General features: G+C 58.0%; 44 protein-coding genes and 2 pseudogenes (1 of these 46 only partly in view). 27 read left to right on the top strand and 19 right to left on the bottom strand.

Annotated features, from left to right (window positions below; translation table 11 throughout):
• The 5 genes in view from BZL43_RS09005 to bcsQ are tightly spaced (at most 7 nt apart) and all read right to left on the bottom strand, a layout consistent with a single transcriptional unit that may run on beyond the window.
• Positions 1–2,687, bottom strand: partial view of a cellulose biosynthesis protein BcsC gene (locus BZL43_RS09005; RefSeq protein WP_095631973.1) — the 5' portion only. Its footprint begins 1,177 nt before the window's first position; the window shows 2,687 of its 3,864 coding nt (coding positions 1–2,687); its start codon is at positions 2,685–2,687; the stop codon falls past the left edge of the window.
• A complete protein-coding gene (gene bcsZ, locus BZL43_RS09010; RefSeq protein WP_095631974.1) occupies positions 2,663–3,904 on the bottom strand; it encodes a cellulose synthase complex periplasmic endoglucanase BcsZ in 1,242 nt (413 codons plus the stop codon). Before bcsZ ends, BZL43_RS09005 begins: the two co-directional genes overlap by 25 nt.
• Before the next feature lie 7 nt (positions 3,905–3,911).
• Positions 3,912–6,215, bottom strand: coding sequence for a cellulose biosynthesis cyclic di-GMP-binding regulatory protein BcsB (gene bcsB, locus BZL43_RS09015; RefSeq protein ID WP_256582821.1), 2,304 nt, complete (start codon positions 6,213–6,215; stop codon positions 3,912–3,914).
• A complete protein-coding gene (bcsA, locus tag BZL43_RS09020) occupies positions 6,212–8,443 on the bottom strand; it encodes a UDP-forming cellulose synthase catalytic subunit (RefSeq protein WP_095631976.1) in 2,232 nt (743 codons plus the stop codon). Before bcsA ends, bcsB begins: the two co-directional genes overlap by 4 nt.
• Positions 8,440–9,570, bottom strand: coding sequence for a cellulose biosynthesis protein BcsQ (gene bcsQ, locus BZL43_RS09025; RefSeq protein ID WP_095631977.1), 1,131 nt, complete (start codon positions 9,568–9,570; stop codon positions 8,440–8,442). Before bcsQ ends, bcsA begins: the two co-directional genes overlap by 4 nt.
• A gap of 251 nt (positions 9,571–9,821) precedes the next feature.
• On the opposite strand from bcsQ, the gene BZL43_RS28265 reads away from it, so the two are divergent.
• The gene (locus BZL43_RS28265) at positions 9,822–9,974 is read left to right on the top strand and encodes a hypothetical protein (RefSeq protein WP_168185075.1); all 153 of its coding nucleotides are present in this window, start codon (positions 9,822–9,824) and stop codon (positions 9,972–9,974) included.
• 239 nt (positions 9,975–10,213) lie between these two features.
• On the opposite strand, the gene BZL43_RS09030 is transcribed toward BZL43_RS28265, so the two are convergent.
• On the bottom strand, positions 10,214–11,590 hold the full coding sequence (locus BZL43_RS09030; RefSeq protein ID WP_177409322.1) for a nodulation protein NfeD: 1,377 nt from the start codon (positions 11,588–11,590) through the stop codon (positions 10,214–10,216).
• 371 nt (positions 11,591–11,961) lie between these two features.
• Here BZL43_RS09030 and BZL43_RS09035 point away from each other — a divergent pair.
• The 4 genes and pseudogenes from BZL43_RS09035 (at position 11,962) to BZL43_RS09050 (ending at position 16,386) form a co-directional block, all read left to right on the top strand.
• Positions 11,962–12,330: pseudogene (locus tag BZL43_RS09035) on the top strand (L-serine ammonia-lyase, iron-sulfur-dependent, subunit alpha).
• Positions 12,331–12,358: 28 nt separating this feature from the next.
• Entirely contained in the window at positions 12,359–13,381 is a 1,023-nt protein-coding gene (locus BZL43_RS09040; protein ID WP_095631979.1) for a GlxA family transcriptional regulator, read from the top strand.
• Between the two features lie 227 nt (positions 13,382–13,608).
• The gene (locus tag BZL43_RS09045) at positions 13,609–14,820 is read left to right on the top strand and encodes a M24 family metallopeptidase (RefSeq protein ID WP_095631980.1); all 1,212 of its coding nucleotides are present in this window, start codon (positions 13,609–13,611) and stop codon (positions 14,818–14,820) included.
• A 225-nt stretch (positions 14,821–15,045) separates the two neighbouring features.
• Positions 15,046–16,386 (top strand): MFS transporter, encoded by a 1,341-nt coding sequence (locus BZL43_RS09050; RefSeq protein WP_095631981.1) that lies wholly within the window; start codon positions 15,046–15,048, stop codon positions 16,384–16,386.
• A gap of 127 nt (positions 16,387–16,513) precedes the next feature.
• Here the strand turns inward: BZL43_RS09050 and BZL43_RS09055 are convergent, their stop codons facing one another.
• From BZL43_RS09055 to BZL43_RS09065, 3 genes are all read right to left on the bottom strand, one after another.
• Positions 16,514–17,530, bottom strand: coding sequence for a GlxA family transcriptional regulator (locus BZL43_RS09055; protein WP_095632023.1), 1,017 nt, complete (start codon positions 17,528–17,530; stop codon positions 16,514–16,516).
• A 260-nt stretch (positions 17,531–17,790) separates the two neighbouring features.
• On the bottom strand, positions 17,791–19,167 hold the full coding sequence (gene gabP, locus BZL43_RS09060; RefSeq protein WP_095631982.1) for a GABA permease: 1,377 nt from the start codon (positions 19,165–19,167) through the stop codon (positions 17,791–17,793).
• A 70-nt stretch (positions 19,168–19,237) separates the two neighbouring features.
• The gene (locus BZL43_RS09065; protein ID WP_095631983.1) at positions 19,238–20,020 is read right to left on the bottom strand and encodes a creatininase; all 783 of its coding nucleotides are present in this window, start codon (positions 20,018–20,020) and stop codon (positions 19,238–19,240) included.
• 492 nt (positions 20,021–20,512) lie between these two features.
• Between BZL43_RS09065 and BZL43_RS09070 the strand changes: the two genes are divergently transcribed.
• Entirely contained in the window at positions 20,513–21,292 is a 780-nt protein-coding gene (locus BZL43_RS09070; protein ID WP_095631984.1) for an SDR family NAD(P)-dependent oxidoreductase, read from the top strand.
• 45 nt (positions 21,293–21,337) lie between these two features.
• On the opposite strand, the gene BZL43_RS09075 is transcribed toward BZL43_RS09070, so the two are convergent.
• The gene (locus BZL43_RS09075) at positions 21,338–21,856 is read right to left on the bottom strand and encodes an isochorismatase family protein (RefSeq protein WP_095631985.1); all 519 of its coding nucleotides are present in this window, start codon (positions 21,854–21,856) and stop codon (positions 21,338–21,340) included.
• A gap of 322 nt (positions 21,857–22,178) precedes the next feature.
• Between BZL43_RS09075 and BZL43_RS28780 the strand changes: the two genes are divergently transcribed.
• Both BZL43_RS28780 and BZL43_RS09085 read left to right on the top strand, forming a co-directional pair.
• The gene (locus BZL43_RS28780; RefSeq protein WP_168185076.1) at positions 22,179–22,472 is read left to right on the top strand and encodes a hypothetical protein; all 294 of its coding nucleotides are present in this window, start codon (positions 22,179–22,181) and stop codon (positions 22,470–22,472) included.
• 501 nt (positions 22,473–22,973) lie between these two features.
• Positions 22,974–23,567 (top strand): tetratricopeptide repeat protein, encoded by a 594-nt coding sequence (locus BZL43_RS09085; RefSeq protein ID WP_095631986.1) that lies wholly within the window; start codon positions 22,974–22,976, stop codon positions 23,565–23,567.
• A 70-nt stretch (positions 23,568–23,637) separates the two neighbouring features.
• Here BZL43_RS09085 and BZL43_RS09090 read toward each other — a convergent pair whose 3' ends face one another.
• Positions 23,638–24,192: a TetR/AcrR family transcriptional regulator gene (locus BZL43_RS09090; protein ID WP_095631987.1), complete on the bottom strand. Its 555-nt coding sequence runs from the start codon at positions 24,190–24,192 to the stop codon at positions 23,638–23,640.
• 126 nt (positions 24,193–24,318) lie between these two features.
• Between BZL43_RS09090 and BZL43_RS09095 the strand changes: the two genes are divergently transcribed.
• The 6 genes and pseudogenes from BZL43_RS09095 (at position 24,319) to BZL43_RS09120 (ending at position 28,411) form a co-directional block, all read left to right on the top strand.
• The gene (locus tag BZL43_RS09095) at positions 24,319–24,954 is read left to right on the top strand and encodes a DJ-1/PfpI family protein (RefSeq protein ID WP_095632025.1); all 636 of its coding nucleotides are present in this window, start codon (positions 24,319–24,321) and stop codon (positions 24,952–24,954) included.
• Positions 24,955–25,080: 126 nt separating this feature from the next.
• On the top strand, positions 25,081–25,611 hold the full coding sequence (locus BZL43_RS09100) for a DUF2867 domain-containing protein (RefSeq protein ID WP_095631988.1): 531 nt from the start codon (positions 25,081–25,083) through the stop codon (positions 25,609–25,611).
• 230 nt (positions 25,612–25,841) lie between these two features.
• Positions 25,842–26,033, top strand: a pseudogene (locus tag BZL43_RS09105) (cation transporter); the annotation flags it as partial.
• 65 nt (positions 26,034–26,098) lie between these two features.
• On the top strand, positions 26,099–26,467 hold the full coding sequence (locus BZL43_RS27815) for a transposase (protein WP_256582822.1): 369 nt from the start codon (positions 26,099–26,101) through the stop codon (positions 26,465–26,467).
• A complete protein-coding gene (tnpB, locus tag BZL43_RS28525; protein ID WP_158273383.1) occupies positions 26,464–26,799 on the top strand; it encodes an IS66 family insertion sequence element accessory protein TnpB in 336 nt (111 codons plus the stop codon). The genes BZL43_RS27815 and tnpB overlap by 4 nt, the downstream gene beginning before the upstream one ends.
• Before the next feature lie 85 nt (positions 26,800–26,884).
• Entirely contained in the window at positions 26,885–28,411 is a 1,527-nt protein-coding gene (locus BZL43_RS09120; protein ID WP_095632026.1) for an IS66 family transposase, read from the top strand.
• Positions 28,412–28,460: 49 nt separating this feature from the next.
• Here BZL43_RS09120 and BZL43_RS28530 read toward each other — a convergent pair whose 3' ends face one another.
• Positions 28,461–28,919 carry a hypothetical protein gene (locus BZL43_RS28530; protein ID WP_256582823.1) on the bottom strand — a complete coding sequence of 153 codons (459 nt, stop codon included), beginning with the start codon at positions 28,917–28,919 and terminating at the stop codon, positions 28,461–28,463.
• A 66-nt stretch (positions 28,920–28,985) separates the two neighbouring features.
• Here BZL43_RS28530 and BZL43_RS27820 point away from each other — a divergent pair, with 66 nt between their 5' ends.
• Together BZL43_RS27820 and BZL43_RS09130 are read left to right on the top strand one after the other, a co-directional pair.
• Positions 28,986–29,186: a hypothetical protein gene (locus tag BZL43_RS27820; RefSeq protein WP_143517844.1), complete on the top strand. Its 201-nt coding sequence runs from the start codon at positions 28,986–28,988 to the stop codon at positions 29,184–29,186.
• Between the two features lie 177 nt (positions 29,187–29,363).
• Entirely contained in the window at positions 29,364–29,828 is a 465-nt protein-coding gene (locus BZL43_RS09130; RefSeq protein WP_095631990.1) for a hypothetical protein, read from the top strand.
• A 188-nt stretch (positions 29,829–30,016) separates the two neighbouring features.
• Here BZL43_RS09130 and BZL43_RS09135 read toward each other — a convergent pair whose 3' ends face one another.
• Both BZL43_RS09135 and BZL43_RS09140 read right to left on the bottom strand, forming a co-directional pair.
• Complete coding sequence (locus BZL43_RS09135) at positions 30,017–31,228, bottom strand: multidrug effflux MFS transporter (RefSeq protein WP_095631991.1); 1,212 nt, start codon at positions 31,226–31,228, stop codon at positions 30,017–30,019.
• A 365-nt stretch (positions 31,229–31,593) separates the two neighbouring features.
• Positions 31,594–32,283 (bottom strand): SOS response-associated peptidase family protein, encoded by a 690-nt coding sequence (locus BZL43_RS09140; RefSeq protein ID WP_095631992.1) that lies wholly within the window; start codon positions 32,281–32,283, stop codon positions 31,594–31,596.
• 409 nt (positions 32,284–32,692) lie between these two features.
• Between BZL43_RS09140 and gabP (BZL43_RS09145) the strand changes: the two genes are divergently transcribed.
• From gabP (BZL43_RS09145) to BZL43_RS09160, 4 genes are all read left to right on the top strand, one after another.
• Positions 32,693–34,099, top strand: a complete 1,407-nt coding sequence (gene gabP, locus BZL43_RS09145) for a GABA permease (RefSeq protein ID WP_095631993.1) — start codon at positions 32,693–32,695, stop codon at positions 34,097–34,099.
• A gap of 113 nt (positions 34,100–34,212) precedes the next feature.
• Positions 34,213–35,304, top strand: coding sequence for a GlxA family transcriptional regulator (locus BZL43_RS09150; protein ID WP_095631994.1), 1,092 nt, complete (start codon positions 34,213–34,215; stop codon positions 35,302–35,304).
• 237 nt (positions 35,305–35,541) lie between these two features.
• The gene (nspC, locus tag BZL43_RS09155; RefSeq protein ID WP_095632028.1) at positions 35,542–36,639 is read left to right on the top strand and encodes a carboxynorspermidine decarboxylase; all 1,098 of its coding nucleotides are present in this window, start codon (positions 35,542–35,544) and stop codon (positions 36,637–36,639) included.
• Positions 36,640–36,666: 27 nt separating this feature from the next.
• The gene (locus tag BZL43_RS09160; protein ID WP_095631995.1) at positions 36,667–37,911 is read left to right on the top strand and encodes a saccharopine dehydrogenase family protein; all 1,245 of its coding nucleotides are present in this window, start codon (positions 36,667–36,669) and stop codon (positions 37,909–37,911) included.
• Between the two features lie 109 nt (positions 37,912–38,020).
• Here the strand turns inward: BZL43_RS09160 and BZL43_RS09165 are convergent, their stop codons facing one another.
• The 3 genes from BZL43_RS09165 to BZL43_RS09175 are packed head-to-tail and all read right to left on the bottom strand — an operon-like array spanning position 38,021 to position 40,707.
• Positions 38,021–38,671: a TetR/AcrR family transcriptional regulator gene (locus tag BZL43_RS09165; RefSeq protein ID WP_095631996.1), complete on the bottom strand. Its 651-nt coding sequence runs from the start codon at positions 38,669–38,671 to the stop codon at positions 38,021–38,023.
• The gene (locus tag BZL43_RS09170) at positions 38,658–39,509 is read right to left on the bottom strand and encodes a 3-hydroxybutyryl-CoA dehydrogenase (RefSeq protein WP_095631997.1); all 852 of its coding nucleotides are present in this window, start codon (positions 39,507–39,509) and stop codon (positions 38,658–38,660) included. The genes BZL43_RS09165 and BZL43_RS09170 overlap by 14 nt, the downstream gene beginning before the upstream one ends.
• Before the next feature lie 13 nt (positions 39,510–39,522).
• Positions 39,523–40,707 (bottom strand): acetyl-CoA C-acyltransferase family protein, encoded by a 1,185-nt coding sequence (locus BZL43_RS09175; protein WP_095631998.1) that lies wholly within the window; start codon positions 40,705–40,707, stop codon positions 39,523–39,525.
• A 130-nt stretch (positions 40,708–40,837) separates the two neighbouring features.
• On the opposite strand from BZL43_RS09175, the gene BZL43_RS09180 reads away from it, so the two are divergent.
• Positions 40,838–41,860: an AraC family transcriptional regulator gene (locus BZL43_RS09180; protein WP_095631999.1), complete on the top strand. Its 1,023-nt coding sequence runs from the start codon at positions 40,838–40,840 to the stop codon at positions 41,858–41,860.
• 80 nt (positions 41,861–41,940) lie between these two features.
• Here the strand turns inward: BZL43_RS09180 and BZL43_RS09185 are convergent, their stop codons facing one another.
• Positions 41,941–42,858, bottom strand: coding sequence for a LysR family transcriptional regulator (locus tag BZL43_RS09185; protein ID WP_095632000.1), 918 nt, complete (start codon positions 42,856–42,858; stop codon positions 41,941–41,943).
• A 125-nt stretch (positions 42,859–42,983) separates the two neighbouring features.
• On the opposite strand from BZL43_RS09185, the gene BZL43_RS09190 reads away from it, so the two are divergent.
• The 6 genes from BZL43_RS09190 to BZL43_RS09220 all read left to right on the top strand — a co-directional run bounded on the left by BZL43_RS09190 (position 42,984) and on the right by BZL43_RS09220 (position 51,248).
• On the top strand, positions 42,984–44,222 hold the full coding sequence (locus BZL43_RS09190) for a serine hydrolase (protein WP_095632001.1): 1,239 nt from the start codon (positions 42,984–42,986) through the stop codon (positions 44,220–44,222).
• Complete coding sequence (locus BZL43_RS09195) at positions 44,219–45,403, top strand: MFS transporter (protein ID WP_095632002.1); 1,185 nt, start codon at positions 44,219–44,221, stop codon at positions 45,401–45,403. Before BZL43_RS09190 ends, BZL43_RS09195 begins: the two co-directional genes overlap by 4 nt.
• Positions 45,404–45,509: 106 nt before the next feature.
• Positions 45,510–47,291 carry a type I secretion system permease/ATPase gene (locus BZL43_RS09200; RefSeq protein ID WP_095632003.1) on the top strand — a complete coding sequence of 594 codons (1,782 nt, stop codon included), beginning with the start codon at positions 45,510–45,512 and terminating at the stop codon, positions 47,289–47,291.
• Positions 47,272–48,585 (top strand): HlyD family type I secretion periplasmic adaptor subunit, encoded by a 1,314-nt coding sequence (locus tag BZL43_RS09205; protein ID WP_095632004.1) that lies wholly within the window; start codon positions 47,272–47,274, stop codon positions 48,583–48,585. The genes BZL43_RS09200 and BZL43_RS09205 overlap by 20 nt, the downstream gene beginning before the upstream one ends.
• 3 nt (positions 48,586–48,588) lie before the next feature.
• A complete protein-coding gene (locus BZL43_RS09210; RefSeq protein WP_095632005.1) occupies positions 48,589–49,968 on the top strand; it encodes a TolC family outer membrane protein in 1,380 nt (459 codons plus the stop codon).
• A 536-nt stretch (positions 49,969–50,504) separates the two neighbouring features.
• Complete coding sequence (locus BZL43_RS09220) at positions 50,505–51,248, top strand: response regulator transcription factor (RefSeq protein WP_095632007.1); 744 nt, start codon at positions 50,505–50,507, stop codon at positions 51,246–51,248.
• A 109-nt stretch (positions 51,249–51,357) separates the two neighbouring features.
• Here the strand turns inward: BZL43_RS09220 and BZL43_RS09225 are convergent.
• On the bottom strand, positions 51,358–52,980 hold a 1,623-nt coding region (locus tag BZL43_RS09225; RefSeq protein WP_095632008.1), incomplete at its 5' end, for a DUF5801 repeats-in-toxin domain-containing protein.

Here is a 52,980-nt window from a genome sequence, read left to right on the forward strand (position 1 = left end):
TGCGACTCGAATCGATTGCTTGCCTGCTGTGGCCGTGGCGGGGCGTCGATGCCAAAAGGGGTGTAAGACTTCACGCTGCCCGGCATCTCCTGGACCGGTGGCGGGATCGCTGCCAGCAAGGTGTCGCGACTGACCTCGTTACGTGGACCCGACACCCCGGCAAAAGGGTTGGGCGCCACCGACGAACCGATCAGTTGGCCGCTCTGGCTTCTGTGTTTCTCGTTCTGTTCAATGGCCACCGCTTTGCGCAGCAGATCGGTCGCCGTGCCGGTCTGGCCCATGTTCTGGTAGCGGCGGGCGGCCTCTGTCAGCGTTTGAGGGTTACCGGATTCAGTCTTGAGCAACTGTTGCAGTGCCTGTTCGGCAAAGGCCGTGTCCTGTGCCAATACCGCCGCATCGGCGGCACCCAACAGCAGTTGCGGGTCATTTGGCTGACGCTGTAACAGCGGTTTGTAGAGTTCGAGGGCTTTGGCCGTGTCGCCGTTGGCCGAGTACATCCGCGCCAGGGCCGCGACGGCAGCGCTGTCACCGGGGCGTTGCGCCAGGGCCGGCGCTAGCGTGTCATAAGCGCTGGCCAGATTGCCTCGTTCACGCAACTGGTCAGCCTGGCGGATGCGATAGAGATAGAGCAGGTCGTCGAAACGCTTGCGAGCCGGCGCGTTCAAGGGCCTGTTTTGAAGGTCGCGCAGAATCTCGTTGACCTGTACGTCTTCTCCGGTTTTAAGCAGGACAGCCGCGTATTGCAGGATGAAGTCCGCCGAGGGTGCCGTGGTGTTTTGCAACTGGCCGCGCATGAGGGCCAGCGCACGGGTTGGCTCACCGATGTCGACATACGCCGAAGCCAGGCTCGCTGTGCGATTCGGACTGTTGTTGGCCGTCGGCTGAATACGATCGAGCAAGGTCAGGGCTTCCTGGCGCTGTCCGCGCTTGCCCAACTCGATCGCCTGGCTGAGTTGCAGGTTGAGGCTGACATCAGCGGCCAGCGCGTCCATGTCCGGGGTGCGCTGGTCGGGGCGCAAGCGTCCTAACGTGGTCTGAGCGGCTTTCCACTCACCCATCTGCACTGACAGCAAGGCGCTGACGTACAGCGCATCGGCATTGTCAGGGCGGGCTTGGAGCATGGCGTTGATCAAATCCCGAGCCTTTTGCGGTTCGCCCATCGCCAGGTTCAGGCGGGCCAGGGCGAAACGTGTCCAGATGTTGTCCGGCTCAACGCGCAACGCGTCTTGCAAGGCGTTGCGCGCAGCGGGCAAGTCGTTGCGTTGTTCGGCGAGGGCGGCCAGTTGCGTCGCGCGCAAGGCTTGCAGGCGCGCGGACTGGCCGATCTTCGCCTGCCCGGTGGCGGGCAGGCTGTTGATCAGTTGCAGGGCTTCATCGTTCTTGCCGCTCTTGAGCAGCACATTCACCAGCCCCTCCTGTGCGTGAGGGTCGTCGCGGCGCTGGTTCAAAATCTGCCGGTAGTTGCGCTGAGCGTCATCGAACTGGCCAGCGCTGGCCTGAATATCCGCCAGAGTGAGGCGAGCATCGACCCCGTTTGGATTCAGCCGCAGCGCCTGGTTGACCAAGACCTGGGCCTGGGCTGTCTGGCCTTTGGCCCGGGCGTCACGGGCCTGCTGCAACGCAGACCAGTAGCGCACTTCGTTCAGCGCCACTTGCCAGTGGCTGCCATCGTGTTGTCGCGTGGCCCGCCCCAAGAGCTGTTCCGCTTCGGCCAGTCGGTGTTGCTGCTGGCGAATAACCCCAAGGCCACCCAGCGCGTCAGCATCGTCGGGCCGGGTTTTCAAGCGTGTTTGAAAAGCCTGTTCGGCGGTGGCCTGATCGCCTTCTTTGAGCGCCTTCAGGCCGCGTGCGACTTCGGCAGGCGGTTGCCACTCCTTGCTGGCCGTCGATGCCGCCTGGTGCTTGCCCTTGTTCATCTGCGCCCGGATTTCCACGTCATCCGGATGCGTCTTGAGGTACGCCTCGAACAACGGCACGTGTGCCGGATCGGGTGGGCCGATCCAGGTCAGCGCCAGGCGCCAGCTTTCGTCGGCATCACCGGCAATGTCGGCACGCTGGGTCAGTGCCGCCAAGGCGCGAATGCCCTCGGCACGGCTGTCTTCACGGCGGACCAGATGCTTGGCGTAAAACAGCGCGACGATCGAATCGTTGGGCATCTCTCGTTGCAGGCGCTCAAATCCGCCGCGTGCTTCAGCCCAATCCGCCTGATTGAAGGCTAGGTTGTTGTAATACTCGCGACCGATCGTACCTTGAGGTGGACGGCCATCGAACAGTGAGCGAAACACGGCAGTCGCCTTGTCCCGCTCACCGGCATCGACGAGGCGCCGAGCCTCTTCCAGACGCTGCTGATTCTGCGGTTGGGCCACGCTGATGTCCTGCGCCAATTGCAGTGCCTGCCGAGGCGGTGGCTGGATAGCCTGCAAGCGGGCGAGGTATTGCTGCGCCTGGTGTGGCTTGCCCTGTTGCACGCCAATCAAGCCCAGGCCATACAGTGCGTCAACCTGGGCCGGGTCCAGCAGCAGGACCTTCTGCCAGACTTCCGCCGCGCGTTGAGGGTTTTTGTGCACCTGCCAGTATCGCCCTTGCTCAACGAGTAATGCCTGTGGTGTTGGACTTTGCGCGTGGGCAGCAGCGGCCGTCCATGTGCTCATGACGATGATGGCTAGCGTGCGGTGGTGCGCGTGCATGCGGTCTCCCAGGAAAGTTTCAGCGTTCCGTCTTCCCGGAATCGGTAATGTTTATCTGCCCATCCGAGGGCGAACAGGCTGAGCATGAAGTTGTAGTAACGCGGCGCACCGGCTTCGCCATCAGGCCTGGCCAGCGCTTCGTGCAAGGCGAGCTCCACGCGACGTCGCTGCTGATCGGCCAAACCGGGGTGCCCTTTGGCCTGAAGGTAGGGAATCAGTGCGGCCCAGAATCCGAACGGGCTCTGACCCTGAACAGTGCCATGGCGAACCTGGACTGTTTCTGGCGCAGAACCCGTTGCGACAGTGCTGCGGGCCATGCCGTCCAGCCGTTTGAGCAGGCGCGTTGCCAGCGGTCCAGAGGTCTCACTCATGCCCAGCCAGAGGTACACGCGAATGGCATCGTAGCTGCCCGTGTCGCCATGGATCGGGTCACTTGTGAAGGCACCCGATTGCGCCGAAGTGCCTTGATAACCGACCCAGTCAGCGACGAAACCATGGCGGCTTGATTGGGTAATCATCGTCGCGGTGTTGTGGGCAATCGCTTGCCAAGGCCCCGAGGGTGCTTCCTTGGCCAGCCGTCGTAACAGTGGCAGTGGCAGGTAGCTGGGGTTCAGGCGCCAGAGAGCGTCCGGCTGGACGAAGCCCTGTGGTCCAGGCAACACCATCGGGCCCAGCCCGGGGAGCTTGACGACCAATTGCGCTTCAATCGTCGCCATCAGGTGCAGGGCGTCCTGGTGATAGTCCGGCCGATGCCACAGGCGTGCGGCTTCAAGCAAGGCATAGGTGATCCACAGGTCGGCGTCGGCCGCCGAATTGGCGTCTTGCAGGCGCCACTGACCGTCCGTGCCTTGCCCCCATAACCAGCCCGGCAGGCGTGTGGTGGTGGCGGAGCCTGCGAGGTTGGCTGAGGTCCAGCGCCAGAGTTTGTCAAAGCGTGGCTGATCGTTGCCGATCAGTGCGAAGAGCATGCCGTAGGACTGCCCTTCAGAGGTGCTGTGATTGTTCTGCTGGCTCGATTCCAGGACCCGGCCGTCGGCCTGGACGAAGCGTGTTGCATAGGTTTGCCACAATGGCCAGGCCGGCAGCTCACAGGAGTTTGCGGCCGCTATCGCAGGCGCCAGCAGGGTAAGCACAAGCGCAGCGCTCAACCTGCGCGTGTTACCACGCAGGCACTGGCGAAGTGAAACACCTCGGCGGCTCATGGACGACACAGGCATGCGCGACTCATTGACCAAGACGACGTCTGGCCTGTACGCGCAGGGCCAGGTAGGCCATCGAAGCAAGCAGCAGGATCCCCAGGAGCGTGAACAGCATGAGCGCCATTACGTTTTGCGAGAGGTACCACTGCAGATAGCGCAATGGGCCCAAGCTCCCGACGTAGTAATCCTGCTCGGCGACCAGCGACTCGACATGCTTGCCCCTGACCACCACCAGACTACCTTGCAACTCGCGGGCGTTTTCTTCGTTGCTGAGCAGGGCGTTGGTCACGTCGGCCAAGCCGTTGGGCCTTGCGCTGGCGATAAACACCACACTGCGGCCACTCTTGAGCGGCGATTCGAATCCAGTCAGATACGCACTGCCATCGTCCGCGGTAAACCTGAAGCTGCTGCGCGCTTCACGCAGATTGGTTTTCGTATCCGGGCTGATCCAGTTGCGCAGGCGCAAGGGCAGGTCAGACAGTTCAACGTACTGCGCAGCGTCTTCGCCCTTGGCCGGCAGCAGGCTTTGCCATTGCTCAAGCAGTGGCTGATTGTTGCCCGAGGCGAGCACCAACAAATCCCGGTCGCTTTGCTCGGCCACTTGGTCAGCGTGGGCCACCTTCACGCCGGTGGCCGGGTAACCGGTGGAGTCGCCGAAGCGGCCCAGCAGGGTCAGGTAGGCGCTCAGATCGGCTGCGCCTGGCTCGTTGGGCAGGATCACCGCTGTTTCAGAAAGGTCAGCCATGCGAGTGAACGGGAAGCCACTGTCCTTGAACACCCCAAGGTTGGGCATGGCCATGAAATGTTCGTATTGGCTGAGGTCCAGGGTCGAGTCCGGGTCGATCACACCGCGCATGTTGTCGATGATGATGTCGCGGCATTCGCCCTGTTTGATGTAGTCATACATGAAGCGAAATTGCAGGCGTGATTGCAGCGCAACGGAATTGAGCGGCAATAGCATGCGCGACGTGCGGGCCAGGCTGTCGTCGGTTTTGAGCATCGCCAGCAGGCTGTCGCTGTTGCCGAGTTTCTCGATCGAGGGCAGATCGATCGACTTGATGAAGGTGTCGTTGAAGTTGACCAGCAACGAGGAGTTGGTGGAGACCGGTTGCGGCGTATAGCGGTATTTCAAGTCCAGTTGCGCACCGGGCTCACGCCAGTTGAACAGGTCCGGTGGCAAGCGCAGCGCAACCGTCATTTGCCCCGGGTTATAACCCGACACATTGAGTTCTGCGGGCTTGGCCAGTTCACCCAGGCGAACCGGGCGATCGGAGGGCAGCCAGTTAGGCGCGTCGTACGGTTGGCGCGGCTTGAGCGAATCGATCCGGTCAATCACTACGCTCTGCCCGGAAAAGGCCGACCCACCGAGGGCCAGCGCTGTCGCGGCAATCTTGAGATCGGCGCCATCGCGCCCGGAGACGATCAACAGTTTGCCCTGAGCATCATTGGGGTTGCTCACAAGCGTCAATGTCGGCCCCGTGGCCTCTTTGATCGGTAAGCCACTCACGGTCGTTGTTTCGCTGCCGCTGACAAACACCACGGCGTTGCCTTTGGCCGGCAGGCTGGTGAGGCTGGCGGGGAAGGTTGCGCCGCGGTAGCTGGCCAGGGCGCCAAACCAGGACGACAGGATACCGGCGGCCTCAAGCTCAGGGCCGGCCGGGCGCGTGGCGAACACGAAGGGCAGCTTCAGGGGCGAGGCGTCTCGACGATCGAACAAGGGCAGCGGCAGGGCGGACAGGTCGTTGGGCTGTTTAATCGAGGACACCTGGAGGCTCAGCTGGCTCTCGTTGCTGATCCGGGCCCAAAGGCTGGAGTGCAAAGGGTCTTCACATTGCATCGTGTAGTGACCGATGAACTGCAAGCTGAGCCGGTTGAATTCGGTGATGGTCTGCGGCGGAATCTGCACGGTCCGGGTCTGCAATTTACCGGCCTCTTCCTTCGGGAGGGGCAGGCTGGCGGCCACTTGATCGTTGACCAGCACATTGATCTGCGAAAGGTCGGCCAGCAGCGCCGGTGAGTAGCTGTACTGCAGCGTGACCTGCGCCGCCGTGACGACTTCATCGGCGCGCACATCGAAGTTCACACTGTCGGTAGCCTCCACGCCTTTAAGAGTCATCGAATAGCTTTTGCCCAGCTCCTTGAGGGTGCGGGTATAGCTGTTGCCCGGGGCATCGGCCACGGGCAACGAGGCCACCGGCATCATCGCCGGGTCTGTGGCGTTGAGTGGGGCGGCAGCGCTCAAAGCCCAGCCGCTCCAGCCCATTAACGAGCAGGTGATCAGCATGAGTGAGCGACGAGGAAGAAAGGTCCGGCGAGTGGAAGGCTTCAAGATCGTTGCGTGTCCGCGGTGGAGTCGATAGGTGATGGAGTGTCCGGGCGTTTGCGCAGCAGCGCCTGGCTGTCTTTCAGGGCTGCAACGAACAAGCGCAGGATGGCGCGAAAGCCAATGCTGCTGACCTCGCGCAACGCCGACATGGGCGCGTCGAGGCGGCCGTTACCCCACGTGTTGGCCCAGGTGTCGGCCCGTGAAAAGGTCAGTCGCACCAGTTCGCTTTGCTGGCGCAGGGGCAACGCCTCGAATTGCACGCCCGCCACGTTGTCGTTGCTGAAGACCGTTTTTGCGGGAAAGAGGCTGGAGGGCGGTGTGCGCAGAATGCACAGCTGCAGCTTCTCATTGACGTTGAGCAGAACCTGCGGTGGCAGTGCCAGACCCACGCCGTTTTGTGAAAAGTCCCGGGTTACGCAATCGAACCAGGTGCCGTCTTCGCGATAGATGCGCACGGGCAGGTCCGCGGGCACCCGGGGTTCGTTGCGCACCTGAGAGGACTCAGTGGCAACCGCCACAGCGGTGCTGACGATGACGATGTTGTACACGGTCCAGGCCAGGTTGATCAGCAGGGTAGTGGCCTCGGCAGAATCACTCCCGATGAGTTTCACCACGCCGATCGCCAGACCGATCATGTTCAAGGCCAGCAGGACGATATAAGGCCGCGCGAGCTTCCAGTTGAAATAGTCCTTTTCGATGGTGCCGCCCTTGTCGGTCACGTTGAATTTGCCCAGCGAAGGGCTGATCAGGGCCAACAGCACCGGTCGCATGATGTACCAGGCCAATACCGACTCATACACTTCGTTCCAGAAGGAATGACGGAAGCGCCCCTGGATGCTGGAGTTGGTCAGGCTGGAATGGAAAATATGCGGCAGTACATAAACCGTGACCATCAACGCCGAGGCATGGAAAATCTGCGCGTCAAAAAACAGATAGGCCAAGGGGGCGGTCAAGAACACCAGGCGGGGCAGGCTGTAGAAGAAGTGCATCATGGCGTTGAGGTAGCAAATGCGCTGCCCCAGGTTCAGTCCTTTGCCAAACAACGGATTGTCGGTCCGAAAAATCTGCGCCATGCCCCGCGCCCAGCGTATGCGCTGGCTGATGTGTCGGGAAAGGCTTTCGGTGGCCAGTCCCGCCGCTTGTGGAACGGCGAGGTAAGCGGTATTGAAACCACGGCGATTGAGCTTGAGTGCCGTGTGCGCATCCTCGGTCACGGTTTCGGTGGCGATCCCGCCGACTTCCAGCAAATGAGACCGCCGGATGACCGCGCACGAGCCACAGAAGAATGCCGCGTTCCACAGGTCGTTGCCGTCCTGCACCAGGCCGTAGAACAGTTCACCTTCATTGGGGACCGAGCGAAAGGTATCGAGGTTTTTTTCGAACGGATCGGGTGAATAGAAAAAGTGCGGCGTTTGCAGCAACGCCAGGTTCGGGTCCTTTAAAAACCAGCCCATGGTGATCTGCAGGAAGGAGCGGGTGGGCACGTGGTCGGCGTCGAATATGGCAATGAATTCGCCATCGGTGACTTTGAGTGCCTCGTTGAGGTTGCCGGCCTTGGCATGTCGATTGTTGTCGCGGGTGATGTAGTTGACACCAATCTGCTGACAGAAAACCTTGAATTCTTCCCGGCGTCCGTCATCGAGCATGTGCACCCGCAGTTTGCCCTCGGGCCAGTCAATGGCTTGAGCTGCGAGCACCACCAGTTTGACGATACCCAATGATTCGTTATAGGTCGGAATGAAGACGTCTACCGTCGGCCATTCTGCGGGTGGCTGTTGCAGAAACTGCGGTTTGCGGTGCAACGGCCAGGCGGTCTGTACATAGCCGAAGATCAGGACGAGCAAGGCATACAGTTCGGCCAGCACCAGACCGTAACCAAATACGGCATCCTGCCAATTGTCGAAATTCAAGGTGTCAGTCAGACGCCAGTACATGTAACGCAACGAGGCGATCAGCGAGAGGGTGATCAGGGTCAGGATCGCCAGACGCCCGGCCTGCTTGCGGATGAACAGGCTGGCCACAAAACAGACGGCAGCGAACACGGCCTGGGAATACAGATTCAGCGGCGCAGTGAGAATACCCAGCACCAATAATGCGGCCATCAGCCCGGCAGATATCTTCAGGCCCTGGCGCCAACGCAGGGGCCATCGACTGACGCGAGCCTGGAAAGTATCCAGCAGCCCCTGCAACCACCATGTCTTTGCAGGTAGCTGGTTCAGTTGGGCGGTCATGGCGTGCCCTGCTGGCTGCAAGTGTCCGCGAAAAGCAGGGCATGGACCGCGCCGGACAGCGAAAGAATGTCGTGACAGCCAATGCTCTCAGGTGCGTATTGGAGGAGGTCCCGACCATAGGCCAGCGACTCGTTGAACTGGTGATCGAGGCGAATCGTCCCGATCAGGTCAGCACCTAGCCGCCGCACAAACAGCACGCCCATGTCCCTGCTGAACGTACGCGAGTCATCCCGTTGATTGAGCACATAGCGGTGCCGTTGCCCACGTCGACGGGTGGTTTCCAGCCACTGGGTCATGGTGTCCAGTGCCAGGTAGGAGGCCGCGTCGGCCACCGTCATCACCAGCACCAGATCGGCGGTGTCGAGCGCCTGTTGCGAATAGACGGTCGCACCCGAAGGTGTGTCCAGGATCACGGTATCGTTTTCGCTGAGGTTCATGGACGCAAGGTGCTGATTCAACCAGTCAGAATCTTCAAGCATTAACTGCCTGAGTAAATGGCGGTCATCCATCTCGCCAGTGCCGAAGGGCAGGCACTCACTGTCGCTAAAGCCTGGCAGGCGATGAGCGCCCCAGTCTGCATCCTGCTCTTTGAGCTGGATCAGTCCGGGAACCTGCCGGGTGATACCCAAGTGGCTGGACAGCGCATTCTGAGGGTCCAGATCAATCGCGATGGTGCGCCCGCCAGGGCGCCGAAGTGTTTTTGCCAGGCCAGCGGCGACGGTGCTTTTACCCACTCCGCCATTCGCCGAAACGATAGCAATGACCTTTGCCTTGGTCCGCTTGCGAGTCGTTTCTGGCAGACCGTCTCGACGAACCTGGTTGAGTTCACGCAACAGATCGCTCAATCGCTGACGGTCACCCGTACCAGAATTCGCAGGTGGCTCGGTCAGAAGAGGGAACCTGGGCGCGCCAATCAATAGAGAAGGCTGTGGCTCGTCCGGTAAAAACGCAGCGGGCGTTGGCGTTGATGTGGGGGGAGGCAAGACTACCGACGGTTCTGGCTTAGGCAGTACAGGTGTAATCGGATCGTCTTTGAAATCTTTATAGTTCGGTTGTATTTCCTGGTAGGTCTCTGTATTGGCGCCAAAACGTGTAAAGAGTTTCGTAATATCGTCTACATATTTCATGCGTTGTACCAGGAATGAAATAACTCTCAGAAACTCAGCATTCCATTAACTTAACAAAGTTGATGTGTCGTCTTGGCGTTGGCAGAGTGCCATTAATCTAGGATGCCGGCGTCTGGGTGTCAATGATTGTTATAAAAAGTCAGCGAGGTCTGTTAATGTTAATTTGAGTGTTATTAAGATGTTATGTTATTCGGGAAAAGTATGGAGTGTTGGAGTGGGTCTAATAATGACGGTTCGGCGGGGGCAGTGTGATGATGGGTAATGGAGGTGCTTTGTTCAGGGGCTTTCGGCGCAATGGCGTGTTGATCGCCTTCAATGATCTGATGCCGGGTTATGCATTAAATAAGTTGACTGATGTATTAAAAATGGGAGTGGCGATTTCAAACGGAGTTTATACAGCTTGAAAATAAATCCATTCCTGCTTCAGTAATAATAGAAACCTTGGGTTTTACACTCTAGGGCGCTAGAGGGAATTTCGTTTCCCGCTCCAAGCATTAAAAATGGACCGTTGAAAAGAGGCCCATTTTTTTCGACTGAAGAACAGTCTTTCTTGGCTGTTTGCGCGACGTTCCATCGGGGTTGGCGTGAAAAGCCGGTCGCTGGATTGAATAACTGGCACTTGGCCGGGCTTGACGAACACGCATCAATCTCCTTGCGAGGGCGTTTCCTCCAGCGCAATCACATCCAGCATCACGCCCGTGCGCGCCACCACCCGGACCTGTTGGCCCAGGCGCAGGGGCGAGCGACTCTGTACTTGCCATCTTTCACCCTGCAATTGCACCCAGCCGCTCATCGGCATACCCGGCAGCAGTCCCGTCACCGTGGCCTGGCTGCCGACCAAACCCGCATCGCCGCTGACCAAAACACGGCGTCTGGCCTTGAGCGCCATGCCGACCAGCGTCATCAGCAACAAGGCGCTGATCAGTGCGACGCCGATGATCAGTGCCAATGGAATGCCGAAGCCCGGTACATCGGTGTCGATCAAAATCACTGCGCCCACTACAAAAGCAACCACCCCACCGAAGCCGATTACACCGAAACTCGGTAGAAACGCCTCGGCGATCATGAAAGCGATTCCTAGCAGAATCAGTCCGACCCCGGCGTAGTTCACGGGCAACAGTTGCAGGGCATACAGCCCCAGCAACAGGCAGATGCCACCGAGCACTCCACCAATGCCCGACCCTGGGTTCATGAATTCGAAGATCAAGCCATAGACCCCCAGCATGATCAGCAGCAACGCCACGCTGGGGTTGGTGATCACCGCCAGCAGTTGTGTGCGCCAATCAGGCGCATGGTCGATGAGTGCAGCCCCGGCGGTGTTCAGCTTCAACGTCTGACCAGCGACATTCAGGCTCTTGCCGTCCAGTTGCTTGAGCAGGTCTGCCACATCATTGGCCACATAATCGACCACCTTGAGTTTGAGCGCTTCGTGGGCGGACAGGCTGAGCGACTCACGTACCGCTTGTTCGGCCCAGTCGGCATTGCGTCCACGTAGGTGCGCAAGGCCACGGATGTAAGCCGCCGCATCGTTGATCTGTTTTCGAGTCAAGGTGTCCTGCTGTTCACGCGCAGGATTCTTGTCGGTGCCGGGTGGGCCCGGCGGCTCAGGCGCGGTCCCGGGCAGGCCGCCGATCTGCACCGGTGTAGCAGCGCCCAGGTTGGTGCCGGGGGTCATTGCGGCAATGTGACTGGCATACAAAATATAGGTGCCGGCGCTGGCCGCCCGTGCGCCACTGGGGGTGACGAAACTTGCCACTGGCAATGGGCTGGCCAGAATCGCCTTAATAATCAGGCGCATCGAGGTATCCAGCCCGCCAGGGGTGTCGAGGCGGATGACCACCAACTGCGCGCCCTCGGTCACCGCACGCGCCAAGCCGCGCTCGACGTAGTCGGCACTGGCCGGGCCAATAGCATCGTTGACGGTCAGAACCACGACACTGCCTGCAGCCGTTGTTGAACCCATCGGTAACCCGATCAGCATTATCAGCAACAGCAGGCGGCACCACCAGTGACTGTTCACGGGACCTCCAGTTGCGTGTATTACGGCCTGCAATCCTCACTTAAAGCGTAGTTGAGTCCATTATGGGCGACACCGGCGTGACGGTTAGTCCATTGCCTCTGCAGATAGGAGCGATTCTGAATTTCGAACAATACGTCATTGGCTGGCGGGTTGATCGGACTTGCATGGACTGTGACGTACATCCGACAACATAGGCATCACGCGACAAATTGGCGGGCTACGTGACCTTCAACCCGCAATTGGTAGTGACGAACACTTTAGAGTCGAATTCTGACACTTCTGGGTGATCCCGGACGCCGACAATCCGGTTGGTTACTGACAACCTTGAAAGCGGCACGCGGAGATCAACGATGGCTATCAGTACTTTTGACTTGTTCAAGATTGGAATCGGCCCCTCCAGTTCCCACACCGTTGGCCCGATGCATGCCGGGGCTTTGTTTGTCGATGCCTTGCGGCGAGACATTCTGTGTAAACACAATGCGTCGATCTCGGGGGCCAAGGTCGGTTGTCAGGGCGAGGTCGATTCAGCCTGCCCGATGGCGGCTGCCGGTCTTGCGGAAATCCTGGGAGCCAGTTCCGAACAAGTGGAAAACGCGGCGGAAATCGGCCTGGAACACAACCTCGGGCTGACCTTCATTTCATCTCGCTGGACCGGGTCATCCGTACCAGGTGTCGACATGCACGACAAATACAAAGAGACCTCCCGTGGCGGGCTGGCTGTCAGCTCCATTGAGTGCTGAACCACCTTGAGCAACAGGAGAGTGATACATGCTGAAACTGACTCAATCTTGCCGGCAACAACCGCCGGCACTGCGCATCGGCTTCTGGTTGCTGGAAGCCTTTGACTTGTACGCTCTAGCCAATGCGCTGGAAGCATTGCGCTTGGCCAACCAGGTGGCCAGACGCAACGTCTGCCAGTGGCAGATTCTCAGCCTGGAAGGTCGGGATCTGAACGCCAGCAACGGCATTGCCACTGCCACCACCCGACTGGATCAGGCGCAATCGCTGGATGTGTTGATCCTCTGCGGTGGCGACAACCTGCACACTCGAACGGAGCATCCAGTCCTGCGTCAGCAGCTGTACCACTGGGCCGCGCAGCCGGTGGGCCTGGGTGCATTGGGCAAGGCCGGTTGGCTGCTGGCGCAGGTTGGCGCGCTGGATGGTTTCCGCTGCAGCCTGCCGGAGCCCGATCCAGCTCTATCGTTTTCCGCTTTCAGCGATTTGAGCCCAGTGGCCGCACCGTTCTGTGTCGACCGCCAGCGTCTGACGTGCGTCGGCCCGCAGGCCGTTCAAGGGTTGATGCACGAACTGCTGGCCCGGACCCACGGTCGTGGTCTGGTGCTGCGCATGGAAAAATACGCAGCCCGTCAAGCCAGGCCTCTGCAACCGATGCACAACACCCCGGCAAAGCTTCAGGCGACACTGGCATTGATGAATGATCACCTGACTCGCACATTGGGTATCGACGAACTGGCAGAGGCCATGGGCATTTCCCGCCGGCATCTGGAGCGGCTGTTCAAACGCAGTCTGGGTTGTTCGCCGTCCAGACACTATCTGGACTTGCGCTTGCAACAGGCACGTCAGTTATTGCGCGCCGGTGAACAGTCGCTGTCGGATGTTGCTGCGCAGTGCGGATTCGTTTCGCTGCAACATTTCTTTCGCTGCTATCGCCAGTACTTCGGCGCGCACCCTCGCGACCATATGGCTGAAAGCTTGCAGCAAGGATCAATGTCAAAAGCAGCGGCTTCATCGCGAGTAAGCCCGATTGTCGGTCCGTCGCTCGCGCACTGACCTCGTTACCCATTGCCAATGCCCCCGCCAAGCGGCTGATATCGCGCTTTTCGGGGGCATTGTCGTTTCTGTCGAATGACCCTCTGGACCACCTTCGTAAAGAGCGGATCTGATCAACTACAGGTCGGATTCGCGCAAAAAAACTGTCCTTGCATCTGTTCGAATGATCTACAGCGGCCCGCCAGAGTGGCGCCTCCGTCGCTCAATCACTGACAAGGATAAATGACATGCAAATGCCGAAAACCATTCAGATCAAGAACGGCGAAAAAGTGACTCCGACATTCTCGGCTCAGGAATATGCCAATCGCCAAGCCAAATTACGGGCGTATCTGGCGCAGAACAATATCGACGCGGCAGTCTTCACGTCCTATCACAACATCAACTACTACAGCGATTTCCTCTATTGCTCGTTCGGTCGCCAGTACGCATTGGTTGTGACTCAGGACAGCGCTGTGACCATCAGCGCCAACATCGATGGCGGTCAACCTTGGCGCCGCACCGTGGGCACTGAAAACATCGTCTACACCGACTGGCAGCGTGATAACTATTTCGTCGCGATCCAACAAGCGTTGCCCAAGGCCGGGCGTATCGGTATTGAATTCGACCATCTCAACTTGCTCAACCGCGATAAGCTCGCCAGTCGTTATCCGCAGGCCGAACTGGTGGATATCGGCGCGCCCTGCATGCGTATGCGCATGATCAAGTCCGCCGAAGAACACGCGATCATCCGTCAGGGTGCCCGCGTCGCGGACATCGGCGGTGCCGCCATCGTCGAAGCCTTGCGTGATCAGGTTCCAGAATACGAAGTGGCCCTGCACGCCACCCAGGCCATGGTCCGAGAGATTGCCCGCACGTTCCCTGACTCCGAACTGATGGACACCTGGACCTGGTTCCAGTCCGGCATCAACACCGATGGCGCCCATAACCCGGTGACGTCTCGCAAGGTCAACAAGGGCGACATCCTCAGCCTCAATTGCTTCCCGATGATCGCCGGTTACTACACCGCGCTGGAACGTACCTTGTTCCTGGATCACTGTTCCGACGAACATCTGCGGTTGTGGGAAGTGAACGTCAAAGTGCACGAGGCCGGTCTGAAACTGATCAAACCGGGCATGCGCTGCTGCGATATCGCCCTGCAATTGAACGAGATCTTCCTGGAACACGATCTGCTGCAATACCGCACCTTTGGCTATGGCCACTCCTTCGGCACGCTGAGCCATTACTACGGCCGCGAAGCCGGGCTGGAACTGCGCGAAGATATCGACACCGTACTGGAACCGGGCATGGTGGTGTCCATTGAGCCGATGATCATGCTGCCCGAAGGCCTTCCGGGTGCCGGCGGTTATCGTGAACACGACATCCTGATCGTCAACGAACAGGGCGGCGAAAACATCACCAAGTTCCCGTACGGCCCGGAACACAACATCATCCAAAAGTAAGACCTTGCGCCGCACAGTGAACCTGTGTGGCGCTTTACTTTTAGGAGTGGCAAAAATCTTCCCGGCGGCTGAGATAAACCGGAAAAAAACAACGCATGCTCGTCAAGAACGCGCAGCATCTACTGACCCTTAACCCTGCCAAGTAAAACAATAGAGGGTATTTGTCATGTTCTACGTCCCGACTTCCTTTCTCGATAGCAGCGCCTCTAGCGCCAGAGGTGCCCGATGAGCAGCCAAAGCGCAAACTTGACGCCGACCCTGGCACAGACACTTGAACAAACCGCCGAGCGCAAGGCCTTGCGGCGTGCAGCCAGTGCAAGCTTCATGGGTAACTTTGTCGAATGGTTCGACTACGCGGCCTATGGCTATCTGGCCACCATCATCGCGGTGACCTTTTTCCCGCAAACCGACAAGACGACCGCGTTGCTGGCAACATTTGCAGTGTTCGCGCTGTCGTTTATCGTCCGCCCGCTGGGGGGATTGGTCTGGGGCCATTTTGGTGACAAGTATGGGCGACGCAGTGCATTGTCCTGGTCGATTCTGATCATGTCCATCTCGACCTTTTGCATCGGGATCCTGCCGACTTACCACCATATCGGCTTGTGGGCACCGGCGTTGTTGTTGCTGATTCGCTTGTTCCAGGGCTTCTCCGCTTCAGGTGAATACGCCGGGGCATCGGCCTTTCTCGCCGAGTACGCCCCCGAGGGTAAACGCGGCTTGTACACCAGTATTGTCCCGGCGAGCACGGCGGCCGGTCTGCTGTTTGGCGCGGTGTTCGTGGCCGGTCTGCATGAGTGGATGAGTGTCGAGGACCTGCACAGTTGGGGATGGCGCTTGCCCTTTTTGCTGGCGGCGCCGTTCGGGTTGGTAGGGCGCTATATCCGCGTGAGTTTGCAAGACACACCCAAGTTCCTGGAGATGGAAAAACGCCTTGAGGCTAAGGAGTGCGCGACCCACGCTCCCGTTCGCGAATTGCTGACTGTGCATCGGCGCAGCGTGTTGATCGGGATTGGCGTGACTTGCCTGAACGCAGTGGCGTTTTACCTGTTGCTCAGCTACATGCCGACGTATCTGTCCACCGAAATGGGCATGAGCGAGAGTGATTCGTTCCTCGCGTCGACGGTGTCGCTGGCGACCTACATCGGCCTGATTTTCCTGATGGGCAAGCTGTCTGACCGGTTTGGCCGCAAAACCATGTTGCTGACCGCTTCGGTGTTGTTCCTGGCGCTGACATTTCCGCTGTTCGGCATGCTGGAGAACCAGCCGCTGATCGTGATTTTGATGATCCAGATTGCCTTCGGCGCCATCCTGGCGATGAACGACGGCACCTTGCCGTGCTTCCTCGCCGAGATATTCCCCACCCGCGTGCGTTTCAGCGGTTTTGCTTTCAGCTTCAATATCGCCAACGCCGTGTTCGGCGGCACCGCTCCGTTTATCGCAACCTGGTTGATTCAACTGACCGGCAACAAAATGGCCCCGGCCTGGTACTTGCTGGCAGCCGCGGCGGTGGCGTTGGTTGCCATGCTGGCTAGCCGGGAAACGGCGCATAAAGCCTTGCAGGACTGACAGATCAGGTGTGTTTGGGGAGGCTCGCTCCCACAGTGACCGAGTTGTCCAGACGGACGCGGTTTAATGTGGGAGCGAACCAGCCAACATCCATGTTGAATGCCCGCCTGCCATCGCGGGCACCCCGTCAATGCACCGCAGCCACTTGTTTACGCTCACCGATAGGCGATACCCCGAAGAAGCGGCTGTAGCATTTGGAGAAGTGCGCAGGTGATACAAAGCCGCAGGCAAGGGCGATATCGCGTACTTGCGACTCGCTGCGCAGCAGCAATTGCCGCGCCCGTGAAAGGCGCAATTCCAGATAGTACTGACTCGGCGTGCGTTGCAGGTGCTTGTGAAACAGCCGTTCCAGTTGCCGCACTGATACCTCGTTCAAACGAGCGAGTTCCTCAAGGCCCACCGGCTCCTCGAGATTGGCTTCCATGATCGCCACCATCTGACTGAGTTTGGGCTGGGACGTACCCAGTTTTTGCCGCAATGGCACCCGCTGTTGCTCCTGCGCGCCACGCACCCGATCACACAGTAGCAATTCGGCCGCATGGGCTGCGATGTCCCGACCACCCGGTTCGCGGGCAATCAATTGCAGCGTCATGTCCATGGACGCCACCCCACCGGAGCAGGTGTAGCGATCCCGATCCAGCTCGAACAGCTGGTTGGAAATGATGATTCCCGGAAAACGCTCCTTCAGCGCTTCGATGTCTTCCCAGTGAATCGTGCAGCGATAGCCCTTGAGCAAATCGGCACGTGCCAACAAATGACTCCCCGTGCAAATCCCCCCCAGTGGTACCCGATCATGTGCCAACTTGCGTAGCCAATTGAGCAGCGGTCGACTGCTGTGATTGGAGACGATCGGGTTGGATCCTACAACGAACAGGATGTCGAGCTTGGGTGCGTCTGTGATGGTGTAGTCGGGCAGGATGCGCATGCCATTGCTGGCGGTGACCGGCTCCAGGCTGGCGGCGATGATTACCGTGCGGAACATCGGTTTGCGCGCGGCCATATTGGCCATGCGCAAGGTTTCCACGGCGGAGGCGAAGCCGATGGTGGTGAAGTTGGGAATGACCAGAAAGCCCACGGTTTTTACCGGCCGTTGTTCGTTAGCCGAACGTCCTGCGGCGTGTTTCGCCACTTGGAGTTTCGCCATCATTACCGCTCCTCAACTGCATAAGTGACGCGCTCTGTGGCAAGCCGCCGACATCGGCAACATCATCTCGTTTTTATGGTTGTTAACGCTGCTTACGGGTTTTCTGATCTTACACCGTGTCCAGGATCAATAGGCATATCGAAGAGGACGAAGGGGGATGGGTAAAAAAACGGCCCGCTCATCGTGGTAAGCGGGCCGCAAAGAGGTGAGCGGTTAATCGTTGGAGCCGTATGTAAATGAAACGTCGAGGGTTTATGTGTTCACGCCAATTCAGCTTTGCGCACGGTGCTCTTCCTGGCATTGAAAATGGCACCCATACAGACGATGGACAGTGTAAGCGCCCCCGTAGCAATTACCTCCATGCGGTGCTCGGGCAAAATCAACATGACAATCAGGATGCTCAAGATGCAAAAGATAACCAGGTAGCTGAGCCAAGGGTAAAACCACATCTTGAAGGTGATCGGCTGTTCCGAAGCATTCATCTTCCTGCGAAGTATCAGTTGAGAAACAGCAATGGCCAGGTAGACCAGCAGCGCAACAGCGCCAGAGCTGGCCAGCAGGAAGGAAAACACTTCGTTGGGTGCAAAATAATTCAGTGCTGTGGTCAGGAAGCCAACCGCTGTACTGGCCAGCACCGCAATATAAGGGACCCCTGAAGAGGAGGTCTTCTGAAGAACTCGAGGGCCGTCCCCGCGTTTGCTCAGGGAGTAAACCATGCGTGACGCTGTATAGATGGCTGAGTTAAGGCAACTGGCGACAGCAATCAGTACGACGATATCTACAATCATTTTCGCGTACGGAATATTCATCAACTCAAGCGCTCTCTGATAAGAGCCGACTTGCACCAGCATCGGATCGTTCCAGGGCACGATGGAGATGATGAGGAACACCGAGACGATATAGAAGATCCCCATGCGCCAGACGACGGAGTTAGTCGCACGGGTGATTTGTCTGGAGGGGTTCTGGGATTCGGCCGCTGCAATGGTGACGATTTCTGTGCCCATGAAGCTGAATACTGTGGTGAGCATTGCACCGATAACGGCGGTCATCCCATTGGGCATGAAACCACCAAACTCTATGCTTAATTGAACGACACCACTCACGGTCGTATCAGGTAATGCGCCAGCCAAGGCAAGCGCACCAAGCGCGATAAAACCCAGTACCGCAATGACTTTGAGCATGGCGAACCAGAATTCGAACTCCCCGTAACGAGCGACACTGAACAGGTTGGTCAACGTCAGAAGACCGGTTACCGCGATCGCAAATTCCCAGGTTTGTATCGAGGGAAACCAAGCGTGCAAAATCGCAGCGGCTGCAATCGCTTCGATTGGAATGACCAATACCCAGAACCACCAGTAAAGCCAGCCAATGGTAAAACCGGCGCTACGTCCCATCGCCCGCTCGGCATAGGTCGAAAATGATCCTGTATCAGGCGATGCTACGGCCATTTCTCCCAGCATGCGCATGACCAGCACCACCAGGGTGCCGGAAAAAATGTACGCCAGAATGGCGGCCGGTCCCGCAGAAGCGATGGCGTGTCCTGAGCCGATGAACAGTCCCGCACCGATGGCACCGGCAATGGACAACATGGTGACGTGACGCTGCTTGAGGCCTGGGGCCAGAGTTGAGCTAGACATGAGACTTACCCTTTTTATTATGCTTGGAGGGTTAACTGCAGGTTCTTGTTTTGGCACACCCTTGTGCTCGTTATGTTTCTAAATCAAAAGCCTCTCGTACTGCGGCGCTGATGCCTGAGACACACACTTCAAGAATCAACTCGCCTTTCTCGCGAGTGGAACCCTTAGGGGATGACAGTGTTCCGCAGGCTGGTGTGCGCTCCGGGATGATGGGGAAGACGTCGTACGGCGCAAAGGTCGCTGGCGGGTGATCAATTGCACGACTCAGATCGACCTTGTCGGGGTGAAGAGCCAGCATCAAGGACGTTTCGAAAATACCGCCATGTTCTATATCCCAGCCGAGGAATCCTTCGGGATACAGCTTTTTGATGACGCCAGGATCGTTAACGAAGTCCCAATAGGACAGCACCACTACTTTGAAGTCATTGATGCCAGCGTATCGAAGTTCACGAAGCGCAAGGTCAATGCCCTCGACAATGAACATCGAGTTTTCATAGTGACCATTCATCATCACCAGTTTGCGTGCGCCATGACGCGCCAGTTCTCTGATGATGTCCTGCACGGTATGGGTCAGCGTGGCGCCATCGAGACTGGTCGTCCCAGGAAAGTGGTTGCCGCCTCCTGATTTCTGCTGAGACTTGTAGCCATAAGCGAGTGCAGGCAGAACCAGACCGCTGACATTTTGCGCTACCGCTTTGCATATCGCCCTCGGCAGCAGAACATCGACCTCCATGCACAGGTGATGGCCATGCTGTTCAAGTGCACCCACTGGCAGAAAGATCGGGCAGCCGGTAGCGACTTGCTCGACATACTCCGGCCACGTGAGTTCTCCAATAACGACGCTGTTGTTCATCTACACACCCTCTGAAAGTGATTGACCGTTTGGTGGTTTTTAACCGATGGATGGGGGCGTTTGCCGATGACCTGACTAACCCTTTGGATAGCTGGAATCGAAGGTGGCGCGTAGAACAATTCGATCAGAGGGGGAGGGCGGCGATTTGTCTAAATCCGACCCGTAAATGACAAAACACCCTATAACTTGTCATTTCTGTCCGGTTATCGGACTAGAGTTCACTGCTTTTGAGGGAAAGGGGCCATGAGTCGGATCTGACAAAGTCCAGGTCGGGCGCGTATAAAAACGGGTAATGGCGACCTGCTGCAATGCATCCAGCCAATGATGCGTGGGGTTAGCAGCCGCGGGTCATGAACTTCAAGCCGGGCAGGCCGAAAGTGGCGAGGTCGAGCGCACCTGCCGCTCACAATTCTTAATGCATCAATACGGGCGGGCTAGCATCTACTCTGGACTGTCAGACAGTACTTCCTGTGTAACCCTGTGGAGCCTGCAATGTTCAAGAACTGGAGTGGTCAGGTCGCGTTGGTCAGTGGAGCAGGTAGCGAACATGGGATTGGTCTAGCGATCGCGCGACGGCTTGGGGACTTGGGCGCAAAGCTGATCATCACCGGCAGCAGTGCCCGTATCCATGATCGCGTCGCGGAACTGAGCGCGGCAGGTTACGAGGTGCAAGGACGCGCTGCAGATCTCACTCATCCGGCTCAGGTTGTCGAACTGGTGACCTGGGCTGAGTCGCTATGGGGGCGAATCGATGTACTCGTGAACAACGCCGGTATGGCGATTCAGGGTGAAGCCGAAACGTTTTCTGAAGTGGCCAGTATGAGCGTCGATATGTGGAACACGTCGATTGCCCGTAATCTGACCACTGTATTTTTGCTGACCCGCGCTGTGTTGCCGGGGATGCAGAATCGTCGTTACGGACGCATCGTCCATATCAGTTCTACGACCGGCACCCGCGTCAGCAACCCTGGCGAGGCCGCGTATGCGGCGGCGAAAGCGGGGATTGTGGGCATGAACATGAGCTTGGCGCTGGAAGTCGCGCCATACGGCATCACCGTGAACTCTGTTGCCCCTGGGTGGATCGCGACGCAATCGAGCACAGCAGAGGAAATGACCGCAGCGCAGTATGTTCCCGTGGGGCGTGCCGGTAGACCAGACGAGGTCGCTGCGGCGGTAGCTTTTCTTGCTTCTCCAGAGTCCAGCTACATTACGGGCGAGCTTCTCGTGGTCGACGGGGGCAACTGCCTCTCTGAGAACAAAAGCCCCCGTTGAGGGCTAGGAGCTTGTTAATTTCTTGGTCAATTCAGCCAGAGCGTTTCAGAAACGCCAGTCCTCAGCGTGCATGACACGACAGAATGGGCCGGCCAGGGTTGCGTTGTGATGAGCGATGATACTTTCGGCCTTCAACGCAGGAGTGTCGGCGCAGGTATGACCATTGGCGATCAGCACTGCATCGAATCCAAGATCGCGTGCGGCGCGACAAGTACTGTCGACACAATACTGGGTCTTCATTCCGGCAATAACCACGCCCTGAGATCCACAAGCTTTTAACCGATCGGCCAGATCAGTCCTGTAGAAAGCGTTGGGTCGGCTTTTTTCGAAGATCACCTCGTCGCCTTCCAGTAACAGTTCCTGCACCAGTTGCGTCAACGGGCTTGCAGGTTCGATAGGCGAGCCAGGCGGACCTACGTGGCGAGCAAGAAAAATAGGTGCGCCTGCCTTGCGGGCTTTGCTCAACAGGCTATTCAACGTGTTCAGCAGCGCTTCGCCATTCCATGGTTTATCCGGGCCATGAAACAATCCAACCTGCATATCGAGAATCAACAGTGCATGCATCGTGCTTTTCCTTGCGTTTGGGCCAGCGACGCAAGGGCAAAAGAAAAGGCCCTGTCCATCGCTGGCGGGCCTTTGAAGTTCGTGCGTTATGGGTTCACGACACCTCTCACGACTCGCCTCTGGCGGTCGTGGTCGTGGTGGTCGAGGCAATGCGTAACTGATTCATAGAACCGACAGTATCCGCAGGGTGCCTGGTTGGCAAGGTGGCATGACCTGCACAACGACTACTTTTTGTATCGAGTGCGCTCAAAAACGTTTTTACCCACCCATTGCGGACGGTCGTGGGTTGTTCCAGGGCTTCGCACTAGCGGCGATAGTAACCGTGAGCGTCATTGTAACGATGCCGCATGGCCCGATCCTGGTGGCGCTCCCAATCACGATGGCGTTCAGCTTCTCGGCGGGCTTGCTCCCTTCGCCATTGATCTCTGCGCCACTGATCTCTGCGCCAGTCGTCTCGGCGCCAATTGTCTCTACGATCATGCCAATGGCCGTCATGCCGGTATCGGTCGTCATGGGCAAGCATAAGTCCTGGTTGCTTGTCGGCCATACTGCCCACGGTCAGCCGAAGGTGGTCGGCGGTCTGGACAGGAGCCTGAACGGCTGGGACTTCAGTTGAGAAAACAGGGGTTGAGGTCTTCATCTGTGTGGCTGATGCCGAGCCCATTGCCGCGAATGCGAACAGGCCTAAGAGCACCATCCGTGGGACATGGAATTTCATGAGCGAAGGCAACCTCTGAATGACAATTGGGCGTGTGGCCATCTGGCGGCGGGAAGCCTGCGGGGGCGTGCTTACCTGGCGAATGTGGCTATCCACATAGACCGACAAATAGGGAAAAGTTCTAGGGAGCCGTTGCTTAAATAGCCAACGTGTTCGAACACTTTTGAAGTTTGCTTTCTCCACGCCTGTTTCTGGCCGTTTTCTGCTCCGCGCGAAGTGCAGCAATAGCTCATGCCTGGATGTGGGGTTGATAAAAAATGATGCTGGTTGCGACGGCCGTTGCCGCAGGAACTTCGAGATATTGGCCAGGTCAATAGCGGCCCGGTATCAGAAGTGCCGAGTAGCGTTGTGGTCTGTTTTACGGCAGTGCCGTCCGAATTCACTCGAGTCCACCCCCTGATGCCAACCAAGAGTTTTTTGCCAGGTCTCCTTTTGGTGTGCTGCGCCGTCGCATCGCTTTGTTCGTCTGCTGCCGAACGAAGAGCACCCGCCCAAAGCAACAGTGCATCAACGACCCTGATCGAAACCGCCTCGCGGCAGTATGAAAATGGCCAACTGGATCAAGCCGCCGCCACGCTTGAGCGTGCCCTGCATATCCAGCCGAACAATCCCGCGACGCTGCATTACCTTGGTGTGTTGCGTCTTCAGCAGGGGCAGTACCAGCAGGCTGAAACCTTGGCGGTGCGCTCGAACATGCGGGTGGGGCGCAATATCGAATTGCGCAACCGCAACTTCCAATTGATCCAGGCGGCGCAGGCCCGGTCTTCGGGTATTTCACCTGGCAGAGCCGGGCCCGAAGGACAATTGCAAATGGTGAATGTCGAGCCAGAGCCTGCGTACGGTGAGGTTGAGATGCCCCGCGGCCTTATGCCACCTCCGGGTAAATGCCGGATCTGGTTTCCTGATCGCCCGCCGGGGCATCAGCCTGCACCGGGCAAGTGCAAGAAGCTGCGACATCGGGTTCCGTCAGGGGCCTACCTGGTGCGCGGTTGAGTTGCTGGTGTCCTCTTTTGGCTCCTAAGTCTTGGTGTCCTGCTTAGGCTTCCCCCATCTATTTGGACATTTAGGCCCGCCACGGGGGAAGAGCCCCTTCGAAAAGTGAAAAGGCTCGATGCAGGAAATTGTTGAAGCGAGCGGCATCACGGCGCAGCCCTGCCTGTTGACCCCCAATCAGGCACAGATGGGCCATCTGACCAATCACTTCTGCTCCGCCTGGCATATGGACCAAGCGGCGGCACGTCCGTACCGCGAAGTCCAGTCGTGTTGTGTCAACACGCTGCTGAAACTCGCCTACCAGCGGATCGTGCAGCGACCAGGCTCGGATGGAAATTTCCCGCTCAGGTTGTTTCTCGGCGGCAATACTCAAGTAGCGTTTCAAGATTTCGCCCGCGCTACGACCCTGCGCCGCATAAGCGAGCATGCGCTCCGTGTAGTCTTCTTCCCAAGCAGCCAGCAAGGTGCGGACAAAGTCTTCGCGATTGCGGAAATGGTGATAGAACGATCCGCGGGTCACATTCAATCGGCGGGATAGACTCTCGGCCGAAACGCCGATATGTCCTACTTGATCGAGAGCCTCAAAACCAGCCGCGATCCAATGGTGACGAGTTAGTTTTCTCACCCGTTATTTCGCTCCCTATTTAGCACCATACAGACTGTGTATGGTGCGCAACCGATTGATACGCTGCGAACACCAGCAAAAATGGCCGTTGCGTTTTGCACGCCAGCACTTTTCATGGAGCTCGCCTTGAAAAAAATCGTCCTGGTTGCTTTCGACCAATTCACTGATATTGATCTATTCCTGATGTGGGACATTTTAGGCCGCAACACTGAAGACTGGCACGTGCGAATATTGGGTTCCAGCTCTATCGTGCGATCGGCGCACGGCCTGCCTGTTTCAGTACACGGTCCGCTTTGCGAGGCCAATAGTGCTGACGCGGTATTGTTCGTTAGCGGCAAGGAAGGGATACCCGCTGCACTTGCCGCCCCGGACTTCCTGCCGTCGTTTGAACTTGACTCCAAACGCCAGCGAATCGGCTCCATATGCGCCGGAGCGTTCATTCTCGAACGGCTTGGGCTGCTCAGCGGCCAAGCAACTACACACCCGGATGCACGATCGAGCTTGCAAGCTCTGGGACTTGAGTCCCTGAACCAGCCTCTTGTATGCCAGGGGAACGTTGCAACCGCTGGCGGATGCCTTTCGGCGCTCTATCTGGTGGGATGGCTGGTTGAGTCCTGGTTCGGTGTCGACAAGCGCCGTGCGACGTTGCTCCCTGTTCTGCCAGCTGGACAGCAAGAACTTTATGATGCCTTGATCGGGCTCAGTATCCGACAGGGAATGAGCAATGAGCGCGGTGTCCCTGTCCGGCTTGAAAGTCGGTAACCGTCACTTCTAAGCTAGACAAGCACTTACAGGACGACAAGGAGCGTTACACGACAAACCATCGCAACAAGAAACGCGACATGGCATGTCGTTTAATTAGTAGTTAGAACTCAGGAGAGATCCCCGATGCCACGAGAATTTGAGCTCGTTATGTCCGTGCCAGTCCCCTCGAGGTCCGGCATCACCTACCTTTACAAGTCGATGAACCTAGCGGACGCTTTTGCGATTCGGCTCCCTGCGGGCGCATCTAGCAATCCAGATTTGTTAGCTCGATTCATCCTTTCCCACCAGCCATCCTGGATCGGATGGCTCATGAAAGTCCGAGACACTATCGTTGTCTGTTTTGGTCTCAAGACAGCCAAACATTTGGCATCACTTGCTAATCGGATTGGAATCTTCAAGGTCTACAGCACGAACCAGACTGAAATCGTGTTGGGAGAGGACGACAAGCATCTCGACTTCCGGATATCGATCTTATGTTCTGCAGAGGCAGAGCCAGAAGGCAGTCGCCAACTCGTTTTTTCAACCGTGGTCCAGTGCCACAACCGCCTAGGCCGGGCCTACATCTTCGTTATTGCCCCATTTCACCGCCTGGTGGTGAAGGCCAGCCTGCTTCGTGCAGCGCGCGTCGGTTGGCCTCTGGCTACCTGCCCCTAAGGCTGAGAGCGCTGTGTGCACCCTGAGGTCTAACCCTTCCATCGAAAGGCTGTGCTGGCAAGCCAGGCCAAGTCTCTCATGTCAAACGTTAGGCCTCTAAGATTCATGGCCCGCGAAAGGAAGACGGACAGTTTGATCGGTTACAGCCATTACCAGCATTTCTGGCGCCATCGCTTCTCGGGCCTGCTTGATCGTCAAGCTGAGTTGGTCGCGGTTGGAACCGACGATAGATCGATCCATCTATCCTGATCCTGTTGGGTCTGAGCATGCTCGCACCGGCGCTTAAGATCTTAAGGCCAGCTTTATGCGATGTACTTGGGATCGTCCCGGATCAGCTGGATGAAAAAGTTCGCCGAGTGATGGACGAGGTTACAGCCGATCAGGGTTTTTCCGAATACGTCTCGTATGTTCAGAAACATGGTAACCGTCCGGGCAACACACCTTCCTGATGCCATCGCTTAAGGCGATGGTGTCCACCTAAATTTAAGTGGACACCATTTTTAGCCTTTTTAAGCGGACGCCCATGCCACAAGAACGCCGTTCCTATTCCAAGTCCTTTAAGGCCCAGGTCATCGCCGAGTGTGCGCAGGCTGACACCTCGATTGCCAATGTCGCCTTGACCCACAACCTCAATGCCAACCTCGTCCATAAATGGATTCGGGTGCATGGGCAGAAAAACCTGGCACTGCAAACTGCCTTTATTCCGGTCAAGGCATTGTCTTCGACAGCGGCCCCTCAAATTCTTCCGGCCACGATTCGAATCGAAGTGCCTCATTCAAAAGGCGTAGTCGTGGTGAGCTGGCCAGCAGAAAATGCAGCGACATGTTCCGCTTTCCTGCGAGACCTGCTGCGATGATCCGCATCGACACCATCTGGCTCGCCATCGAGCCCATGGACATGCGCGCCGGCACTGAAACCGCGCTGGCGCGAGTTGTCGCGGTGTTCGGTGCGGCGAAGCCGCACTGTGCTTATCTGTTCGCCAACCGCCGCGCCAATCGTATGAAAGTGTTGGTGCATGACGGCGTGGGGATTTGGCTTGCAGCCCGGCGCTTGAATCAAGGGCGCTTCTTTTGGCCCGGCGTGCGGCACGGCTCTGAAGTCGAGTTGGATGCAGAGCAACTTCAAGCCTTGGTGCTCGGTTTACCTTGGCAACGCGTCGGTTCCGGAGGAGCCATCACGGTGCTCTAACTCGTCTGTCATGGCGCGCGCTTGCCAGCGCAATTGGCCCATCCGTCTATCGCCGCCACTAGCCCTCTCTGGCAAAATCGGCGGCATGACTTCGCATCCGAATCTCGATCAATTAAACCCTGAAGAACTGCGCGCCTTGGCGGCGCAGTTGATCCAGCGCGTCGAGACGATGGACAAGCAAATCACTCATCACAAGTCGGTCAACGAGAAACTGGCCCACGAGATCGCACTGCTCAAACGCTTCAAGTTTGCCAAGCGCAGCGAGCAGTTGAGCCCGGATCAAACCAGCCTGCTCGACGATTTGATCGATACGGATATCGCCGCTATCGAAGCCGAACTTGAGGCGCTGCAACCGGCACCTGTCGAAGCCAAAGTGCGCCAGCAACCCAAGCGCGCACCGCTGCCACCGCAGTTTCCTCGCACGCTGATCCATCACGAACCGGACAACAGCCACTGCCCATGCGGCTGCGCCCTCAAGCGCATCGGCGAAGATGCCAGCGAAAAGCTCGACTACACGCCCGGCGTGTTCACCGTCGAGCGCCACATCCGTGGAAAGTGGGCCTGCGAACAGTGCGAAACGCTGATCCAGGCGCCGGTACCGGCGCACGTTATCGACAAAGGCATCCCAACAGCGGGCCTGCTGGCCCACATCATGGTGGCCAAGTTCGCCGACCATCTGCCGCTGTATCGCCAAGAGAAAATCTTTGGCCGCGCCGGGCTGCCCATCGCCCGTTCGACCTTGGCGCAGTGGGTGGGCAACTGCGGCGTGCAACTTCAACCGCTGGTTGATGCGCTGCGCGAAGCCGTGCTGACGCACGGCGTCGTCCACGCTGACGAAACGCCGGTACAAATGCTGACGCCTGGCGCGAAGAAAACTCATCGCGCTTACGTCTGGGCTTATGCCACCAGTCAGTTCTCCGATCTGGCGGCGGTCGTTTACGACTTCAGCCCGAGCCGTGCTGGCGAACATGCTCGAAATTTCCTCGGCCACTGGAACGGGAAGCTGGTCTGCGATGACTTCGCTGGCTACAAGGCAGGCTTTGAACTGGGCGTTACAGAAATCGGCTGCATGGCCCATGCGCGCCGAAAGTTCTTCGACTTGCACGCGACCAATAAGAGCCAGATCGCTGAAAAAGCGCTGCACTACATCGCGGCCTTGTATGAAGTTGAACGAGAAGTCCGCGAGCTGGAACCGGGTGTCCGGCAGCGAGTACGGCAGGAAAAAGCAGCGCCGATCATCGACGCACTTCATACCTGGATGATCGCCCAGAGGCAGCTTGTGCCTGAGGGATCGGCCATCGCCAAGGCGTTGGATTACAGCCTCAAGCGCTGGATAGCGCTGACGCGCTATCTCGATGACGGTGCTGTGCCCATCGATAATAACTGGTGCGAGAATCAAATCCGGCCGTGGGCTGTTGGGCGCTCGAACTGGCTGTTCGCTGGCTCGTTACACAGTGGTAAACGGGCCGCGGCGATCATGAGTTTGATCCAGTCCGCGCGGCTCAACGGGCATGATCCGTATGCTTACTTGAAGGATGTTCTTACACGCCTGCCGACGCAGCGGGCGAGTGAGATTACCGAGCTGTTGCCGCACAGATGGGCGCCCATTTAACCGCGCAAGATCTGTTCGGCGAACGCTTGCTCTAACAAAACGATTCTCTTCAGGCATTGGCCGAGGCAAGCTTCAGTAGGTACGAGAATTTAGAGATTGCTACATTGATCTCATCCTGAGCGTCGCCATCCCACTCTTCGACTGACGCCAACTCTAGTTTTAGCGCCTCTATGCGCTCTCTGATATCTGCAATTTCTTCGTCCCGGCATCGTGTGGCGATTGCCTCCCAGCTTGTTTCAGAAATGCTTTCTTGGATTGAAAGTCCAGTCCTAGCTTCAGCAATTAGCGCCGATAGTTTGCTCATTGAGTATTCATCCTTATAAAGCGACGTGTCCGTTTTCCATGAGCGCAGTACGCCTCCAGCGAACACGCCTTCCGATCCTAGCCAATTAAAGGTGATGGTGTCTGCGGATTTAACGGAAACCATTGCCTCAAGCGTCGGTGTCAGGAAAGGTGTGTTGCCCGGACGGTTACGAAACATGGACGCGCGCGGTTTATTTGCAGTCATACTGCTAGCTGTTCCTCACGCAAAGCGCAGTGAGCAAGCAGATGCGTACCGCGGGAAAGTTTGGAGATGCTGCTGCTCGAAAGGGCTGAAGATGCAACATGTCCCGGCCTCATCGCAGGCAATCGTTGTTCTTCGTCGGGCTTGGGTTCTTTTCCGCAAATAATCATTGATGACGAAGCTCTTGTATCTCAGCGTATCTGGATGAAGCTTGCGAGGATTGACTTACAAATGCTCCCTGCACTTGATACATCGTGGATACATGCCTGAGGCTAAATGGCCTTGCCCGAATGAGGTTTGCCCTGTCGAGGAGGAGGATGCTTAAGCATATGTCGCTCCGGGATTTGCCGGTTTCTTTCGCTTCGCCTTGTGCCATCCCCCAGGGTTTATCCGCCATTGTGGCATGTCCCGCGCGGCTTGCCCGCGCACAATATCCGGAGAAGCAACATGTCCCGTATCCCATTATCGAACAAAACCAGCGTCGGCCTGGCCGCTATCGCTCTGGCCGGAAGCATGAGCCTGGCGTCAACTGCTGCCTTTGCCGTGGAGGCGCTGCCACAGGGTTATCAGTTGGCCGCCGCAGACAAAACTGCAGAGGGCAAGTGTGGTGAAGGAAAATGCGGTAACAATACACCCGGCAGCAAGAGCTCCAAGGCTACTACCGCCGAAGGCAAGTGCGGTGAAGGTCAGTGCGGTGATGCAATCTTCAATTCTATTGACACTAATCACGATGCACGAGTTTCACTGGCCGAGTTCCTCGTTGTTGCACCTGGAAAGCAAACGGTGTTTGTGAAAAAGGACACCAATAAGGATGGCTATATCGATGAAATGGAGTCGTACCTCAGCGTGAAAGCGGCCTATAACGAACACGGCAAAGAATTGCCAAAAGGCCTTTTTTCCACAAAAGAGTAAGCCACTCCGTATGGACATGCGCCCCCGCCTTCGCGGGGGGCATTTACGACATCTTCAAGACTTCGTTTTCGTCTCGGGCTCGATCTGCACCGACACCAAGGTTTTGGAGCATTTCAGAAATCTTTATCACGCTGGCGACTTACGGCCTGGCATGCAAATAGCCCCACACGCCGTGCAATAACTTCACGCTATTCAGCCGATGTAATCTGCACGGCGTTCGTCTTCCGCGCACGCATGATCCAAAAAATCAGGAAACCGGCTACGCCGAAGGCGGCATTCAGAGCGACCATCGGAAAGGCCGTGTCGTCCTGCAGATGGCTAAGCAGCAGGCCAGAAACAGTCGCGCCGGCCATTTGAGCAAAACCGATAAAGCCCGCCGCAAGCCCAGCGCGAGTCGGGTTAGGAATCACTGCGCCTGCAACCGAACCTGGCAAGACCATGCCCGAGCCTAGCGTCAGCACCATCTGCGGCAGCATCAGGCCGGCCACCGATGGGCCGATGAGTTCATGAAGTACCAGTACCGAACCGGCGCCAACCGCAACCAGGCTGGTGCCGATGGCCACGATTTTTTCCGGACCGAATTTCATGATTGTGCGGTTGGTGAAGATCGCGCCAGCAATCAATCCCGAAACGATACCGCCGAAAACCAGGCCGTACTGGGTTGGACTCAATCCGAGTTGCCCGACGAGCACGCGCGAGGAGCCGGCAATAAAGCTGAACATTGCACCGTAGGTGCAGGCAATGGCAATGGCGAAGCTGCGCAGGGATGAGCCTTTGAGCAGCACTGCGTAGTTGCCCAGAAGCGTCTTTAACCTTCCCGCCTGCGAGTCGAGCTGCAGGTTGGTCTCCTTGAAGAACAGTGAGGCGACGAGAGCGGCAGCGCCAAACAATACAGTTGTGAACAAGACCGCGCGCCAGCCACCGGCATGGGTGGCAATCATTCCGCCAAGCACCGGCGAGAGCATAATCGCACTGAGCATGCCAATCACCGTGATGGCCATTACCGGACCGGCTTTTTCTTTCCAGACGTCGCGCACGATGCTACGTGCTACCACTAGCGCAACACAGGCTCCTAGTCCCTGGAGCGCGCGGCCGCCAATGAACTCAGGCATGCTCCCGGCGAATGCCATCCACAAGGAGGCGAGTACATAGGTGGCAACGCCGGCGAGCAGCATCGGTCGGCGACCGATGCGGTCCGACAGCGGGCCGAAAAACAGTTGCCCGAGACCAAAGGCCGCGACAAACACCGACAACGCCGCCAGGGAGGCACCCGGCGCGGCGCCGAGCCCTGCCTCAAGGTCGCGCAGGCTAGGGATCAGCATCTGAGTGGAAATCTCCCCCAGTGCGCAGAGCCCGATCAATAGTGCAAGCAATATGCTGGAACGACTGGGAAGTTTCATGGCTTATCCAAGAGTGGAATGGAAAGATGCATGCCCGACTCTGTCGGGATTTCCGGACTGGCGTTCGAGGCGTAAAAACACCAAGGTGACAGCGGGGCAGGGCCTATCTATGGTTGCGTTCATAGCGAAAATCTCTTGGGGTGCTGCTGCGCAGCCGCGCTGGAAACTCTCCCTGTTTGCGCGGAATTATGGGCATAATAAAATTTGCTTGTAAATATGATGTTTATAATATTTTTTGGCCGGCTGCTTCGGCACACAAACGTTTTGGTCATAGCCATGGTTGCGGAACGGTGCATTTTGCTAGGGCGACACCGGTTTTCTTCAGGTGCGTATGGTTCGCCAAATGGAGTTAACCAGACCGGAATTCAAATCAGTCGATTGCTGGGATTGATCAGGCCACTTTGCTGATTGCGGAGATTACCGATAGCGCGGTCGACCTTGAACCACTCGAAAGCCTCCAGAGGTTCCCACTGCAATAGCATTATTTGCTCAGCACGCTTTTCCGATGTAGCTGGATTCAGCCATTCCCGGGCCAGCTCGGGATTGAGCGTCACCGGCTGCCAGTCGTGTAAATCTACCAGGCCACCCTTGCTGTCGGCGCTGATGAACACGAAGCCGTCATGCGCGTCCGGCTCATGCTCTGCGGTGGGAAACTGGCCTATCGCGGCGCAGAGAATTGGGGCGCGATCCTTGCGGCGAACCAGATAAGGCTGTGTTTTCGCTCCATCCTCATCCATCCATTCAAACCAGTTGTCGATCGCGACGATTGCCCGATGCGGCCATATCGCTGCAAAGAATGGATTATGGGCAACTCTGTCTACTCGGGCCTTGATCGGCGCGGCACGCTCCATTGCCCAGCGCGGCCGCCATCCCCAGCGCACTTTGTCGGCTCGCAGAAACTGACCTTCCTGGTGAAAGAGGGCGAGCTGAGCGGACGGCGCGACGTTGTAGAGCGCTAAAGGCTGGTCTCCTGCATAGTTGATCAATGCGTTTGGAATGTTCAGCGCCGCGACATAGTCATGAATGCTTCGGTACTGGGAAAGACGTCCGCACATAGTTGGAAGCCTCCGATTGTGTTTTCAGCGTAGACCAGAACCTGGCGGCTTGATGAGGTAAACGTCGACCCGAACATCGGTTTGCGCTGTGGCGGCACCGATCCGCGGTCCATCTAAAGACAGAAAAAGAGACTTCTGTTTCTTTTTCTCGTTAATGCACCACACGCAATACACGCAACGCGTGTCGAAATCAGACTCGAAAGTGGCGCACTCGGGCTATTGGCTTCCAGGTCAAGACGCGTAAGGTGACGCGTCACTTCATGGCCGTGTGCGGCTGTGATGCTTGATTTAGAAACTCCGGAGCGTTGAGGTACGCCGCGTTCGAGACGCGGCTACAGGGAAAAATGATGATCGCCTGACCCTCAGTCAGTACGCCCTAACGTCGATCACCAGAGAACAAAAAAGAACAATGAATAACCTGAACTCCAGAGATTCGAACGGTCAGTTGGCGCAGGGTTTCAAACCGCGTCACGTCACAATGCTTTCTATTGCCGGGATCATCGGCGCAGGTTTGTTTGTTGGCTCCGGACATGCCATCGCTGCGGCGGGGCCGGCGGTATTACTGGCTTATCTGTTTTCCGGCCTTTTGGTCGTTCTGGTCATGCGCATGCTGGGCGAAATGGCGGTTGCCAACCCGGATACCGGATCTTTCTCTACCTACGCCGACCAGGCAATCGGGCGTTGGGCTGGCTTCACCATCGGCTGGCTCTATTGGTGGTTCTGGGTGCTGGTGATACCCATCGAGGCGCTCGCGGCCGGGCATGTATTGAACCAATGGTTCCCGCAGATCGATACCTGGTTGTTTGCCTTGACGTCAATCATCCTGTTGGTCGTGACCAACCTGTTCAGCGTGTCTAAATACGGCGAATTCGAATTCTGGTTTGCGATGGCCAAGGTCGTGGCGATCATCGGCTTTATCGGTCTTGGTTTTGCGGTGTTGATGGGTTGGATTCCCGAGCGCGAAGCCAGCGGGTTGAGTCGACTCATGGAGGAACATGGCGGTTTCGCGCCCAACGGTTTGTCCGCGGTTGTGGGGGCATTCATCACCATCATGTTCAGCTTCATCGGTACAGAAGCGGTAACCATTGCAGCCGCCGAATCCAACAACCCGGCGCAGAACATCGCCAAAGCCACACGCTCGGTGATCTGGCGGATCGGTGTGTTCTACCTGCTGTCCATTTTCGTGGTCATTTCCGTGGTGCCCTGGAATGATCCGTTGCTGGCGTCGGTGGGCTCCTACCAGCGAGCGCTGGAACTGATGAACATTCCCCACGCCAAATTCATGGTAGATGTCGTGGTGTTGATCGCCGTGGCCAGCTGCATGAACTCCTCGATCTATATTGCCTCGCGCATGTTGTTCTCGCTGGGCAAGCGCGGTGATGCACCGAAACCGCTGAAGGCGACGTCATCGGATGGCGTGCCGAGGGCTGCGGTGATCGCCAGCACCGTACTGGGCGCCGGCGTGACCTTGTTCAGCTACTTCATGCCCGCCGGACTGTTTCAGTTTCTGCTCGCCAGCTCCGGCGCCATAGCCTTGGTGGTGTACCTGGCTATCGCAGTGTCGCAACTGCGCATGCGCAAGATTCTGCGTCGGCAGAATGTCACGCTGACCTTCAAAATGTGGTTGTTCCCCTGGCTCACCTGGTTGGTCATCGCCTTCATCTGCGCTGCGTTGGCGGTGATGATGGTGACGCCCGAGCACCGTATGGAAGTTACTTCGACCATCGGCCTGGCATTGGTGATTTCCTTTATCGGCCTTGTGACCTCGCGTCAGCATGGGCAGCCGCAGCGTGCAGTGTCGGCGGAAAGCGCATAGCAGCTGTATCTGCGTAAACCTGCTTGCGATCTTTTCAGTGTGCCAGCAGTGGCGGGGCGGTTAACGCCGCCAGCGCCACGGGCCATTACCGCTCACTGCGAGTAAACACTTCGATGGCTTACGACACCTCCAAGGCCGTTCCTCTTCAAACCATCGGTTTTTTGCTGCTGGACCAGTTCACGCTGATTTCTTTGGCATCTGCCATAGAGCCTCTGCGAATGGCCAATCAGTTGACCGGACAAGAGCTGTACCGTTGGCACACTTTCAGCTTGGGGGGCGAGCGGGTGTGGGCAAGCGATGGCATGCCGATCACTCCGGATGCGGCGATCAATAACGCACCGGTACTGGATACCGTGATTGTCTGCGGTGGCATTGGCATTCAAAGTGCTGTGACCCGTGAGCACATTACCTGGTTGCGAGCCCAGGCGCGGCGGGCGAAGCGGATAGGGGGCGTGTGCACAGGGAGTTGGGCCTTGGCCCAGGCAGGCTTGCTCGATGGCTTCGACTGCAGTGTGCATTGGGAGTTTCTGGCGGCCATGCAGGAAGCTTTTCCGCGAGTGAACCTCAGCTCCAGTCTATTCACCCTTGATCGAGACCGCTTCACCAGTTCCGGTGGCACCGCGCCAATGGACATGATGCTGCACCTGATCAGTCGCGATCATGGTCATGAGCTGTCAGCGGCCATCTCCGACATGTTCGTCTACGAGCGAATCCGCAACGAACAGGATCATCAACGTGTACCCCTTAAACACATGCTCGGTACCCACCAACCGAAGTTGCAGGAAATCGTCGCCTTGATGGAGGCCAATCTGGAAGAGCCGATCGACCTCGACGAACTGGCGAATTATGTCAGTTTGTCCCGTCGACAGCTGGAGCGGTTATTCCAGAAATACCTGCATTCCTCACCCTCGCGCTACTACCTCAAGTTGCGTCTGATCCGCGCTCGTCAGTTACTCAAGCAAACGCCGATTTCGATAGTAGAGTTGTCGGTGGTGTGTGGCTTTGTGTCCACACCTCATTTTTCAAAGTGCTATCGCGAGTATTTTGGCATCCCACCCAGCGACGAGCGCTTGGCGGCGCAAACGCAACCTCAAGCGACATCAAGACCGGTTGTACAAGCACTGCCAATGGCAAGGTCGATGAGTTTGCTGGATCAGGCGCGTGACGAATCAACGTTCGCCAGTATCAAAATTCTGAAATCCTGAACGACCCGGTACGCGATAAAGTCAGCCTCTGCAGCCGAAATTGCGTCGATACTTCCCCAGCGATGAAGCATTGCATCGTGTTCGAGAAAGCCGCCGCCGTTTGAGCTGCCGCTGACGCTGGCTTCTGGATCCAATCAAGAACGGCTCGGCGAACTGCGCTCTCTGCTCTTTCGATAAGTTGCCAGTGAAGGCACAATGCGCATCCTTTTTTTGGCTGGCCTTGCCGGAGGCCTCGAAATGATCAAGACGCCGTACTACCTCATCGACAAACAAAAGCTGCTGGCGAACATGCAGAAGATCGCTTATGTGCGCGAACAGTCCGGGGCCAAGGCCCTGCTGGCACTCAAGTGCTTCGCCACCTGGTCGGTGTTCGACCTGATGCAGCAATACATGGACGGCACTACGTCGTCGTCGCTCTACGAGCTCAAGCTCGGTCGACAGAAGTTCGCTGGCGAAACCCATGCCTACAGCGTGGCCTGGGCCGACGACGAGATCGAGGAGATGCTCGACAACTGCGACAAGATCATCTTCAACTCCATCGGCCAGCTGCAGCGCTACGCCGAGGCTTCCGCAGGCAAGGTGCGCGGTCTGCGGGTCAATCCGCAGGTGAGCAGCTCGGATTACCTGCTGGCCGATCCGGCACGGCCGTTCAGCCGTCTGGGTGAGTGGGATCCGGTGAAGATCGAGCAAGTCATTGAGCAGATCTCGGGTTTCATGTTCCACAACAACTGCGAGAACGCCGACTTCGGCCTGTTCGACCAAATGTTGAGCACCATCGAAGAGCGGTTCGGTCATCTGCTGCATAAGGTCGAGTGGGTCAGCCTGGGCGGTGGCATTCACTTCACCGGTGAAGGCTACGCGATCGACGAGTTCTGCGCGCGGCTCAAGGCCTTCTCGCAGAAATACGGCGTGCAGGTCTATCTGGAGCCGGGCGAAGCTGCCATTACTCAGAGCGCCTCGCTGGAAGTCACCGTGCTCGACACGCTCTACAATGGCAAGCACCTGGCCGTCGTGGACAGCTCCATCGAGGCGCATATGCTCGATCTGCTGATCTATCGCCTGAATGCCAAGCTGGCGCCCAGCGCGGGCGAACACACCTACATGGTGTGCGGCAAATCCTGCCTGGCCGGCGACATTTTCGGTGAATATCAATTTGATCGTCCCTTGGCCATTGGCGATCGGCTGTCGTTCGTTGACGCGGCGGGTTACACGATGGTCAAGAAGAACTGGTTCAACGGCCTGAAAATGCCGTCCATCGTAGTGAAACAACTCGACGGTAGTGTCGAGGTGGTTCGTGAGTTTGGTTTCAACGACTACATGTCCAGCCTTTCGTAAGCTGGCAGTGAAGGAGAGAGAGAAAAATTGAAGAAGAACGTACTTATCATTGGTGCAGGAGGTGTCGCCAAGGTGGTGGCCCACAAGTGCGCGCAGCACAACGATGAACTCGGTCGTATTGCTATCGCGTCGCGCAACATCTCCAAATGCCAGGCCATCATCGACAGCGTCAAGGCCAAGGGCAGCCTCAAAGAGCCCGCTGACATCAAAGCTTTCTCGCTGAACGCTCTGGATGTCGAAGCGACCAAGGCGCTGATCCGCGAAACCGGATCGCAGATCGTCATCAACGTCGGTTCTGCCTTCCTCAACATGTCGGTGCTGCGTGCCTGCATCGATACGGGCGTGGCCTATCTGGACACCGCCATTCACGAAGAACCGGGCAAGATCTGCGAGACACCGCCCTGGTACGGCAACTACGAGTGGAAGCACCTCGAGGAATGCAAAGAGAAGAACATCACCGCCATCCTCGGTGTGGGCTTCGACCCGGGTGTGGTCAATGCCTATGCAGCGCTGGCGCAACAACAGTATTTCGACCGTATTGATTCGATCGACATTCTCGACGTCAATGCCGGTTCCCATGGCAAGTATTTCGCCACCAATTTCGATCCGGAAATCAACTTCCGCGAATTCACCGGACAAGTGTGGAGCTGGCAGAACAGCCAGTGGACCAGCAACACAATGTTCGAAGTCAAACGCACCGACGACCTGCCAGTCGTAGGGGCGCAGAACCTGTACCTGACCGGCCACGATGAAGTGCACTCCCTGTCCAAGAACCTCGGCGTGCCCAACGTGCGTTTCTGGATGAGCTTTGGCGAGCACTACATCAATGTGTTCACCGTACTCAAAAACCTCGGCCTGCTCTCCGAGCAACCGGTCAAAACCGCTGAAGGCCTGGAAGTCGTGCCGCTGAAAGTGGTCAAGGCCGTGCTGCCTGATCCGAGCTCGCTGGCGCCCGGCTACACCGGCAAGACCTGCATCGGCGACCTGGTCAAAGGCACCAAGGATGGCCAGTCGCGCGAAGTGTTCATCTACAATGTGGCCGACCACGAAGAAGCCTTTGCCGAAACCGACAGCCAGGGCATTTCCTATACCGCTGGCGTGCCACCCGTGGCGGCCGCCCTGTTGGTTGCCCGTGGCGAATGGGATGTGCAGCGCATGGCCAACGTCGAGGAGCTGCCGGCCGAGCCGTTCCTCAACGCACTGGATGTGATGGGCCTGCCGACCCGCATCAAGGATGAGAATGGAGACCGTCCCTGGAATTGCAACGCCTGAGGCGCGCAAAATCCAGGTGAAACTCGTGTTTCGCTCTAAACGCAAAAACGCCGCTCTTTGAGCGGCGTTTTTGTTTGTGCGTCTTGTGTGTCAGTCCCGGTACGGGACTTTACTGCATGGGGGATTGCGCCTGATACACGTCCTGTTTTTTGCTCACGCTGGCGAGGCGGGGTTTGTCGCCTGGCGTCAGTAACCGCTCGATCGCACCACTCACCATGTTTTCCAGCAGACTGTCGCGCTCTTGTTCATCCAGCGAATAGTGCGTCAGCCAACTGGGCGCGCTGTTAAGCAAGGCGCCAATGGCATGACCGGCGGCCAACACGCCCTGTTCAGTGAACCGGGGACGGATACGCAATATCAGCAGCAACTTGCGTTCGTACTGCTCGCGCAACTGCCGCACCCGTTGCTGCTGCTCTTCATTCAGGCAGCCGCTGTCGCGCTCCACCAGACGAAAATGCCAGGGCATTTCCTGATGCAGAGTGAGGTGCGCGCGAATCAATTGATTGAGTCTGTCGCGTTTTGCCGGGGCCGTTTGTTCGATGCGCCCCAACGTGGCCAGCAGCTCTTCGTAAAACTCCTCGATCAGATCGAGCAACAAGTGCTGCTTGCTGGGGTAATGGTGATACAGCGAACCCGGGGAAAGCCCCAGGCTGGTCGCGAGCTCACGCATGCCGACTTGACCGAAACCCTTGCTGGCAAAGAGCTCCAGCACCTTGTCCCGGTATTCGGCGAAGCGTGAGCACCGCTCAGGCATAGGCATGGAAGCCACGCCCCGTTTTGCGTCCCAGGTAACCGGCGGCGACCATTTCCTTGAGCAGTGGAGCGGGGCGGTATTTGCTGTCGTTGAAGCCATCGTAGAAGGCCTCAAGGATTGCCAGCACGGTGTCCAGGCCGATCAGGTCCGCCAACGCCAGCGGGCCGATCGGCTGGTTGCAGCCCAGGCGCATGCCGGCGTCGATGTCGTCGACACTGGCCAGGCCTTCCTGAAACACCAGGATCGCTTCATTGATCATCGGCACCAGAATCCGGTTGACCACGAAACCCGGACGGTTGCCGGCGGTGATCGCGGTTTTGCCGAGTGTGGTCGCCATGTCCAGCGCCAGAGTGTGGGTGGCATCGCTGGTTTGCAGGCCACGAATCACTTCGATCAGGCCCATCACCGGCACCGGATTGAAAAAGTGCAGACCGATGAAACGCTCAGGCTGGCTCACACTGGCGGCGAGCTGGGTAATGGACAGCGACGACGTGTTGGAGGCGATCACGCAGTCAGCGCTGACCTGCGCGGCGATTTGTTGCAGCACGCGCAATTTCAGGTCGAGGTTTTCCGTGGCGGCTTCGATCACCAATTGCACGTTTTGCAAGCTGTTGTAATCGGTGCTGGTGCGAATCTTGTCGAGGGCAGCGAGTTTTTGCTCGTGCGTCAGCGTGTTTTTGGCGACCTGCCGATCGAGGTTTTTATCGACAGTCGCGATTGCCTTTTGCAGGGCGCTCTCGGCAATGTCGATCAAGGTCACGTTGAAGCCGGCCAAGGCGCAGACTTGCGCAATGCCATTGCCCATGGTGCCGGCGCCGATAACGCCAATGTTCTGAAGAGTCATGCGCATGTCCTTATTAAACCCGCTCGAACAACACAGCGATGCCTTGGCCGCCGCCGATGCACATGGTTGCCAGGGCATAACGGCCTTGGCAGCGATGCAGTTCGTGAATCGCTTTGGTGGCGATGATCGCGCCAGTGGCGCCCACCGGATGGCCCAGCGAGATGCCCGAACCGTTGGGGTTGACCTTCTGTGGATCGAAGCCCAGTTCTTGCGCTACGGCACAGGCCTGGGCAGCAAAGGCTTCGTTGGACTCGATCACATCGAGGTCGGCAACGGTCAGGCCGGCGCGCTTGAGCACCAGGCGGGTGGCGGGAATCGGTCCCAGCCCCATCATCGACGGTTCAACGCCTGCATGGGCATAACCCACCAGTCGAGCCATAGGTTTGAGGCCTTGTTCCTGAACAGTCTGGCCGGTGGCCATGATCAGTGCGCCGGCACCGTCATTGAGGCCGGACGCGTTGCCGGCGGTGACGCTACCGTCTTTTTTGAAGGCGGGTTTCATGCGGCTCAATTGCTCGGCGTTGACCTCGGCCCGCACATGCTCATCCGTCGCGAACGTAACCGTGCCTTTACGGGTTTCGATTTCGATCGGCACGATCTGCCCGGCAAAACGCCCTTCGGCAATCGCCCGGGCAGCGCGCTGCTGGCTGAGCAGCGCCAATTCATCCTGGGCCTGACGCGTGATGCCATAGTGTTCGGCGATATTTTCAGCGGTGATACCCATGTGGAAACCGGCAAACGGGTCTTGCAGCACCCCAAGCATGTAGTCGATGGCCTGCATGTCGCCCATGCGTGCGCCCCAGCGCGCCTGTGGCAACAAGTACGCGCCTCGGCTCATGGACTCGACGCCACCCGCCAGCGCAGCGCCTGCATCGCCCAGCATCAAACTTTGCGCAGCGCTGACAATCGCCTGCAAACCCGAACCGCACAGGCGGTTGACGTTGAAGGCGGGCGTCTCTTTCGTCAGGCCGGCATTGATCGCTACGGCTCGGGAGATGTAGGCATCGCGTGCCTCGGTCGGGATCACATGTCCCATCACGGCATGGCCGATGTGCTCGGGCGCCAGGCCGGAACGTTCGATGGCGGCGCGGCAAACGTCGGTTGCCAACTGAATAGGCGGCACATCCTTGAGTGAACCGCCAAAGCTGCCAATGGCTGAACGGACGGCGCTCACTACAAAAATATCGGAATGGTTCATGTTGGCTCTCTGAATAGGTCTTTTTTGTTGGCACGAGTCTAGAATCAGCAGCGCCACTGGCCTATGCCAAAACTGTTCAAGGGTGATGGCGTTTTTTGCCATATTCAGATGTGACGAGAGAGGCATTCAAATGCGGGAAACGGATTCGGTGGCGGTTTACTTCATGTACCCCATGATCCATGCGTTACGTGAGCAACCGCAGCGTCTGCGGTCAGTGCTTGAACAGGCGGGCATTGATCCGGCACTGATGGACCAGCCGACGGCACGGGTGCCGGCCAAGGCTTTCGCCGCGTTGTGGCTGGTGCAGATTCGTGAATTGAACGATGAATTTTTCCGGCTGGACTCCCATGGAATGCCGCCGGGCAGTTTTGCCTTGATCTGTCGGGCGTTGATTCAGGAACCGACGCTGGAAAAGGCCATGCGTCAGTGCCTGGCCAATTTCGGCCTGTTCTTGCGTGATTTTCGCGGCACATTGAGCGTGCGGGGCAAGCGTGCGGTCATCAGCTTGCAGACCCATGCGCAGAACAGCGAGGTCAGCCGGTTGGGCGAGGAAACGTTTCTGGTGTTGATGATCAGCCTGTTGTGCTGGCTGGGCGGGCGGCGCATTCCGATCGATCGGGCGGACTTTCGTCATCAGCGTTTGTCGTTGCGTGACGATGCCATGCTCTGGGGCCCCAACCTGACCTTTGGCACCGAACGCACCGAAATCGAGTTCGCCAGTCACTACTTGCGCCTGTCGGTGATTCAAGACCTTGCTTCGTTGAAAGTGTTTTTGCGCACCGCACCGCAATGGCTGGTGATTCGTTTCCGCAACCAGCATGGGCTGACTTCGCAGGTTCATCAGCGCCTGCGCCACAGCCATTACAGCGAATGGCCGACCTTGCAGGCCTTTGCTCTGGAGCAGCACCTGAGCCCCAGCACCTTTCGCCGCAAACTGGGACGTGAAGGCTGTTCGTATCAGGAAATCAAGGATGAAGTGCGGCGCGCGGTGGCGTTTGAACGGTTGCGCCAGAGCAAGGCGAGCATCAGCGATATTGCCGAGCAGTTGGGATTCCAGGAGCCGAGTGCGTTCCATCGCGCGTTCAAGAAGTGGACAGGGGAGAGCCCGGGGCGGTATCGGGCGCGGTTTCAGGCATCGGAGGCGATTGATTGATAAATGGCGCTTGCTCGCGATGCGCAGGCCCGCGAGCAATTCTTCCGTGCCATGACCCTGAACACCGGCCCTTTCACTGCTCAACCGCTTACGGCTGCGTTGTCGTTTCGCAGGCCCGTCGTTGCGCCATCACAAACAAAATCGATAAACGCTCGCAACTTTGGCGTCAGGTAGCGGCTCGACGGCCATACCACCTGGATGTTCAGCGTGCGCAGCACTTTGTCGTCCAGTATCGACACCAGCGCTCCGGCGGCCAGTGCCTCGCGTACCGCAAACTCCGGGACGCAGGCGATGCCCAGGCCTTGGCGGGCCATGTGGATCAGCATTTCCAGATTATTGCAGACCATCGTGGCCGGTACTTTCAACTCGCTGCCTTCGGCAAGCCCCGGCAGTGGCCATTTTTCCAGCTTGCCTGTGGAAGGCAGTTTGTAATGCAGGCAGTGGTGCTCCTGCAGTTGCTCGACATTCTGCGGGTAGCCGTGGCTCGCAAAGTAACTGGGGGCACCAACCAGGTAGAAGCTGAAGCTGTCGAGTTTCCTGGCCATTAACCGGGAGTCGTGCAACTGGCCAGTGCGCACCACGGCGTCGAAACCTTCCTCGACCACATCCACCAGCCGATCGGTGAAGTCCAGCTCCAGCTGGACTTCCGGATAATGCTGCATGAATCGTGAGAGCTGCATGAACAGAACGTTGCCCAGCAGCGGCAGGCTGATGCGCAGTTTACCTCGCGGTGTCTCGCTTGAGCTGGAGAGTTCCTGCTCAGCGGCTTCCAGTTCGTTAAGCACCCGGCGGCAGCGCTCCAGAAACAACGAGCCTTCGCTGGTCAGGTTGATGCTGCGGGTATTGCGATGGAACAGGCGTACGCCGAGTTTCTTTTCCATGCGCGCGATGCTCTTGCCCACCGCGGAGGCGGAGATCCCCAGCAAACGGCCGGCCCCAACAAAACTGCGGCTTTCGGCAACCTGCACAAACACCGTGATGCCATTGAGCTTATCCAACACTCACTCCTTTGATTGCGGACCAAAAGGTCCGTGAACCTCGGAATTGTAGCCTCTGTTTCCAGATAACGGCCCCCTCTACCATCGAGACATCAAGTCCTTAATCCCACTGTTCAGGCCCGCCAATGTCAGTCACCGAACCGCTTCGCCCATTACAGTTTCTCCGCGCGTTTGAATCCGTCCCGCTGGCCTCATGCATCGATGCAGTACTGGAGCAGACCTTGCGCGATCAGCGGCTGGTTGGCGCAGTGGTGCTGGTGGCTCACCGCGGCAAGCTTATCTACCGGCGCGCAGCCGGGTTTGCCGACCGAGAGGCGCGGCTACCGATGCGCGAGGATGCCTTGTTTCGGCTGTCTTCGGTGTCCAAGCCGATCGTTTCGGTGGCGGCATTGGCATTGATCGACCAAGGCAAACTCAACCTGGATGACGACATCAGCCGCTGGCTGCCTGACTTCAAGCCGACCCTGAGCGACGGCCAGCCAGCCACGATCACGGTGCGTCAATTGCTGAGCCATACCGCCGGCTTCACCTATGGTTTTCTGGAAAGCGATCAGGGTGGCCCTTATCGCGATGCCGGTGTGTCCGATGGCATGGAGCGCAGCAACCTGACGCTGGAAGAAAACCTGCGCCGCCTGAGCCACGCGCCCTTGTTGTACAAACCGGGCAGCTCATGGGGCTACTCGATTGCGACCGATGTCCTGGGCGGCGTGATTGCTGCGGTCACCGGCACCTCGCTAGCCGCGGCAATCGACGCGTTGATCGCCAAGCCATTGGGTTTGCGCGATATCGGTTTCAGCGTGTCCGACGCCAGCCGCCTGAGCCCGGCGTACCTGAACGATCAACCACAGCCGCGGCGCATGAAAGAGCTGGAAGTGGTGCCGGTTTTCGAAGGCACCGCCGGCATCAAGCTGGAGCCGAGCCGGGCCCTCGACCCACAGGCTTTCAACTCCGGTGGTTCGGGATTGATCGGCAGTGCCGGTGAGTTCCTGCAGTTGCTCGAAACCCTGCGCAAAGGCGGGGCGCCGTTGTTGCCTGAAGCGCTGGTGGAAGAAATGGCCACCAACCAGACTGGCGAGCTCGAACTGGAAAACTGGCCCGGTCGCGGCTTCGGTCTGGGCTTTACCGTGCTCAAGGACCCGGCTGCCGCCCAGACTGCCGAGTCGGTGGGTAGCTGGCGATTGGGCGGTGCCTATGGGCACTCCTGGTTTGTCGACCCGACCGAGCAATTGACGGTCGTTGCCTTCACCAATACCGCCTTCGAAGGCATGTTCGGACAATTTACCGTCGACCTGTGCAACGCCGTTTATGGGGCGATCAACAGTGACCGCAACAACGTCGTGGCCCCGCTGGAGTCAGACTCATGAAAATGCTCCATCCGATCTACTTTCTCGCCCTAGGTCTGTTTGGCGTTTACACCATTGAGTTTGGCGTGGTCGGCATTCTTCCGGTGATCATCGAGTGCTTCGCGATCAGTGCGGCCCAGGCGGGCCTCTTGGTGGGGTTGTTTGCGCTGATCATTGCGGTCTTCGGCCCGGTTATGGTCCTGCTGCTGTCGCGCTTCAATCGCAAGAAGATCCTGACGATTGCCTTGTTCATGTTTGCCGCCACCAGCGTGCTATCGGCCTATGCACCCAACTTTGAATCGCTGATGGTGCTTCGGATCATCCCTGCGTTGTTTCACCCCGTGTACTTTTCCCTGGCCTTTGTCGCGGCCGTTTCGCTGTACCCGCCGCAGGAGTCGACCCGCGCCGCTGCCAAGGCTTTTGTCGGCACCAGCATGGGCATGGTGTTGGGGGTGCCGTTGACGACGCTGATCGCCGCGCAGTTTTCCTATGAAGCGTCGTTTCTGTTCTGCGCCGTGGTCAACTGCATTGCCGGTCTGGGGATCATTGCCAAGCTGCCGGACGCGCCCGACAAACAGCGGGTTTCCTATAAAGAGCAACTGGCCATTCTGCGCAAGTTCCCGCTCTGGCTGAACATCACCGCCTCGACGCTGATTTTTGCCGCGATGTTTTCCGTCTACAGCTACTCAGCCGAGTATCTGGCCAAGGAAGCGGGCATGAGCGCGCTGATGATCAGCATCCTGCTGGTGATCTTCGGCATTGGCGGCGTCGCGGGCAATCTGTATGCCGGCAAGCTGATCGGTCGGAACATGGTTCGCACAACCCTCCTGCACCCGATCCTGCTGGCCGGTGCCTATGGGCTGTTGTACCTGTTCGCCGGCCCGTCCCTGATGACCATGCTGGTTATCGTGGTGTTCTGGGGCGCGACCCATACCAGCGGGCTGATCGTCACACAGATATGGCTGACCTCCGAAGCGCCGGAAGCCCCCGAGTTCGCCACCGGCATTTATATCTCGTTCATCAACCTGGGCGTGACGCTTGGGTCAACGACGGGGGGCTGGTTCCTGGCACGCATGGGCTTGCAGGGCACCCTTTGCAGCGGTTTGCTATTTGCCGCGCTGGCCGTGTTGGTCATCGTGGTTAAAGTCCTGTTTTACAGTGCCGAGCCGCGCAAGGGAGGCGCGCAGATCGCCACGGATTGAGTTGAACTCATATGCTCGTTGTTTGAGGCGATCCGGCCAATTGCTGCACACAGTCGTTCGGCATGATCTAAGCTCCAGAAGATGGTTTTTGCGAGCAGGGGTTTCAATGCGAAGCACACCTGAAAACAGCCTGAAAAATGCGTTGAAAGCCTGTAGAGACAGCTTTATTTCTGTTGGCTTTTTCAGCTTTTTCATCAACGCACTCATGCTCGTGCCCACCTTCTATATGCTTCAGGTATATGGGCGGGTGATGGCCAGCGGAAGCCTGACAACCCTGGCAATGCTGACGCTGATCATGACAGGGCTGATCATCACGCTTGGCTCCCTGGAATGGATCCGTTCGCGCATCATGGTTCGGGTCAGTACCCGACTGGATGTGTTGCTGAGTCGCCAGGTCTACAAGGCCAGTTTCAAACGGGCGCTGGACAGCGGCGGGATGGATGCCTCGGCCCAGTCGCTCAACGACTTGACGGGTTTGAGGCAGTTTCTCTCCGGTAATGGGTTGTTCGCCTTTTTCGATGCGCCCTGGTTGCCGATCTACATCGCCGTGATGTTCATGTTTCACCCCTGGTTTGGCTGGGTGGCGACGGGCAGTGCGCTGCTGTTGTTATTGCTCGCGTTTATCAATGAGAAGCTGACGGGGCCAGCGCTGGCCCAGGCGAACAAGGAACATATCGGCGCGACGCTCTACACCACGAAGAATTTGCGCAACGCTGAAGTCATCGAGTCCATGGGCATGCTTGAGACCCTGATGGATCGTTGGGGGCACCGGCAAAGAAATGTTCTGTTGCTACAGGCCCAGGCCAGCGATAGAGGTGCCATTGTCAGCACAATTTCCAGAACGTTCCGGATCCTGGTGCAATCATTGATCCTGGGGCTGGGGGCCTACCTGGCCGTGGATCATCAAGTGGGGGCAGGCCTGGTATTTGCTGGCGCCGTGCTACTAGGGCGCGCATTGGCCCCCATCGATCTGATCATCGGCAGCTGGAGGGGCTTTATTGCGGCTCGCTCGCAATACGGCCGTCTCAACGACATCCTCGACAAACAACAGGCTCAACCCGAGCGTATGTCATTGCCTGCGCCCCAGGGCCATGTGCAGGTGGAAAATCTGGTGGTTGCGGCACCTGGGTCGAGAACCCCGATCATCAACAACATAAGTTTCAGCGTGCCTGCCGGCTGCGTTGTCGGCATCATCGGTCCCAGTGCCGCGGGCAAATCGACCCTGGCCAGGGCATTGATGGGGGTATGGGTGCCGCTGCACGGCGTGGTCCGCCTCGATGGTGCGGACATCAGCGCATGGGATAAAGATGAGCTTGGACCGTATATAGGTTATTTGCCCCAGGACATTGAGCTGTTCGAAGGCAGCATCAGCGAGAACATTGCGCGCTTTGCCGAGGTCGACTCGGTAAAAGTCATTCAGGCTGCCAGGACCGCTGGCGTTCACGAAATGATTTTGCAATTGCCCGATGGCTACGACACCGTCATCGGCAGTGAAGGCCTCACGCTGTCGGGAGGGCAACGCCAGCGCATCGGACTGGCCCGCGCCCTGTATGGCAGCCCGCGACTGATCATTCTCGATGAGCCCAACTCCAATCTTGATGAAGTCGGTGATCGCGCCCTGGTGGCAGCTATCCAGCAGATCAAGCAGAGCGGCGCGACCCTGTTCGTCATTACCCACCGAACCAACATCGTGTCGCAACTTGACCGGCTCATGGTGATGAACGCAGGGGTTATCAGCCTCTATGGGCCACGCGAGCAAGTGCTCGCCGAGCTTGCGCAGAAACATCAGGCACAAAAGCACGCCATGTCGGCAGGCGCCACCATGGCTTCGGTCAAAACCAGCAAGGGGGACGCCGATGAACCCTACGATGCCCAGTCGTCAAATTGAAAGCTTCGCTGGCTTGCCGATATCTGATCGTAAAGTACGCCGCCTGGGCATTGCTATTGTCGGGGTGACCTTCGGCCTGTTCGGCACTTGGGCGGCGCTTGCGCCCCTGGATGGTGCCGCTTACGCGCCGGGGGTGGTCACCGTGCAGACTTACCGCAAAACGGTCCAGCATCCTGAAGGGGGCATCGTCAAAGCGGTACTGGTCCATGACGGCGACATCGTCAAGCGTGGTGATCCGCTGATCATTCTTGATGATGCCCAGTTGCGCTTCGAATACGAGATGACCCGAGGTCAGTTGGTCGCGACCAGAGCGATGGAGGCAAGGCTGCGGGCCGAGCGCGACTCGCTGTCGGCAATCAGCTTTGGGGAGATAGCCGACCCGGAGAGTTTGCGTGGTGTGGAGGCGCGTCAGGGCGAGACTCGGGTATTCAACGCCAGACAAGGCTCGCGGCTGGGCCAGATGGCGGTGTTGCGCGAGCGCGTCGGCCAGTTGAGTCAACAGATCAAGGGACTGGAATCGATGATTGCTGCCAAAGTTCATCTGGAGAAATCCTACAGCGGTGAAATCGTTGAACTGACCGACCTGCTCAAGCAAGGGTTCGTGGATAAACAACGCCTGCTCGAGCAGGAACGCAAGCTGGGGATGCTCAGGTCGGAGGTGGCCGATCACCGTTCCGCCATTAACAAGACCCGCCTGCAGATCAATGAAACGCAACTGCAGATTCTGCAAATCGACAAGGATTTCAATACCGAGGTGGCCAAGGAGCTGGCCGAGGTTCAGACCCGGATGTACGACCTGCAAGAGAAAACCTCGTCTCTGGAGGACCGGCTCAGTCGTATTGTGATCCGCGCACCCGACGCGGGCATGGTGATTGGCATGACCGTGCACACCATCGGTGGTGTGGTGAGCCCGGCGACGCCGCTGCTGGATATCGTTCCATCGGTTTCCGAGCTGGTCATAGAGGCCCAGGTGGCGCCGGTGGATATTGATCGCGTCGCCATTGGCAAGCGTGCCGATATCCGTTTCGGTGCATTCAATAGCTCGACCACTCCCGTGATTGAAGGCGAGGTCAGCAGCGTATCGGCTGACCGGCTGGTCAACGAAAAGGCGGGGACGGCTTATTACCTGGCGCGGGTGCGGGTAACCGAGGAGGGCATACGCACGTTGGGTGAGCGTAAGTTGTTGCCGGGGATGCCGGCGGACGTCTTGATCATCACCGGGCAACGCACGTTGTTGCAGTACCTGATGCAACCGGCTCGCGATGCCATCGCTCAATCGATGATCGAGGAATAGCCGATGAGTGCGTCGACAGTTCTGCTGGGCGGTGTGTTCATGTTTGCAGCGGGTAGCGCTCTGGCGCAAACCCTTGCGCCAACACCGACTGGAGTCAGCGCGTCGACGTTTTCCACCGACCTCATGCAGTTGTACCGTGAGTCACGGCTGGAAGATCCGCGGGTACTGGCTTCCTATGCGCAAGCCCAGGCGGGCAAGGAACATCAGCGTGAGGCGATGGGGGCGCTGTTCCCGCAGGTCTCGCTCAACGCCGGGACGAATCGGATTCATCAGGAGAGCGACCTGGTGGAGCAAAGTTACGACAGTGAAAACTACAGCCTGGTGCTGCGTCAGTACCTTTACAACAAGGCCGCGTGGGAGAACTACCAAAAATTCAAAAGCCTGGCCAAGCAGTCCGAATCCCAGGCGCTGGATGCTCAGGCCGAGGCCACAGTGGACCTGGCGCAGCGTTACTTTGCCGCGTTGGCCGCCGAGGATGAACTGGAGTTGGTGAGGGCAGAGCGTCGAACCACGCAAAAGAGCCTGGACCGAGTCAATGCGTTGTACGAAAAGCAGCTGGCATTGATTACTGATCAGCTCGACCTCAAGGCCCGGGTAGATTTGCTGGCGGCGCAGGAACTGGATGCGCAGAACCGGGCCAGTATCAGTCGCGAGGAGCTGGCGGAGATCGTCGGCCGGCCGGTCAAGGAGAAGCTCAACCGGATTCGCGATGACGTGCAACTACGGGTTTCGGCGCAGAGTCTGGAATCCTGGGTGCGCGAGGGTATAGCGCTAAACCCGGCGCTCAAGGCCAACGAGAGCAGCGTCGAGGCAGCGGGCGCGGCGTTGCGCAGCGGCAAGGGCGGACACTATCCGACCCTGAGCCTTACGCTGAGCGCGCAGCAGACCAACGAGGGCTACAACAATGCCCTGGCGCCGCGCACCGACAGTTATGTCGCCGGGATTGGCGTGCAGGTGCCGCTGTACAGCGGCGGTTCGACCTCGGCGCGGGTGCGTGGGCTCTATCAGGATCAGATTACCGCCGAACAGGAACTGGAGGCGATCCGGCGCCGGGTGGTCAAGGAGATCACCAGCGCTTACCTGACCGCCAATTCCAGCGGAGAAAAGATCAGTGCGAGCCGCAATGCCCTGGCCTCGGCACAACTGTCCAGAGTGGCGGCAGAGAAAGCGCTCGATTACGGAATGGTCAATGCCGTCGATGTACTGGCCACCGTACGCAACGAATTCCGGGCGCGTCGTGATCTGCTCAAAACGCAGTACGAATTCGTCACTAATGTCCTCACGCTCAATCGCTGGGCGGGAAAGCTGCCTGCCGAAAGTGTTGAAAGCGTTAATGGCTGGTTGGGCGCCGGCAGTTCCAGCCAGAACTTCACATCCCCCTGATCCTGCCGCAATACCGCCTGCGTCGTCGATAAATTGACGCCAGTATTGTGATTACGTCTGCGCGCAGGCCATTCGTCGGTTAATTGACGATTTCGAGCGCGACCAGACTTTGATTGCAAGTCGCCACGGCACGCCTAAGACCCTGATTTTCTTTTAATTAATAGGCGTTCGGTACAACGGCCGGGCTACCCGCATGAGGCGTGAATCGACGACTGGCCGGTGGGCGTGCTGGCAGTGTGCTGGTCTGGCCTAGACTCAGTTGAACAGCTCGAGGGAGCACATCAATCAACGCAAGTTATTGATGATTATTCCTGTTTATGTTGCCTCGATGGCTTTGCCCGGCTTTTGGAAACGCCCGCTACCCTGCTCGTAAAGCCTGTGGATGGGACCCAAAAAATGAATACCCGGGCAGGCACCGCTAAGGCCTGTCGGCGTTCGCATCTGTCCTTCGATCACGGTGGGCAGTTGAGTGAGCTGCTGAATCAGGGAAGGCCAAGGGAGGGAGGTCATTAATTCTTCAAGGGAGTCAGGAAAATATGACGACCCACAAAAAACCTATACGTGTGATGCTGGTCGATTGTCGTCCCCTCGTTCTCATGGGCCTTCAAGATTTGATCAATGCCAGAAAGCCTCAGATGGAAGTGAGCGGCCAGGCCACCACCTATACCAATGCGCTGGATCTTGCCGACCAGTTGCGCCCCAATGTGATTTTTTTCAGTTTTTTTCCAGATGCGCTGAACCCATTGGAAGTTGTTGCGGGACTCACCCGCGACGCCGAAATGAAAGTGCTGGTGCTCAAAGGCTTGTACGAAGCCATCCCCGTTGCCCAGGCGATAGAGGCGGGCGCACGCGGCATCGTGCTGGCGGAAGACCCGACGGAGTCGATCATCCAGGCCATCATCACAGTCCACCATCGCGATACCGGACTGGATAGAGCCTGGGCCGGTGGGCTTTCCGGCTATGCCGCGACCGGGAATATCCATTTGAGATGCAATGTGGAGGAGGCAAAACAGGCGCGGCTGACACTCCGCGAGAGGGAATTGATTCGCGCCATTGTCGGGGATCCGTCCGCTAAATACATGAGCATCGCCGGGCGTCTGGGCATCAGCGAACACACCGTGCACAACCACCTCAGCAATATTTATCAAAAGCTTGACCTGATCAACCGCATCGATCTGTTGATGTATGCGCTGAAGCACGGGCTCACCAACAACGAAAAACCACCCGAGTCCACATGGGTGGAACTGGATTTGGTTTCACGTCGAAACAAGACGATCTGACACCCTTGGGTGCCTGTCGCAGGCGAGAGCGTGCGTATCTGAATAGTGGAACTGACAAAAGAATGCGAGGGTGGTTTGCGTCACCCTCGCATTCTCTTACGCGCGTTTCTCAGACGCTGCCGTTAACAATGTCGCTACTCAGCAGATCGACCCCGACCAAGGTGATGGTCGTGACTTGTCCGCCCGTTTCGGCAACCGTCACGATGCTGTCGGCGCCGCTGTTGTCGATCGATTGGACAACGGCGCTCTGGTCGCCGTTGAGCACCAGGGTGTCTCGCAGGTTTACGTTGGCATCGAAGCCGGTGACCTGGTACAGGTTCTCATCGACTGACAAATCGACGTTGAAGGCATCCCGTTCACCGCCCGTGCCCGCCAGCGTGAAGTCGAAGGTGCCGGTCAAGTCATTGGCGAACAGGTTGGCGTCGAACGTACTCGTTGCCGAGTCCCCATCCTTGTCGGTCAGCGTCGCGTTGAACGTCAGCTGGACATCGCTGGCCAGGCTCTCGCTTTCCTGAATGAACTGGATCGTCGGGATCTTGATCTCGCCTCGGGCCATCGTGAGCTGGACAGCGTCGATCAGATTCGTGCCATCGCTCTCAATGAGGAAGGAGACCTGTCCGCCTGCCTCCGGCGTCAGGGTGTTCACTTCGATGAGGTCCGAGAACGTGCCGTCCTCATAGTAGGCCCTGTAGTACAGGTCCTCGGTTGCCGTGTTGTAACCTCCTACGGAGTTGTCGATGAAGACCCTCATGCCCGTCAGCAGGCTCTCCGGATTGACGACAAAACTCTCATCGTCAACGCCGATGGCCGCCAGGTCGTCTCCCTGGAACAGGTTATTGGCGACGCCGATGCCGGCGGTGCTCACGTTCATGGCCGACGGGTCGATGTACGAGGGCAGAGGGTTGGTCTGTAGCGTGGTTTCGGTGGGATCGGGTTCTCCGAGTCCGATACCGCTCAGAATGTCCGAAGTCGACGCAAGTGCCTTCGCGGAAAAGAACACAACCTCTTCAGATGGCGAAGGAATAGTCGGCGGATCCTGCTCTGGAATCAACAAGGTGCGCACGGGATCCGGGCCTCCGGCACCGAGCGCGCCATCGGCAGTGCTGAGCACGATCTCCGAACTGAAGCCTTGCACCAGATCCAGTGCATAGCGGCCATCGGCATAGGCGGTCAGCGTGTAGTCGACGCTGGTGTCCGCCGTTGCGGCGTTGTTGTCGAAATCACCAGTTAACGTCCCGGCGAACTGGTACGCGCCATTGCCGTCCGGTGAGGGTGACTGCTCGGTGAGCGTGGCGGTCCCGGTGGTGGTCGTATTGTCTGGTCTGACGAGGGTGAACTGGCTATTCACCGAGATATCCAGACCAGCCGCACTCAGCCCGTCGGCGCCCGCCGAATGATCCCAGAAGCCGAATTGCGGCAGGACGCTACCCGTGCCGATCAGGTTGCCGAACGCGAGTGACGGGCCGTCGTCCTTGAATATCAGGTTCTGCCCGATGTTGAGGGTCGCCTGGGCACTGTCGCCGTCCTTGTCGGTTGCGGTTCCTATCAGCGTCACCAGATTGTCCGCCGACAGCGTCGTCGAATCATCGGGATCGGTGGCGTCGGGATGCACCACGGCGCGCAGCTGGTCGAGGGTGACGTCACCGTTAGCGGCGACGCTGACGGTGAACACCAGCAGGTTGGTGGTGGCCGTGCGGCCTTCGACCACACCGTTGTTGAGCGACAGGTTGAC

Origin of the sequence: Pseudomonas sp. PICF141, from assembly GCF_002286815.1 — a bacterium.
Taxonomy (GTDB): domain Bacteria; phylum Pseudomonadota; class Gammaproteobacteria; order Pseudomonadales; family Pseudomonadaceae; genus Aquipseudomonas.

Bases quoted from the DNA above. Each gene is read 5' to 3' on its own strand.
- BZL43_RS09150 (WP_095631994.1), top strand. From the start codon at position 34,213: ATGGCTTACGACACCTCCAAGGCCGTTCCTCTTCAAACCATCGGTTTT.
- BZL43_RS09165 (WP_095631996.1), bottom strand. From the start codon at position 38,671: ATGCCTATGCCTGAGCGGTGCTCACGCTTCGCCGAATACCGGGACAAG.
- BZL43_RS09220 (WP_095632007.1), top strand. From the start codon at position 50,505: ATGACGACCCACAAAAAACCTATACGTGTGATGCTGGTCGATTGTCGT.
- BZL43_RS09170 (WP_095631997.1), bottom strand. From the start codon at position 39,509: ATGACTCTTCAGAACATTGGCGTTATCGGCGCCGGCACCATGGGCAAT.
- BZL43_RS09195 (WP_095632002.1), top strand. From the start codon at position 44,219: ATGAAAATGCTCCATCCGATCTACTTTCTCGCCCTAGGTCTGTTTGGC.
- gabP (WP_095631993.1), top strand. From the start codon at position 32,693: ATGAATAACCTGAACTCCAGAGATTCGAACGGTCAGTTGGCGCAGGGT.
- BZL43_RS09055 (WP_095632023.1), bottom strand. From the start codon at position 17,530: ATGGCGAAACTCCAAGTGGCGAAACACGCCGCAGGACGTTCGGCTAAC.
- tnpB (WP_158273383.1), top strand. From the start codon at position 26,464: ATGATCCGCATCGACACCATCTGGCTCGCCATCGAGCCCATGGACATG.
- bcsA (WP_095631976.1), bottom strand. From the start codon at position 8,443: ATGACCGCCCAACTGAACCAGCTACCTGCAAAGACATGGTGGTTGCAG.
- BZL43_RS09065 (WP_095631983.1), bottom strand. From the start codon at position 20,020: ATGAACAACAGCGTCGTTATTGGAGAACTCACGTGGCCGGAGTATGTC.
- BZL43_RS09130 (WP_095631990.1), top strand. From the start codon at position 29,364: ATGTCCCGTATCCCATTATCGAACAAAACCAGCGTCGGCCTGGCCGCT.
- BZL43_RS09210 (WP_095632005.1), top strand. From the start codon at position 48,589: ATGAGTGCGTCGACAGTTCTGCTGGGCGGTGTGTTCATGTTTGCAGCG.
- BZL43_RS09180 (WP_095631999.1), top strand. From the start codon at position 40,838: ATGCGGGAAACGGATTCGGTGGCGGTTTACTTCATGTACCCCATGATC.
- BZL43_RS09135 (WP_095631991.1), bottom strand. From the start codon at position 31,228: ATGAAACTTCCCAGTCGTTCCAGCATATTGCTTGCACTATTGATCGGG.
- BZL43_RS09040 (WP_095631979.1), top strand. From the start codon at position 12,359: ATGCTGAAACTGACTCAATCTTGCCGGCAACAACCGCCGGCACTGCGC.
- BZL43_RS27820 (WP_143517844.1), top strand. From the start codon at position 28,986: ATGCTGCTGCTCGAAAGGGCTGAAGATGCAACATGTCCCGGCCTCATC.
- bcsQ (WP_095631977.1), bottom strand. From the start codon at position 9,570: ATGAAATATGTAGACGATATTACGAAACTCTTTACACGTTTTGGCGCC.
- BZL43_RS09050 (WP_095631981.1), top strand. From the start codon at position 15,046: ATGAGCAGCCAAAGCGCAAACTTGACGCCGACCCTGGCACAGACACTT.
- BZL43_RS09045 (WP_095631980.1), top strand. From the start codon at position 13,609: ATGCAAATGCCGAAAACCATTCAGATCAAGAACGGCGAAAAAGTGACT.
- bcsZ (WP_095631974.1), bottom strand. From the start codon at position 3,904: ATGCCTGTGTCGTCCATGAGCCGCCGAGGTGTTTCACTTCGCCAGTGC.
- BZL43_RS28265 (WP_168185075.1), top strand. From the start codon at position 9,822: ATGATGGGTAATGGAGGTGCTTTGTTCAGGGGCTTTCGGCGCAATGGC.
- gabP (WP_095631982.1), bottom strand. From the start codon at position 19,167: ATGTCTAGCTCAACTCTGGCCCCAGGCCTCAAGCAGCGTCACGTCACC.
- BZL43_RS28530 (WP_256582823.1), bottom strand. From the start codon at position 28,919: ATGACTGCAAATAAACCGCGCGCGTCCATGTTTCGTAACCGTCCGGGC.
- BZL43_RS09070 (WP_095631984.1), top strand. From the start codon at position 20,513: ATGTTCAAGAACTGGAGTGGTCAGGTCGCGTTGGTCAGTGGAGCAGGT.
- BZL43_RS09120 (WP_095632026.1), top strand. From the start codon at position 26,885: ATGACTTCGCATCCGAATCTCGATCAATTAAACCCTGAAGAACTGCGC.
- BZL43_RS09200 (WP_095632003.1), top strand. From the start codon at position 45,510: ATGCGAAGCACACCTGAAAACAGCCTGAAAAATGCGTTGAAAGCCTGT.
- BZL43_RS09205 (WP_095632004.1), top strand. From the start codon at position 47,272: ATGCCCAGTCGTCAAATTGAAAGCTTCGCTGGCTTGCCGATATCTGAT.
- nspC (WP_095632028.1), top strand. From the start codon at position 35,542: ATGATCAAGACGCCGTACTACCTCATCGACAAACAAAAGCTGCTGGCG.
- BZL43_RS09100 (WP_095631988.1), top strand. From the start codon at position 25,081: ATGCCACGAGAATTTGAGCTCGTTATGTCCGTGCCAGTCCCCTCGAGG.
- BZL43_RS09140 (WP_095631992.1), bottom strand. From the start codon at position 32,283: ATGTGCGGACGTCTTTCCCAGTACCGAAGCATTCATGACTATGTCGCG.
- BZL43_RS09075 (WP_095631985.1), bottom strand. From the start codon at position 21,856: ATGCATGCACTGTTGATTCTCGATATGCAGGTTGGATTGTTTCATGGC.
- BZL43_RS09190 (WP_095632001.1), top strand. From the start codon at position 42,984: ATGTCAGTCACCGAACCGCTTCGCCCATTACAGTTTCTCCGCGCGTTT.
- BZL43_RS09085 (WP_095631986.1), top strand. From the start codon at position 22,974: ATGCCAACCAAGAGTTTTTTGCCAGGTCTCCTTTTGGTGTGCTGCGCC.
- BZL43_RS09175 (WP_095631998.1), bottom strand. From the start codon at position 40,707: ATGAACCATTCCGATATTTTTGTAGTGAGCGCCGTCCGTTCAGCCATT.